51 protein-coding genes (2 of these 51 running past the window's edge) are annotated in these 57,671 nt (G+C 48.2%); 46 read left to right on the top strand and 5 right to left on the bottom strand.

The window, feature by feature from the left end:
• The 6 genes from GLV97_RS12940 to GLV97_RS12915 form a co-directional block, all read left to right on the top strand.
• On the top strand, nucleotides 1-1,385 hold the 3' portion of the coding sequence (locus GLV97_RS12940) for an ABC-ATPase domain-containing protein (RefSeq protein WP_160841709.1). Its footprint begins 325 nt before the window's first position; only the last 1,385 of its 1,710 coding nucleotides appear in the window; the start codon falls outside the window, past its left edge; its stop codon occupies nucleotides 1,383-1,385.
• 16 nt (nucleotides 1,386-1,401) lie between these two features.
• A complete protein-coding gene (gene queG / locus GLV97_RS12935; RefSeq protein ID WP_160834761.1) occupies nucleotides 1,402-2,532 on the top strand; it encodes a tRNA epoxyqueuosine(34) reductase QueG in 1,131 nt (376 codons plus the stop codon).
• 75 nt (nucleotides 2,533-2,607) lie between these two features.
• Nucleotides 2,608-3,150 (top strand): methylated-DNA--[protein]-cysteine S-methyltransferase, encoded by a 543-nt coding sequence (locus GLV97_RS12930; RefSeq protein WP_160834762.1) that lies wholly within the window; start codon nucleotides 2,608-2,610, stop codon nucleotides 3,148-3,150.
• 71 nt (nucleotides 3,151-3,221) lie between these two features.
• On the top strand, nucleotides 3,222-4,091 hold the full coding sequence (locus GLV97_RS12925) for an amidase domain-containing protein (RefSeq protein ID WP_160841707.1): 870 nt from the start codon (nucleotides 3,222-3,224) through the stop codon (nucleotides 4,089-4,091).
• A gap of 51 nt (nucleotides 4,092-4,142) precedes the next feature.
• Complete coding sequence (locus GLV97_RS12920) at nucleotides 4,143-4,619, top strand: tRNA (cytidine(34)-2'-O)-methyltransferase (protein WP_160889810.1); 477 nt, start codon at nucleotides 4,143-4,145, stop codon at nucleotides 4,617-4,619.
• 320 nt (nucleotides 4,620-4,939) lie between these two features.
• A complete protein-coding gene (locus GLV97_RS12915) occupies nucleotides 4,940-5,191 on the top strand; it encodes a hypothetical protein (RefSeq protein ID WP_160834765.1) in 252 nt (83 codons plus the stop codon).
• A 44-nt stretch (nucleotides 5,192-5,235) separates the two neighbouring features.
• Here GLV97_RS12915 and lipA read toward each other — a convergent pair whose 3' ends face one another.
• On the bottom strand, nucleotides 5,236-6,180 hold the full coding sequence (lipA, locus tag GLV97_RS12910) for a lipoyl synthase (protein WP_027956632.1): 945 nt from the start codon (nucleotides 6,178-6,180) through the stop codon (nucleotides 5,236-5,238).
• Nucleotides 6,181-6,201: 21 nt separating this feature from the next.
• Nucleotides 6,202-7,017, bottom strand: a complete 816-nt coding sequence (locus GLV97_RS12905) for a lipoate--protein ligase family protein (RefSeq protein ID WP_272917348.1) — start codon at nucleotides 7,015-7,017, stop codon at nucleotides 6,202-6,204.
• Nucleotides 7,018-7,206: 189 nt separating this feature from the next.
• Between GLV97_RS12905 and GLV97_RS12900 the strand changes: the two genes are divergently transcribed.
• From GLV97_RS12900 to GLV97_RS12795, 22 genes are all read left to right on the top strand, one after another.
• Nucleotides 7,207-7,392, top strand: coding sequence for a hypothetical protein (locus GLV97_RS12900; protein WP_160889809.1), 186 nt, complete (start codon nucleotides 7,207-7,209; stop codon nucleotides 7,390-7,392).
• 821 nt (nucleotides 7,393-8,213) lie between these two features.
• Complete coding sequence (locus GLV97_RS12895) at nucleotides 8,214-10,109, top strand: PrkA family serine protein kinase (RefSeq protein ID WP_160834767.1); 1,896 nt, start codon at nucleotides 8,214-8,216, stop codon at nucleotides 10,107-10,109.
• Between the two features lie 82 nt (nucleotides 10,110-10,191).
• Nucleotides 10,192-11,727 (top strand): Ppx/GppA family phosphatase, encoded by a 1,536-nt coding sequence (locus GLV97_RS12890; RefSeq protein ID WP_160836413.1) that lies wholly within the window; start codon nucleotides 10,192-10,194, stop codon nucleotides 11,725-11,727.
• A 179-nt stretch (nucleotides 11,728-11,906) separates the two neighbouring features.
• The gene (locus GLV97_RS12885; RefSeq protein WP_160841706.1) at nucleotides 11,907-14,003 is read left to right on the top strand and encodes an RNA degradosome polyphosphate kinase; all 2,097 of its coding nucleotides are present in this window, start codon (nucleotides 11,907-11,909) and stop codon (nucleotides 14,001-14,003) included.
• A 242-nt stretch (nucleotides 14,004-14,245) separates the two neighbouring features.
• Nucleotides 14,246-17,050 carry a 2-oxoglutarate dehydrogenase E1 component gene (locus GLV97_RS12880; RefSeq protein ID WP_202409611.1) on the top strand — a complete coding sequence of 935 codons (2,805 nt, stop codon included), beginning with the start codon at nucleotides 14,246-14,248 and terminating at the stop codon, nucleotides 17,048-17,050.
• Complete coding sequence (gene odhB / locus GLV97_RS12875) at nucleotides 17,047-18,357, top strand: 2-oxoglutarate dehydrogenase complex dihydrolipoyllysine-residue succinyltransferase (RefSeq protein WP_160889808.1); 1,311 nt, start codon at nucleotides 17,047-17,049, stop codon at nucleotides 18,355-18,357. The genes GLV97_RS12880 and odhB overlap by 4 nt, the downstream gene beginning before the upstream one ends.
• Before the next feature lie 185 nt (nucleotides 18,358-18,542).
• Nucleotides 18,543-19,706 (top strand): sporulation protein YhbH, encoded by a 1,164-nt coding sequence (gene yhbH / locus GLV97_RS12870; RefSeq protein WP_160834771.1) that lies wholly within the window; start codon nucleotides 18,543-18,545, stop codon nucleotides 19,704-19,706.
• Nucleotides 19,707-19,872: 166 nt separating this feature from the next.
• Nucleotides 19,873-21,375, top strand: a complete 1,503-nt coding sequence (locus tag GLV97_RS12865; protein ID WP_160834772.1) for a potassium/proton antiporter — start codon at nucleotides 19,873-19,875, stop codon at nucleotides 21,373-21,375.
• Nucleotides 21,376-21,588: 213 nt separating this feature from the next.
• Nucleotides 21,589-22,401: a pyrroline-5-carboxylate reductase gene (gene proC, locus GLV97_RS12860; RefSeq protein WP_160834773.1), complete on the top strand. Its 813-nt coding sequence runs from the start codon at nucleotides 21,589-21,591 to the stop codon at nucleotides 22,399-22,401.
• Between the two features lie 90 nt (nucleotides 22,402-22,491).
• The gene (locus GLV97_RS12855; RefSeq protein WP_160834774.1) at nucleotides 22,492-22,971 is read left to right on the top strand and encodes a PH domain-containing protein; all 480 of its coding nucleotides are present in this window, start codon (nucleotides 22,492-22,494) and stop codon (nucleotides 22,969-22,971) included.
• Nucleotides 22,961-24,448, top strand: a complete 1,488-nt coding sequence (locus tag GLV97_RS12850; protein ID WP_160889807.1) for a PH domain-containing protein — start codon at nucleotides 22,961-22,963, stop codon at nucleotides 24,446-24,448. Before GLV97_RS12855 ends, GLV97_RS12850 begins: the two co-directional genes overlap by 11 nt.
• A 126-nt stretch (nucleotides 24,449-24,574) precedes the next feature.
• Nucleotides 24,575-25,870: an NCS2 family permease gene (locus GLV97_RS12845; RefSeq protein ID WP_160841741.1), complete on the top strand. Its 1,296-nt coding sequence runs from the start codon at nucleotides 24,575-24,577 to the stop codon at nucleotides 25,868-25,870.
• 98 nt (nucleotides 25,871-25,968) lie between these two features.
• Nucleotides 25,969-27,558 (top strand): spore germination protein, encoded by a 1,590-nt coding sequence (locus GLV97_RS12840; protein WP_160889806.1) that lies wholly within the window; start codon nucleotides 25,969-25,971, stop codon nucleotides 27,556-27,558.
• The gene (locus GLV97_RS12835; RefSeq protein WP_160889805.1) at nucleotides 27,485-28,645 is read left to right on the top strand and encodes a GerAB/ArcD/ProY family transporter; all 1,161 of its coding nucleotides are present in this window, start codon (nucleotides 27,485-27,487) and stop codon (nucleotides 28,643-28,645) included. Before GLV97_RS12840 ends, GLV97_RS12835 begins: the two co-directional genes overlap by 74 nt.
• Nucleotide 28,646: 1 nt before the next feature.
• On the top strand, nucleotides 28,647-29,759 hold the full coding sequence (locus tag GLV97_RS12830) for a Ger(x)C family spore germination protein (RefSeq protein ID WP_160889804.1): 1,113 nt from the start codon (nucleotides 28,647-28,649) through the stop codon (nucleotides 29,757-29,759).
• Nucleotides 29,760-30,265: 506 nt separating this feature from the next.
• Nucleotides 30,266-30,886 (top strand): SafA/ExsA family spore coat assembly protein, encoded by a 621-nt coding sequence (gene safA, locus GLV97_RS12825; RefSeq protein ID WP_160889803.1) that lies wholly within the window; start codon nucleotides 30,266-30,268, stop codon nucleotides 30,884-30,886.
• Nucleotides 30,887-31,009: 123 nt separating this feature from the next.
• Nucleotides 31,010-31,966 carry an ABC transporter substrate-binding protein gene (locus GLV97_RS12820; protein ID WP_160889802.1) on the top strand — a complete coding sequence of 319 codons (957 nt, stop codon included), beginning with the start codon at nucleotides 31,010-31,012 and terminating at the stop codon, nucleotides 31,964-31,966.
• A 72-nt stretch (nucleotides 31,967-32,038) separates the two neighbouring features.
• On the top strand, nucleotides 32,039-33,043 hold the full coding sequence (locus GLV97_RS12815) for an iron ABC transporter permease (protein ID WP_337194104.1): 1,005 nt from the start codon (nucleotides 32,039-32,041) through the stop codon (nucleotides 33,041-33,043).
• On the top strand, nucleotides 33,040-34,032 hold the full coding sequence (locus GLV97_RS12810) for a FecCD family ABC transporter permease (RefSeq protein ID WP_160889801.1): 993 nt from the start codon (nucleotides 33,040-33,042) through the stop codon (nucleotides 34,030-34,032). The genes GLV97_RS12815 and GLV97_RS12810 overlap by 4 nt, the downstream gene beginning before the upstream one ends.
• A gap of 217 nt (nucleotides 34,033-34,249) precedes the next feature.
• Nucleotides 34,250-35,437, top strand: coding sequence for a NupC/NupG family nucleoside CNT transporter (locus GLV97_RS12805; RefSeq protein WP_160834783.1), 1,188 nt, complete (start codon nucleotides 34,250-34,252; stop codon nucleotides 35,435-35,437).
• 266 nt (nucleotides 35,438-35,703) lie between these two features.
• Nucleotides 35,704-36,183 carry a site-2 protease family protein gene (locus GLV97_RS12800; RefSeq protein WP_224871856.1) on the top strand — a complete coding sequence of 160 codons (480 nt, stop codon included), beginning with the start codon at nucleotides 35,704-35,706 and terminating at the stop codon, nucleotides 36,181-36,183.
• Between the two features lie 153 nt (nucleotides 36,184-36,336).
• The gene (locus GLV97_RS12795) at nucleotides 36,337-37,761 is read left to right on the top strand and encodes an aldehyde dehydrogenase family protein (protein WP_160889800.1); all 1,425 of its coding nucleotides are present in this window, start codon (nucleotides 36,337-36,339) and stop codon (nucleotides 37,759-37,761) included.
• Nucleotides 37,762-38,044: 283 nt separating this feature from the next.
• Here GLV97_RS12795 and GLV97_RS12790 read toward each other — a convergent pair whose 3' ends face one another.
• Entirely contained in the window at nucleotides 38,045-39,394 is a 1,350-nt protein-coding gene (locus GLV97_RS12790) for an MATE family efflux transporter (protein WP_160889799.1), read from the bottom strand.
• 90 nt (nucleotides 39,395-39,484) lie between these two features.
• Between GLV97_RS12790 and GLV97_RS12785 the strand changes: the two genes are divergently transcribed.
• From GLV97_RS12785 to GLV97_RS12735, 11 genes are all read left to right on the top strand, one after another.
• Nucleotides 39,485-40,555 (top strand): undecaprenyldiphospho-muramoylpentapeptide beta-N-acetylglucosaminyltransferase, encoded by a 1,071-nt coding sequence (locus tag GLV97_RS12785; protein ID WP_160889798.1) that lies wholly within the window; start codon nucleotides 39,485-39,487, stop codon nucleotides 40,553-40,555.
• 154 nt (nucleotides 40,556-40,709) lie between these two features.
• On the top strand, nucleotides 40,710-41,129 hold the full coding sequence (locus tag GLV97_RS12780) for an ATP-binding protein (RefSeq protein WP_160889797.1): 420 nt from the start codon (nucleotides 40,710-40,712) through the stop codon (nucleotides 41,127-41,129).
• 5 nt (nucleotides 41,130-41,134) lie between these two features.
• Nucleotides 41,135-41,485: a hypothetical protein gene (locus GLV97_RS12775; RefSeq protein ID WP_160889796.1), complete on the top strand. Its 351-nt coding sequence runs from the start codon at nucleotides 41,135-41,137 to the stop codon at nucleotides 41,483-41,485.
• Nucleotides 41,486-41,662: 177 nt separating this feature from the next.
• The gene (gene helD, locus GLV97_RS12770; protein WP_160889795.1) at nucleotides 41,663-43,912 is read left to right on the top strand and encodes an RNA polymerase recycling motor HelD; all 2,250 of its coding nucleotides are present in this window, start codon (nucleotides 41,663-41,665) and stop codon (nucleotides 43,910-43,912) included.
• 84 nt (nucleotides 43,913-43,996) lie between these two features.
• The gene (locus GLV97_RS12765) at nucleotides 43,997-44,827 is read left to right on the top strand and encodes an aldo/keto reductase (protein WP_160841692.1); all 831 of its coding nucleotides are present in this window, start codon (nucleotides 43,997-43,999) and stop codon (nucleotides 44,825-44,827) included.
• Between the two features lie 109 nt (nucleotides 44,828-44,936).
• Nucleotides 44,937-45,956 (top strand): TIGR00341 family protein, encoded by a 1,020-nt coding sequence (locus tag GLV97_RS12760; RefSeq protein ID WP_160889794.1) that lies wholly within the window; start codon nucleotides 44,937-44,939, stop codon nucleotides 45,954-45,956.
• Between the two features lie 232 nt (nucleotides 45,957-46,188).
• Nucleotides 46,189-47,016 carry a trypsin-like peptidase domain-containing protein gene (locus tag GLV97_RS12755; protein ID WP_160889793.1) on the top strand — a complete coding sequence of 276 codons (828 nt, stop codon included), beginning with the start codon at nucleotides 46,189-46,191 and terminating at the stop codon, nucleotides 47,014-47,016.
• Between the two features lie 358 nt (nucleotides 47,017-47,374).
• Nucleotides 47,375-48,112, top strand: coding sequence for an RNA polymerase sigma factor SigI (gene sigI, locus GLV97_RS12750; protein ID WP_160834793.1), 738 nt, complete (start codon nucleotides 47,375-47,377; stop codon nucleotides 48,110-48,112).
• Entirely contained in the window at nucleotides 48,109-49,095 is a 987-nt protein-coding gene (locus GLV97_RS12745; protein WP_160889792.1) for an anti-sigma-I factor RsgI family protein, read from the top strand. Before sigI ends, GLV97_RS12745 begins: the two co-directional genes overlap by 4 nt.
• 125 nt (nucleotides 49,096-49,220) lie before the next feature.
• On the top strand, nucleotides 49,221-49,610 hold the full coding sequence (locus tag GLV97_RS12740; RefSeq protein WP_160841688.1) for a DUF1499 domain-containing protein: 390 nt from the start codon (nucleotides 49,221-49,223) through the stop codon (nucleotides 49,608-49,610).
• A 3-nt stretch (nucleotides 49,611-49,613) separates the two neighbouring features.
• Complete coding sequence (locus GLV97_RS12735; RefSeq protein WP_160889791.1) at nucleotides 49,614-51,035, top strand: dihydrolipoyl dehydrogenase family protein; 1,422 nt, start codon at nucleotides 49,614-49,616, stop codon at nucleotides 51,033-51,035.
• A gap of 81 nt (nucleotides 51,036-51,116) precedes the next feature.
• On the opposite strand, the gene GLV97_RS12730 is transcribed toward GLV97_RS12735, so the two are convergent.
• On the bottom strand, nucleotides 51,117-51,725 hold the full coding sequence (locus tag GLV97_RS12730; protein WP_160834797.1) for a TetR/AcrR family transcriptional regulator: 609 nt from the start codon (nucleotides 51,723-51,725) through the stop codon (nucleotides 51,117-51,119).
• A 183-nt stretch (nucleotides 51,726-51,908) separates the two neighbouring features.
• Between GLV97_RS12730 and GLV97_RS12725 the strand changes: the two genes are divergently transcribed.
• Nucleotides 51,909-52,571, top strand: coding sequence for an SDR family NAD(P)-dependent oxidoreductase (locus tag GLV97_RS12725; protein WP_160834798.1), 663 nt, complete (start codon nucleotides 51,909-51,911; stop codon nucleotides 52,569-52,571).
• A 42-nt stretch (nucleotides 52,572-52,613) separates the two neighbouring features.
• Here GLV97_RS12725 and GLV97_RS12720 read toward each other — a convergent pair whose 3' ends face one another.
• A complete protein-coding gene (locus GLV97_RS12720; protein ID WP_160834799.1) occupies nucleotides 52,614-52,847 on the bottom strand; it encodes a YhdB family protein in 234 nt (77 codons plus the stop codon).
• Between the two features lie 185 nt (nucleotides 52,848-53,032).
• On the opposite strand from GLV97_RS12720, the gene GLV97_RS12715 reads away from it, so the two are divergent.
• The 6 genes from GLV97_RS12715 to dat form a co-directional block, all read left to right on the top strand.
• On the top strand, nucleotides 53,033-53,497 hold the full coding sequence (locus tag GLV97_RS12715) for a hypothetical protein (protein WP_160834800.1): 465 nt from the start codon (nucleotides 53,033-53,035) through the stop codon (nucleotides 53,495-53,497).
• A 110-nt stretch (nucleotides 53,498-53,607) separates the two neighbouring features.
• Entirely contained in the window at nucleotides 53,608-54,150 is a 543-nt protein-coding gene (locus GLV97_RS12710; RefSeq protein WP_160841682.1) for a YhcN/YlaJ family sporulation lipoprotein, read from the top strand.
• 107 nt (nucleotides 54,151-54,257) lie between these two features.
• The gene (locus GLV97_RS12705; protein ID WP_160889790.1) at nucleotides 54,258-54,752 is read left to right on the top strand and encodes a GNAT family N-acetyltransferase; all 495 of its coding nucleotides are present in this window, start codon (nucleotides 54,258-54,260) and stop codon (nucleotides 54,750-54,752) included.
• Between the two features lie 87 nt (nucleotides 54,753-54,839).
• The gene (locus GLV97_RS12700) at nucleotides 54,840-56,252 is read left to right on the top strand and encodes a SpoVR family protein (protein WP_160834803.1); all 1,413 of its coding nucleotides are present in this window, start codon (nucleotides 54,840-54,842) and stop codon (nucleotides 56,250-56,252) included.
• A gap of 101 nt (nucleotides 56,253-56,353) precedes the next feature.
• On the top strand, nucleotides 56,354-56,899 hold the full coding sequence (locus tag GLV97_RS12695) for a hypothetical protein (protein WP_160889789.1): 546 nt from the start codon (nucleotides 56,354-56,356) through the stop codon (nucleotides 56,897-56,899).
• 173 nt (nucleotides 56,900-57,072) lie between these two features.
• On the top strand, nucleotides 57,073-57,671 hold the 5' portion of the coding sequence (dat, locus tag GLV97_RS12690) for a D-amino-acid transaminase (protein WP_160834805.1). It continues 289 nt past the right edge of the window; only the first 599 of its 888 coding nucleotides appear in the window; the start codon lies at nucleotides 57,073-57,075; its stop codon lies off the right edge, out of view.

The following is a 57,671-nucleotide window of genomic DNA, read 5'->3' as shown; positions in this document are numbered from 1 at the left end:
AGGAGATTTTGGAACGGACAGCTGTTTCCCTGCTCCCTGAAGACATCATCATCTGCCTGACAGTCGGCCTGCCTGCCAATGGCCGGCGGATTAACGGAAAGCAGGCGGAAAAGCTGTTTTTCTCAGTGATTCCTGAGATGCTGAAGCAGTCTGTATTTGCTGTTCAAGACAGCGAGCTGGAGAAGGTGTGTCAGCTCGCCGATCAACACGATGCTATTTTAGAGGCGATGCGTGCGAACGGGTGGATGTCCTTCGTAGCCGATGGGGCTGTTCTTCCGAGGGAGAGCGGTGTGAGCCAGCGACCGATGAAAAAAGCGGTCCCTTTTGAGAGCCCGGAGGAAAACCGCGTCTCCATCACGATTCCCCATCGTCAGGAGCCGTTGACAGGGATGGCCCTGAAAAAAGGGATCGTCCTGATTGTCGGCGGGGGGTACCATGGTAAAAGTACCCTCTTGAATGCCATCGAGCGTGGGGTGTATCCTCACATCAAAGGGGATGGTCGTGAATATGTCCTGACAGATCCGGACAGTGTGAAAGTAAGAGCGGAAGACGGACGTCAGGTAACCAAAGTGGATATTTCGCCATTTATTAAAAATCTCCCGCATGGAACGGATACGACAGCTTTCTCTACGGAAAATGCGAGCGGGAGCACCTCACAGGCGGCGAACGTCATGGAAGCGCTCGAGTCAGGAGCACGCACGCTTCTCATCGATGAGGATACCAGTGCTACCAACTTCATGATTCGTGATGAGCGGATGCAGGAGCTTGTCGTACAGGAGAAGGAGCCCATCACACCGTTCATAGATAAAATTCAGCAGATGCGAGACGACCTTGATGTGTCTACCATTCTCGTGATGGGAGGTTCCGGGGACTACTTCCAGGCCGCGGACGATGTAATCATGATGGACCAATATGTACCGGTCAACGTCACGCAGAAGGCGAAAGACATTGCAGCGAAGTACCCATCGGAAAGGAAAACAGCTGGAGAGGAAAGCTTCGGAACGGTACCCAGACGTGCTTTTCTTCCGAATACGCTGCAGACGAGAAAAGGGAAGAAGGAGAAAGTCCAGGCGAAGGGGCTGTTCAAGCTGTTGATGGGCCGGGAGGATATCGATCTTTCCGGTGTCGAACAGCTGGTGGATGCCTCACAGACACGTATGATTGCCGACATTCTTCTTCATCTGGATAAAAAAGGCCAGCTGAAGCCTGATCAAAGCCTGCCGGCGCTGCTGGATCAGATTGAGAAGCAGATGGACACGAAAGGACTGGCTTCCTTCGGTCCATTCAAGGATCAGCACCCAGGGGAACTGGCGAGACCAAGAAGATTTGAAATCGCAGCAGCTATGAACCGGATTCGGACAGCTGCCGTTAAAGATATACGTTAGAAAGGAGAACGTCCGGGTGGATTTTCATCAGTTTAAAGAAGAAGTGATCGCATACAGCAGAGAAATCGGCATCGATAAAATCGGATTTGCTTCTGCTGATGTGTTCGGAGAATTAAAAGCCCGTTTAAAACGCCAGCAGGAACTCGGATATCAGTCGGGTTTTGAAAAGGGGGAAGTGGACGAGCGCACGGAGCCCGGGCGTCTTCTGCCCGGCGCGCAGTCCATTATATCCATTGCCCTGGCGTACCCTTCGAAAATGAAGGATGCCCCCCGCAGTGTGAAGGGAGAACGACGGGGGATTTTCTGCCGGGCTTCCTGGGGACAGGACTATCATGATGTGCTCCGGGACCGGCTGCACAAACTCGGTGCTTTTCTAAAGGAAAGGTTCCCGGAAGTGGAATTGAAATCCATGGTGGATACAGGCGAGCTCTCTGATCGTGCTGCAGCGGAGCGTGCCGGTATCGGCTTCAGTGGAAAAAATTGTGCCGTGATCACTCCGGAGTTTGGTTCATATGTATATTTAGGGGAACTTGTAACGAATATTCCTTTTGCTCCTGATGAGCCGGTGGATGACAGCTGTGGGGACTGCAATATATGTGTGGACGCGTGCCCGACCGGGGCCCTTGTCCAGGGAGGCCAGCTCAATGCCCAGCGCTGTATCGCCTTTTTGACGCAGACCAAAGGGTTTCTGCCTGATGAGTTCCGCACAGTGATCGGCAATCGTCTATATGGCTGCGATACGTGCCAGACGGTCTGTCCAAAGAACCGGAAGAAAGATTTTCATAATCATGAAGAATTTGAACCGGACCCTGAGGTTGTAAAGCCGAAGCTTACACCGCTGCTGTCCATATCCAACCGGGAGTTCAAAGAGAGATTCGGTTTCATTTCCGGCTCCTGGCGGGGGAAAAAGCCGATTCAGCGGAATGCGATTCTGGCCCTTGCCCATTATCGTGACGAAACGGCCGTCGATGAACTGATTCGTTTAATGAATCACGATCCAAGGCCGGTTATACGTGGAACCGCTGCGTGGGGTCTCGGAAAAATCGGCCGTCCCGATTGTTTTGAGGCTGTTGAAAAAGCGAAGGAAAAGGAAGAGGATGAACAGGTCTTGTATGAAATGGAAAAAGGGCTGCAATTTCAGACGTAATCAACTCCTGTACCTTTTCAATCCACTAGAGCTCTAGTATAATAGAAAAAACTGTTAATAAAGAAGGGGTTGGCTATGAACCATCATTCTTTTCTATATTACGACACGTTTCAAACGCCTTTGGGCGCTATGACCGTCCTGGCCAATGATGAAGGAGTCTGCCGCATTGATTTTGGACACCATGAAGATCGGCTTCCAGCCTATCAATCTTGGAAAAGAAAGCATTTTCTCAAGGGTGAACTGGTTTACGATCCCGATCATGCATGGATTGTTCAGGCAGAAAAAGAGCTGCAGGAATACTTCCAGGGGACCCGCACAGCGTTTGACGTGACGTTGAACTGTTATGGCACCGACTTCCAGCGGAAAGTGTGGAGGACGCTGCTTCATCAAATTCCTTTTGGTGAAACACGTTCCTACAAGGATATAGCGCTGGCGCTGCATTCTCCACAGGCGATCCGTGCTGTCGGAGGTGCTGTGAATAAAAACCCTTTCTCTGTCATTGTTCCATGCCATCGTGTCATTGGAAGCAATGGAAAGCTCGTCGGTTATGCAGGCGGACTGGATAAAAAAGAGAAATTGCTGGATTTCGAAAAACACCATACAGTCCTGCAGCATTAAAAGTCCCTCCGGGGGCTTTTTTTCATGGGCGCCCGCCCCGCTCATATAATGAAGAAGGGGGGAGGGGACGGATGAACAGCACAGAGGAGATCAAGCGTTACTGGCAGAAAGTGCTGGACCGGATTTTCGATCAGGAGGAAGAAGGATGGCTGAAGCGGAAAATAGAGGGGATGGAAGCACGCGGTCATACCCTGCAGCGGCTGACATTCCAGATTGCACCCTTTCATAGAGCGGCGTATGATCAGGTCGTGGATGTGGGCTACCACCTCCATTTAACCATGCTTGTGAAAAGCGGCCGGCATGTATTTTTGGAAGAAGGCTGTTACACAGGACGCGGACAGTTGATGAAAGGGACATGGGTCCATCACGATATCGTAACCGAGAATCCGGCGCCTGGTGATTCTTCTTTACCTTTGACGTTTGATACGGGGGAAAGAGAGCCGCTGGACGGACCGCGTTTCGCATACAACCGCCGGGAGGCTGTCCGGTATGCAGACCGTTGGTGGGACAGCTACAATCCCGCCTATAAAAAGTTTGATGTCGACTGTACCAATTACGTTTCCCAATGTCTACGGGCCGGTGGTGCACCGATGAGGGGCGCAGGAGACCGGACACGGGGGTGGTGGTACGGAAACGGCACGTGGAGCTACAGCTGGACCGTGGCTCATGCCCTGCGCTGGTACTTAAGTGGATCGCGTAAAGGATTGAAGGCGGTGGAAGTTCCCTCCGCGGATCAGCTGGCGCCGGGGGATGTCATCTGTTATGACTTTCAAGGAAACGGAAGGTATGATCACAATACGTTCGTTGTGAAAAAAGACGCCCAGGGGATGCCGCTGGTCAATGCTCATACATCCAACAGCCGCCACCGGTATTGGGCCTACGAGGATTCTACGGCTTACACGCCGGATATTCAGTATAAATTCTTCAGAATTAACGGGTGATCCATATGGTATAATGGTCTGGTTGAATCCGATTAGACTGAGGTGAAAGCGATGCCTAACCATATTGTACTGTTTCAGCCGGAAATACCGGCCAATACCGGGAATATCGGCCGTACCTGTGTGGCTACAAATAGTGAACTGCATTTGATCCGTCCGCTCGGTTTTTCGACCGATGACAAAATGGTACGCCGGGCAGGGCTGGATTACTGGCCTAAATTGACCGTCCATTATTATGATTCGATCGACGAATTGTATGAAAAGTATCCGGAGGGCGAGTTCTACTACATTGAAAACTTCGGAACGAAATCCTATGCTGATTTTGATTTCAGCGATGTGGATAAAGATCAGCTGTTTGTCTTCGGAAGGGAAAGTGACGGCATACCGAAGGAGCTCTTGAAGGGGCTTGAGGACCGCTGTCTCCGAATTCCGATGACCGATGACGTACGCTCGTTGAATCTATCCAATACCGCATCAATCATTCTATTCAATGCTTTATTGCAGCAGGGATTTCCGGGGTTGATCAAATAAGGCATAAAAAAACCGCACCCATCGGGGTGCGGTTTTTTCTTTACTTTCTTGGCCCTGGCTTCGTATCATATCCAGCTGAGAAGATAGCTGTCAAAAATGCGAGGCAGACGAGAATAATCAAGGTTACATTCATGAATAGTCCTCCTTTTCTAGCCAGACAAGCGTTCTTTTTTAAGTATACCCCATTTTATCCGAGGTGTGAATGGGCTTACAGTTAATTTTATCCTATCCCTGGTGACAGATGCCTATACGGTGGCCGGGCTGTTGACATAGAGTGAAGAGTAGGTGAATAACCACAGGATTGGATAGGAGGAGAACGAGTGAATCAGTACCCATATGCTTATCCTTATGGAATAGAAGAAGATTTCCGAAATGAAGAGGAGCGTTTCTTCTTTTTCGGCCCCTTTGCCGGTGGGTTACTGGGTGGCTTTTTAGGCGGTGCGCTGGCTCCAGGCTTATATGGAGGTTTTGGCGGCGGCGGTTATGGCTATCCACCTCCTTATTACGGACGCCCGCCTTATTATGGAGGCGGAGGCTATTACGGCCGTCCCCCGTACGGAGGTTTCTGGTAATCAATAAATCCCCCTCTCCTGCATCAGGAGAAGGGGATTTTTGTTTAGAAGTTGGTTGTATCGAGCTCTTTCCCTTGGGACTCATAGCCCTGCATGTACTTGATGCGGCGCTGGGCGGAGGTGCTGTTCACCTGTTCATCGGCATGGTAGGAGGAGCGGACCATCGGGCCTGCTTCGCAGTGCTTGAATCCTTTTTCAAGGGCAATCTGCTTCAGTTCCTCGAATTCATCCGGATGGTAGTAGCGTTCCACATTCAAGTGTTTTTTCGTCGGCTGCAGGTACTGGCCGATGGTCATGATATCTACGTTGTGGGCGAGGAGGTCATCCATCGCTTCGATGATTTCCTCTTTTGTTTCCCCAAGACCGACCATAAGGCTGGACTTTGTCGGTGTATTCGGGCGGATTTCCTTCACGCGGCGCAGGAGCTCAAGAGAGCGGTCATACATCGCGCGTGCACGGACCTTCTTCGTCAGACGGCGGACGGTTTCAATATTGTGGTTGAAAATATCCGGCTCGCCTTCCATCAGTGTATGCAGGCTTTCGTAATCACCTTTCATATCAGAAGGAAGAATTTCGACCGTACATCCCGGTACACGGCGGCGGATCGCCTTCACCGTTTCACCGAATACAGCAGCACCGCCGTCGTTCAAGTCATCACGGGCAACTGCTGTAACAACGACGTGTTTCAGTCCCATGATCTCAACAGATTCCGCTACACGCTCAGGCTCGCCCCAGTCGAGTTCGTTCGGAAGTCCCGTCTTGACAGCGCAGAAACGGCACCCGCGTGTACAGGTGTCACCCAGGATCATGAATGTAGCGGTTTTCCGCTCACTCCAGCATTCGTGGATGTTCGGGCAGCGCGCTTCCTCGCATACCGTGTTCAATTTCTTCTCGCGCATCAGTTTCTTCAGACCTGTATAGGATTTGTTGGTGTTAATCTTGATTTTCAGCCATTCCGGCTTTCTTATGTATTCCTGGTTTTTACTCACGTTCACCACTCCTTATCCCGCTCAGCGGGCGTAATTCCATTCATCTGTTTCGTACCGTTCTCCGGCGATTTTCCTTACTTCCTCCCATTGTTCCTCAGACAGGTGGAATGGTTCCAGATGGACATTCAATCCTTTTTCAAATCCTTCTTTAAACGCATCTTTTGTGTCTTCGAATGAGACAGGCTCATCCAGGACATCATTGATGGCCACAGCTTTGCTGCCGAAAGCCTTGCGGGCTCTTTCTTTGATGCGTTCATTTTTGTAAACAAACATATCAAAAAGCTTTCCATCATCCACTTCGATCGGTATGGACCCGTGCTGGAGGATGATGCCGCGTTTTCTAGTCTGTGCACTTCCGGCCGCTTTTTTACCATCGACGATCAATTCATACCAGGACGGTTCTTCAAAACAGACTGCTGAGCCATTCACATCCAACTTGCCTTCGGGAACAGCGAAGTCCGCATCGATGTTCAAGTTCCTGAAGCCTTCCAGGAGGCCTCTGGATATGACCAGATAGGCTTCTTTCACGGAGTCCGGCATGTCTTCATGTTTTTCTGATACGATGACACTATATGTAAGTTCATGGTCATGTAATACTGCACGACCGCCCGTTTGGCGGCGGACCAGCTGATATCCATGCTTCTGAACGCCATCCAAGTCAATTTTTCCTTTTACTTTTTGAAAATAACCAACAGACAGCCCGGCAGGTTCCCAGCCATAAAAACGGAGAACTGGCGGGATCGACCCTTCTCGGTGCCAATTCATAAGGGCCTCGTCCAGTGCCATATTCATGGCAGGTGTACAGTGGCCTGAATCGACAAAGTACCATGTTTCCATATGCAGTCCTTCTTTCTTTTGTGTGAGTACTTTATCAAGGTAAAATAGTCAAAACAATTTTAACAATGAGACAAGGGTATGTCAAAATATAGTAAATGTCTTTTGTACAGCTTTATAGGGATAAAGACCGAAGAATTTGCGGCCTCAAATATGGAGGATGCCTATATAATGAATAGAGGAGGGATTATGATGAATCAAACCTTGATGTCCAGCGTGCTTTTTTTGATCAGTGCATCCATCTGGGCCATTCTTGCTATTTTTTATGATGATTACCGTTGGCTGAACTTATTTTTGTTCATTCTGTTCCTCATCATGGGGCTGGCCAAAAGAAAAAGCTATCTGGAAGGTAAAGATGTGGAAGAGGACGGAGATTGATTCCGTTCTCTTTTTTCATATTTGACGGGCAGCGGCATAGGTTTAAGTAGAGGGGCTGTCCTTCTACCCTGCAGAACGCAGGTGAAAAGTGACGTAGAGTCAATGGATAGGCAACGCATGAGGACAAGTCGTACGGTTTCGCAGGTGTAGTTGAGAGAATCGTGCTGTTCTTTCATTATTATCGCTTTGGTTCTGGTTTCAGGCTTGTCGGGACTGACCAAGCCGCTTCCACATTTCTTTTGTCGTCCAGTTGCAGCGGCCAGCCACTCGAGGTCATAAGCAGAATCCGGTCTGTGGCAGAGAACGCCACATCACGGCTTTGCTTATGCTTTTCGTGTCTACCAGGCCGCTTCCACATTTCTTTTTGTCGTCCAGTTGCAGCGGCTAGTCCCTCGAGGTCATAAGTCCAACACCTCTGTGGAGAAAAACCCTCCACGGCGGTGCTGGTCTTATGCTTGTCGGGACTGACCAAGCCGCTTCCACATTTCTTTTTTGTCGTCCAGCTCCGGCACCCAGATGCTCGAGACATAAGTCAATGATCTCCGTGAAGGAAGGACGCTTCACTGCAATCCTTGTCTTATGCTTGTCGCATCTACCAGGGTGCTTCCGCATTTCAGTTTGATTGTCCAGTTGCAGCGGCTAGTCCCTCGAGGTCATAAGTCCAACACCTCTGTGGAGAAAAACCCTCCACGGCGGTGCTGGTCTTATGCTTGTCGGGACTGACCAAGCCGCTTCCACATTTCTCTGTTTCACACATGTTTTACATGAGCCAGGCATAGGATGTATTAAAATTCGTCTCTTACGACGGGGGAGGTCGCGAAGTGGACATTTTGAAGAAGATACAAGATCACCGGGAATACGAGGAAGAACTGAAGTGGGAAGGAACGTTTGCTGAATACTTGGAGCTGTTGAGAGAGCGGCCGTATTTAGCACAATCCGCTCATTCCCGCGTTTACAATATGGTTAAGAGTGCTGGTGTGGAAGAAGCTCATGATCATAAGCGTTACAAGTTCTTTGATGACGATATTTACGGACTGGATGAAGCGATGGAAAAGCTCGTAGAGGAGTATTTCCATCCGGCAGCAAGAAGGCTGGATGTCCGTAAACGTATTCTCCTATTGATGGGGCCTGTCAGTGGTGGTAAATCGACGCTGGTCAATCTGTTGAAGCGGGGACTTGAACAGTATACGCTTACGGATGAAGGGGCTGTTTTTGCCATTAAAGGTTGTCCGATGCACGAAGATCCGCTGCATCTCATTCCGAACCATCTGCGGAAGGATTTCCAGGATGATTACGGCATCCGGATTGAAGGCAGCCTGTCTCCGTTAAATACGATGCGGGTGGAAACGGAATATGAGGGAAGAATTGAGGATGTTCTTGTAGAGCGGATCTTTTTCTCAGAGGATAAGCGTACAGGCATTGGTACCTTCAGTCCGTCTGATCCGAAGTCCCAGGATATTGCCGACTTGACCGGTTCGATTGACTTTTCGACCATTGCACAGTTTGGATCAGAATCGGATCCGCGTGCTTACCGGTTTGATGGGGAACTGAACAAGGCCAACCGTGGCATGATGGAGTTCCAGGAAATGCTGAAGTGTGATGAGAAGTTTCTCTGGCACCTGCTCAGTCTGACGCAGGAAGGGAACTTCAAGGCTGGTCGTTTTGCCCTCATTTCCGCGGATGAGTTGATCGTAGCCCATACGAACGAAGCGGAGTACCGCTCCTTTATAGCGAATAAGAAAAACGAAGCGCTCCATTCCCGTATGATCGTGATGCCGGTGCCTTACAATTTGAGAGTCAGTCAGGAAGAGCGGATCTATGAGAAGATGATCAGAGAGAGTGATATCCGTGATGTGCATATTGCTCCGCATACGTTAAGAGTGGCTGCCATGTTCACGATCCTGACAAGATTAAAAGAATCGAAAAAGGCGTCCATCGATGTTCTTAAGAAAATGAGACTCTATGACGGTGAAATTCTTGAAGGCTTCAGTGATGTGGATGTAGAGGAATTGAAGAAGGAGCACGGCGATGAGGGAATGAGCGGGATTGACCCTCGTTATGTGATCAACCGTATTTCCTCCACCATCATTAAAAAAGAACTGACATCGATCAATGCGTTGGATGTTCTTCGTTCCTTGAAGGATGGACTGGGAAGCCATGCCTCCATCTCCAGTGAGGACAAGGAGAGATACCTTGATTTCATTTCCCTCGCGAGAAAAGAGTATGATGAAATTGCGAAGAAGGAAGTACAGAAGGCGTTTGTTTACTCTTATGAAGAATCCGCCGTTACGCTTATGGACAATTACCTGGATAATGTTGAAGCGTACTGCAACAAGGCGAAGCTGAGAGATCCGCTGACGGGTGAAGAACTCAACCCGGATGAGCGTCTCATGCGTTCGATTGAAGAACAGATCGGCGTTTCCGAAAATGCGAAGAAAGCTTTCCGTGAAGAGATTCTTATTCGAATTTCCGCCTATGCGCGCAAAGGGAAGAAATTCGATTACCAGTCTCATGAACGCCTTCGCGAAGCTATTCAGAAGAAGCTGTTTGCTGATCTGAAGGATGTCGTGAAGATTACGACATCTGCGAAGACGCCGGATGAACAGCAGCTGAAGAAAATTAATGAAGTCGTTGCTACGCTTGTCGATGAACATGGATACAACTCCAGCTCGGCTAATGAACTGCTGAAATATGTGGGCAGCCTGTTGAACAGGTAAACCTTGTCAGACCGCTCTCTCTTTCTATAAGAGAGCGGTCTTTTTTATGTTATAATGTCAAAAAATGAAGAGTGGTGAAATCATGGCCAGGAAATTTTATGCAATTATTGATGTAGGTTCAAACACGATGCGGTTGGTGATTTATCTGCGTGACAAAGGCGGGCGTCTCCGCGAGGTGGAGAACGTAAAAGCGGTCGCACGTCTGCGTAACCATCTAACACAGGACGGCTTGTTGTCTACGGAAGGGCTGCAGACCCTGCTGACGACTTTGGGGAGCTTCAAGGAAGTGGCAGAATCCTATACGCTCGAGGAAATGGTCTGTGTCGCTACGGCTACCATCCGTCAGGCGGGGAACCAGGAGGAGATTATCACTCAGGTTTCCAAGCATACCGGCTTTGATATGCGGATTTTATCGGACCACGAAGAAGCGTATTACGGCTACCTGGCTGTCGTGAATTCCACTCCTGTAACAGAAGGGATCACAGTGGATATTGGCGGCGGCAGTACCGAAGTTACATATTTTAAGGATCGTGAACTGATTGAATCCTACAGCTTCCCGTTCGGTGCGCTGACTCTGAAGCAGGATTTCTTTAAAAAGGAACTGCCGACCGAGAATGAGTTTTCAGCTTTACGCCGATATCTGCTTGACCAGTTCAAGTCGCTGCCATGGCTGCAGAACAAGGACATTCCTTTGATCGGAATTGGAGGCGGGGCGCGTAACCTTGTACAGATCGATCAGAACCTGAAGGAGTATCCACTCGCCGGGCTCCACCAATATAAGATGAAGGACAGCGATCTTTCCTTTATCAAAAATTATTTGTTCACTCTGCCGATGAAGAAGCTGCAGAAAGTGGAAGGATTGTCCAAAGACCGGGCGGATATCATCCTGCCCGCGACCGAAGTATTCCATTCTCTTTACGATACGATGCAGGCTTCCGGATTCATCCTGAGCAGAAAAGGCCTGCGGGACGGCGTCTTTTTTGAACAGCTCACCAAAGATATGGGGACGTCGGTTTTTCCGAACGTGCTGGAGGAGAGCATTCAGGAACTGATTAACGATTATGATTTGAATGTGAAACAGATCCAGCACGTCCAGCACCTGGCTCATCAGCTTTTCTTCCAGCTTCATGAAAAGGGCATCGGATCTCTGAAGAAATCAGACTGGCAGGAAGTGAAAAGAGCCAGTTATGTGTTCAACCTGGGGGATTATATAGACAGTGAAGCGAGCGCCCAGCATACTTTCTACCTGCTTGCCAACCGGACGATTGACGGGCTGATGCACATGGAGAGACTGCGGATGGCGCTGATGGCCTCCTACAAGAACAAAACGATCTTCAAACAGTTCCTCCACCCGTATAAGAAATGGTTCTTGAAGGAGGAACAGAAGAAGCTCCGACTACTTGGATCCCTGTTGAAATTCTGCTACAGCCTGGACAGCACCCGCAGGCAGACCATTCAAAGCCTCAGCCTGACGACGGAAGGTCATGACCTGCATATTACATGTCATTGTTCCGGTGAATGGATGCCGGAAGAGTATCAGGCCGAAAAACAGAAAAAACATTTGGAAAAATCACTGAAAAAGACTATAGAACTTTCTTTTGTGGAAGATAAGAAGTAAGTCCGTTTCCGGGCTTCTTTTTATTAGCAGCTATCAAATTCGGAATATTCTACCTTAAAAGAAAACATTTTTCAGCAATATTCATCATTTTTTTACAAAACCTTAACTTCTGTTTTATATAGAACATATAGAGGCGTACTAACATGTGTAGTGGAATAAACGTGTAAAGGGTGTGCGGAATGTCTACAGAGAAGACGCAGCAATTGAACAATCCATTATTTTATAACAACCGGGAGCTGAGCTGGCTCGCCTTTAATGAGCGTGTGCTGGATGAAGCTCTTGATTTGGATAACCCTTTGCTTGAACGATTGAAATTTCTGGCGATCGGTTCCTCCAACCTTGATGAATTCTTCATGGTACGTGTAGCAGGGTTGAAGGACCAGGTGAAAGCCGGTTTTAACAAGCCCGAGAACAAAGCCGGGCTGACTCCCAAGGAGCAGCTGGCGAAAATATCCGAAATCAATCATAACAATGTGAAAAAGCAGTATGACTCGTATCAGTCCATGAAGCCGGAGCTTGAAAAGGAAGGCATTTCCCTGCTTTCTATCGAGGATTTAACAAAAGAGGAAATCATCCGTTTCGAACAATACTTTGATGAAGAAATCTTCCCGGTCCTGACACCGATGGCCGTTGATGCCTACCGTCCGTTTCCGATGCTTCTCAACAAGTCCATCAACCTTGCTGTCGTCATTAAAGACGAAATCGACCCGGAGAACACTACAAAGACAGCCATTGTCCAGGTGCCGGCTGTTCTGGATCGATTCGTCCAGGTGGAGCATGAAAATAAATACCAATATGTGCTCCTTGAGGAAATTATCAGCCATTTTATGGGTAAACTGTTTAAAGGATACAAAGTGGAATCTGTCACAGAGTTCCGGATAACAAGAAATGCTGATATGACGATTCATGAGGAAGGGGCCCGGGATCTTCTGAAGGAAATCGAGAAAGAATTGAAAAAGCGGAAGTGGGGCGCAGCCGTACGTTTGGAAGTACGGGAAGGCAAGTACGATGAAAAAGTGATCAAATTCCTTCTCAGCGTTCTTGAGATTCACCGGGATGACTTGTATATCACCAATGGACCACTTGATCTGACGTTCCTTTTCAAGTTTCATAAAACGTTTGCCGATGTGAAGGACCACCTCTATTATGAGACGTTGATTTCGCAGCCGCCGCGTGACCTGGATGGCGAAGAGAACATCTTTGAAGCAGCGGAGGACCGTGACATCTTCCTGCACCACCCGTACGAATCCTTTGAGCCTGTGGTCGATTTTGTCGCTGAAGCGGCTGATGATCCCTACGTACTGGCCATTAAGCAGACGCTTTACAGGGTAAGTGGGGATTCACCGATTATCGATGGGTTGAAGCGGGCCGCGGAAAATGGAAAACAGGTGACCGTGCTTGTGGAATTGAAAGCGCGTTTTGATGAAGAGAACAACGTGCAGTGGGCCAAAGAGCTTGAAAAAGCAGGCTGCCACGTCATCTATGGGATGACCTACCTGAAAACCCACAGCAAAATCACGCTTGTCGTAAGGAAGAAGGCCGAGAAGATCGAACGTTTCGTCCACCTGGGTACCGGAAACTACAATGACCAGACAGCCTCGCTGTATACCGACATGGGAATCATTACGTCGAAGCGGAAGTTCGGGATCGATGCGACGCACTTCTTCAATTATTTGAGCGGTTTTACAGAGAAACCGGAGTTCCACCACTTGTCGATGGCTCCATTTGATATCCGGAACGATTTTATCCGCTATATGAACAATGAAATCCGTTTCCATAAGCAGCATGGAAACGGCCGGATCATTGCGAAGATGAACTCTCTGACAGACAAGAACCTGATTATGAAAATGTACGAAGCGTCCCAGGCAGGTGTTCAGATCGATTTGATCGTCCGCGGAATCTGCTGTTTGAAGCCCGGGATCGAAGGCGTCAGCGAGAACATCCGTGTGTTCAGCATCGTCGGCCGGTTCCTGGAACACAGCAGGATTTATTACTTCCATCATAATGGGGACGACCGTCTGTTCCTTTCTTCGGCAGATATGATGACCCGTAATATGGTGAAACGCGTCGAACTGCTTTTCCCTCTTTATGAACCGTCTGTGAAAAGCCGTCTGAAGAAAATTCTGTCCATTATGCTGAATGATAATACGAAGGCGCGGGAACAGAAGGAGGATGGCAGCTACGAGTACGTCCAGCCTGAGAAAAATCAGGCCCGGATCAACAGCCAGATGAAGTTTTTCGATATGGCCTACCGGGTTCTTGAGGATGAGGAATAATCTTTACCAGTAAAAAGTAAAAAGGCGTACCAAAGGGTGCGCCTTTCTTGTTATAATGGAATTGTTACCATTTGAGAAAAATAAGCGAAATTTGTTGAATACGTAAGCGTTTCAATTCTATAATAGTATGTGGACTTGGAAACGTTTTCGAGGAAGCATTAGCCAACAACTACTTGGAGGTATTCTACGTGTCTAAACAAGGCTCCACTCAAAGATTTTGGGATAATTTCCACGGCCCCAATATGGGGTATATCGAAGAGCAATTCGAAGTATATGAAGAAAACCCAAGTGCTGTCGATCCTTCACTGAAGGATATTTTTGACGAGCACGGGGCACCTGACTGGATGAAGACAAGCCCGTCTGTTGAGACGAACGGTGCTGCGTCTCCTTCGGAAAGGGACATTGCGAAAATCACCTCGGCATTGAAACTTGTTGAGGCTATTCGTCGTCACGGCCATCTGCAGGCGAATATTTATGCTGTAGGAAGTGACGAGCGACCTAAAACAAATTTGCTTGATTTAGAAACCTACGGACTTCAGGAGAAGGATCTGGAGGCTATGCCGGCGGAGTGGGTCTGGCCGGACGCGCCTATGAAACTGGACAATGCCCTCCAAGTGGTCCATGTACTTAAAGAAAGATATGCTGGGACGATCTCCTTTGAATTCGGCCATGTCAATAATGAGAATGAAAGAAAATGGCTGCAGGACAAAGTCGATACAGGATCGTATCAGGTATCTTTGACAAACCAAGAAAAGAAACAGCTGTTGTACCGCCTGGCTGAAGTGGAAGGCTTTGAGAACTTCCTTGCCAAAACATTTGTGGCACAGAAGCGCTTTTCCATCGAAGGCCTTGATATTATGGTGCCGATGCTCGACCATATTATCCAGTCGGCTTCCGGCGATCACATTAAACATATCATGATGGGCATGGCCCACAGGGGAAGGCTGAACGTTCTTGCCCACATCCTCGGGAAGCCTTATGACCGGATCTTCTCTGAGTTCCATCATTCGCCTGATAAGGAGCTCGTTCCTTCAGAAGGTTCGATGGGAATCAACTATGGCTGGACCGGTGATGTGAAGTATCACTTCGGAGCCCGAAGAGAGATCGAAAACGGCGAGCAGTCGGCAACGAAAGTGACGTTGAGCCATAACCCTTCCCACCTGGAATACGTCAATCCTGTCGTCCAGGGGTTCACAAGAGCCGCACAGGATGACCGGAGTGAACCAGGCTATGCCAAGATGGATGAAGACGAGGCATTCGGCCTCTTGATCCACGGGGATGCAGCCTTTATCGGTGAAGGGGTTGTTGCAGAAACACTGAACATGAGTGACCTCCCGGGCTACCGTACAGGGGGAACGGTCCATATTATCGCCAACAACCTTGTCGGTTTCACGACCAACCGCAGGGATGGACGTTCAACACGATACGCTAGTGATCTGGCGAAAGGTTTTGAAATACCGGTGCTGCATGTGAATGCTGACGATCCAGCGGCGTGTCTTTCTGCGATGGCGCTTGCGTATGAATACCGTCAAAAGTTCCATAAGGACTTTCTGATTGATCTCGTCGGGTACCGTCGTTTCGGACACAACGAAATGGACGAGCCACGCTCCACTCAGCCGAAGCTGTACAAGGAAATTGACGAGCATCCAACGGCGGCCGCTGTTTTTGAGAAGCAGCTCCAGGATGAAAGTGTTGTGGAAGAAGGCACGCTCTCACAGATGAAAGAAGAAATTGAAGAGAAGCTTCGTGACATTTATAACAATATGGGTGAGCATGAAACGGCCGCTCCTGATGTGAAAGACCGTCCGAGCGGTGTGGAACGGGATCTGGATGAAATTCAGACATCCGTGGATATTGAGCGTCTGCGTGGACTGAACGAAGGGATGCTGAAACGTCCGGAAGGCTTCAATGGATTTAAGAAGCTTGAGAAAATCCTTCAGCGCCGGGCAAAAATGCTGGATGAAGGACAGAAAGTGGACTGGGCGACAGCCGAAGCTCTGGCCTTCGCTTCTATACTGGAGGATGGGATCCCGATCCGGATTACCGGTCAGGATACGGAGCGTGGAACCTTCGCTCACCGTCACCTTGTCCTCCATGATGTAGAAACAGATGAAACCTACTGTCCACTCCACGGACTGGATCAGGCGGAAGCGTCCTTTGATATTCACAACAGTCCGTTATCCGAAGCCGGGGTTATCGGATTTGAGTACGGATACAGTGTCCATGCTTCCGATTCCCTTGTCCTGTGGGAAGCTCAGTTTGGTGACTTCGCCAATGCCGGACAGGTCATTTTTGATCAGTTCATTGCCGCCGGCCGCGCGAAGTGGGGCGAGAAATCCAATATGGTCTTCCTGCTCCCGCACGGGTATGAAGGACAGGGACCGGAGCACTCCAGTGCCCGTCTTGAGCGCTTCCTTCAGCTTGCAGCAGAAAACAACTGGACCGTGGCCAATGTCACTTCGTCTGCCCAGTATTTTCACCTGCTGCGCAGACAGGCGGCGATCAGCAATCAGGAAGAGGCTCGTCCGCTCGTTTTGATGACGCCGAAAAGCCTGCTGCGTAATCAAAGAGTCGCCGTGGACGGAGATGCTTTCAGCGAAGGGAAGTTCCAGCCGCTGATGATGCAGCCGGGATTATCCCAGAACAAAGATAAAGAAAAAGTGAAAACCCTTCTATTGGGAAGCGGCAAAATCATGGTGGATATCGAAGACAAGGTGGAAAGTATGGACGAAACCTTCGAAACCATCGATGCGGTCCGGGTGGAACAGATTTATCCATTCCCGGATCAAAAACTGGCAGACATGCTGGAAACCTATCCGAATTTAGAAGAACTAGTATGGGTCCAGGAAGAACCGCAGAACATGGGTAGCTGGTACTTTGTGGAGGGCATCCTTCACAAACTGCTGAAGGAAGGACAGATTCACAGATTTGTCGGACGTCCGCACAGGGCTTCCCCTTCCGTAGGAGAACCGAATATCCATAAAACAGAGCAGAATCGAATCATTCTTGAAGCGCTGCAGATGTCTAAAGGAGGAGAAACAAAATGAAGGAAATCAAAGTACCTGAATTAGCTGAATCCATAACTGAAGGCACGATAGCTGAATGGCTTGTAAAAAAAGGCGATCACGTATCCAAAGGTGATCCGATTCTTGAGCTGGAAACAGACAAGGTTAATGTGGAAGTGAATGCTGATGCAGACGGCGTCATTGCTGAACTACTCAAGGAAGAAGGAGATGACGTTGAAGTGGGAGACGTCATCGCCAAGGTGGATGAAAACGGAGAAGCTTCCGGGTCCGCAGGGGATTCTTCCGGCTCTGGGGAGGAAGAAGCACCTGCAGCTGAACAGAAGGAAGAGGCGCAGCAGCAGGAGCAGAAACAGGAGCCGCAGCAGGAGGAACAACCGGCCGCTTCCAATGGGCAGGACAATAACAATGGCAATAAAGATATTGTAGCCACTCCGGCTGCCAGAAAACGTGCGCGTAAACTCGGCATTGATTTGAGCAGTATTTCCGCCCGGGATCCACTCGGCCGCATCCGTCCGGAGGATGTCGATGCAGCTGCTAAAGGTGGAAGCAAGTCGGAAGAGCCGAAATCATCGTCTAACGACAAGCCGAAGAAAGAGAAAAAGGAAGAGGAGAAGACGCAGTTTGATAAGCCGGTGGAACGGATTAAAATGTCCCGCCGCCGTCAAACGATTGCCAAGCGTCTTGTAGAGGTCCAGCAGGAAGCGGCTATGCTGACGACGTTCAACGAAGTGGACATGACCAACGTCATGAAGCTGCGCAGTGACCGCAAGGAATCCTTCCAGAAAAAACACGATGTGAAGCTCGGCTTTATGTCCTTCTTTACGAAAGCTGCTGTTGGTGCCTTGAAGGAGTTCCCGAACCTGAACGCAGAAATCCAGGGCAGTGAAATCATCCAGAAGAAATTCTATGATATCGGAATGGCCGTTTCTACGGAGGAAGGACTTGTCGTTCCTGTCGTCCGTGATGCCGACCGCCTTGATTTTGCGGGTATTGAAAAGGGAATCGCTGATGTAGCCACGAAGGCCCGGAACAAAGAGCTCCAGCTGGAGGATCTCCAAGGAGGCTCCTTTACCATCACCAACGGGGGGATCTTCGGGTCCATGCTGTCTACACCGATTCTGAATTCTCCTCAGGTCGGAATTCTCGGTCTTCACAATATTGAGAAGCGCGCGAAGGTCATGCCTGATGACAGCATTGAAGCACGTCCGATGATGTACATTGCGCTTTCCTACGACCACCGGATCGTTGATGGCAAAGAGGCCGTCCAGTTCCTGCGCCGTATTAAAGAAATGATTGAAGATCCTTATGATCTGCTTTTAGAAGGATAATAGGAAATATGAGCCCCTCGCAGCTTGTCTGCGGGGGTTTTTTATTGAAAACCTAGTAGAAGGAAGGAGAGATAAGAGAAAAAGATAGGCGTAAATAACAAATAATCTATACATATCCCAATATGTTTCATCCATTTACGTGGACCTGCATACGATAGAGTAATACTCGATTAGGAGGGAATAACATGGATGAAGAGACGAGTTTTGTAATCGCCGAAGACGACTGGTCCCTCCATCGGAAAGGCTACGACGATCAGCGTCGACACCAGGAAAAAGTCAAGGATGCTATGAGTAAGCAGCTGCCCGATTTGATCACAGAAGAAAACATTGTCATGTCCAATGGAAAGCGTGTCGTTAAGATTCCTATCCGTTCTTTAGATGAATATAAAATCCGCTACAATTATGAAAAGAATAAGCATGCGGGACAAGGAGATGGAGACAGCGAAATCGGCGATGTGGTGGCCCAGGCCCCGCAGCCGTCTAAAGGGAAGCCCGGTGAAGGAGATGGAGCCGGCGACCAGGCGGGGGATGATTATTATGAAGCTGAAGTATCCCTGGCTGAATTGGAAGAGGCTTTGTTTAAAGAGCTGACCCTTCCTAATCTTGATGAAAAAGAGAAAGACAATATTCTTCATACCGACATTGAATTCAGCGATATCCGCAAAACAGGATTAACCGGGAACATCGACAAGAAGAGGACAATGCTTGAAGCCTACAAGCGTAACGCCCTTCGTGGCGACGCCTCTTTCGCTCCGATTTACCCCGAAGACATCCGCTACAAGACATGGAATGAAAAGACAAAACCTGAATCTAAAGCTGTCGTCATCGCCATGATGGATACCAGTGGATCCATGGGCCAGTGGGAAAAGTATATGACCAGAAGCTTCTTTTTCTGGATGACCCGCTTCCTGAACAGAAACTATGAAACGGTGGATATCGAGTTTGTCGCCCACCATACGCAGGCGAAAGTCGTCAGCGAAGAGGATTTCTTTTCGAAAGGGGAAAGCGGCGGGACCATCTGTTCTTCTGCCTATCGCAAAGCGTTGGAACTCATTGAAACCAAATACTCCCCGGAGCGCTATAACATCTATCCGTTTCACTTTTCCGATGGTGACAATCTGACTTCCGACAACAAACGGTGCCTCGGTCTAATTGAACAGCTGATTGAAGTATCGCAGATGTTCGGTTACGGCGAAGTGAATCAGTATAACCGTTCTTCCAGTCTGATGCAGGCCTATAAATCCATCGAACACGAAAAGTTCCGTTATTACATCTTACGCAGAAAAGCCGACGTTTTTCATTCGATGAAGCATTTCTTCAGCGAACAGGCCGAGGAAATGTTCACGTAGTGGAGAAGGGAAGCAGGGAAAGAAACATTCCCTGAAGCTGTCGAGAACGTTCTCGGCAGCTTTTTTTATGGGAAATGATTGAATGCGGGAGGTATATGAGTACACGGAAACGGGAACTCCTTGGTATAATGAATAAGGGAAATCCTACATACAAGGAGTTCATTCAATGATTCAGGAAATTCTACAGTCCAACCAATTTATTATGCTCATGGCGCTGCTGCTCATTGTCAGCATCATCGTCACAAAGTTCTCTTCCCGTCTCGGGGTTCCGTCGCTCGTCCTGTTTATTCTTGTAGGCATGATGGTCGGAAACGAAGGACTCGGTTTCATCAACTTTGATAATCCGGAAATCGCCCAGCTGGTCGGTGTCATTGCCTTGATCATCATTCTGTTTGAAGGCGGGATGCTCACGAAGTGGAAGGATATCCGGCCGGTCATTGCCCCTTCCCTGACGCTTGCAACCGTGGGGGTGGTACTGACGACAGGGATCGTTGCCGTTGCGGCCAAGTATGTCCTCCATATCGGCTGGGTAGAGGCGATGCTCGTCGGAGCGATTGTCGGTTCTACCGATGCCGCAGCCGTTTTTGCTGTTTTGAAAGGGAAAAATGTAGACGGGAAGCTGGAGGCTACCCTGGAAGCTGAATCGGGTACCAATGATCCGATGGCTGTATTTTTGACCATCAGCTTTATTCAGCTTCTGACGGTGGATCAGGTGAATATCTTCGGCATGGTCGGCTCGTTCTTCTGGCAGATGGGGGCGGGACTCGTTGTTGGTGCGGCCATCGGCTATGGTGCAAGTTTTGCGTTAAACCGGATCAATCTCGATTCCAGTGGATTATATCCACTCTTCGCCCTCGGTTTTGCTTTTCTTTCCTATGGGGCAAGTTCTCTCCTTCAAGCCAGTGGTCTTCTTGCTGTTTATGTAACGGCCGTTATCATCGGCAACGCAGAACTTGCCTATCGTTATTCGATCCTCCGATTCCATGAAGGGTTCGGCTGGATGGCTCAGATCCTGATGTTCATCATTCTCGGTCTGTTTGTTACACCGTCTGAAGTCTTTACGTGGCCGGTCATGTCGGGCGGATTATTGATCGCCGGAGTTCTCATATTCATAGCCAGACCGGCGGCTGCTTTTCTCAGTCTTTCCGGGTTTTCGTTTACATGGAGGGAAAAAGTATTTCTATCCTGGGCGGGCGTCCGCGGAGCTGTTCCAATCGTTCTGGCGATTTTCCCAATGCTTGCTGACATTGCCAACAGTCAGGTCATTTTCAACGTCGTTTTCTTCACGGTTCTCACTTCGGCCCTTATTCAGGGGTCATCGATTACGTGGATGGCAGACCGTTTCAAACTGGTGTCTGACAAGCTTGGCAATCCGATTCATTCGTTGGAACTGATCTCTATTGGAAAAGCGAATGTGGAGATGATTGAATTTGAGGTGACGCCAAGGAATGTCGTCGTCGGGCAGAAGCTTGAGGACATGGAGCTGCCGGACAGGGCGCTGATTAATGCGATCATCCGTAAGGGTGACGTCATTACACCGTACGGGCAGACGGAAATAAAAGCCGGGGATACATTATATATTCTAGTGTCCCGGAAAAACAAAAAGGAAGTCAAGAAAGTCCTGGAGGCCGTCACCGATCACGGATACCACGAGAAAAGCCGAGCTTAAACAGCTCGGCTTTTCTCGTAGCAGCTATGATATTTTGGGCGTTTCTTTATGATATGAAGAATACAGTTATTATTATAGGTAACAAATGTTGATTTGTAAACCTTTTCTAATAAAAACGTGATCATTTTACTAGAAAATATTAGTGAAAGCGGGAAGCAATTGTGTGTTCGACAAAGTTCCTATACAATAAGAATCACCAAGGAGGGATGTACGGTGAAGAAACGTATAGGGTTTATCGGCTGCGGTCAGATGGGCCGGGCCATGATTCAAGGCATGATTGACGCTGGGGTCGTGGAGCCGGGGCAGATGGCTGCGACCGCTTTGTCTGATGAAACCATTGATTTTGTAGCCGATGAGTACGGCATACATATATCCAACGATAACAAACAGCTGGCAAGGGAAAGTGATCTGCTGTTTCTGGCGGTGAAGCCGTATGTGTACAGAGGTGTGATTGAGGAAATCCGTGAAGAGGTCTCCAATCATACGGTGGTCATTACGGTTGCTGCCGGCATTACGCTGGAATCGATGGAAGAGGCGTTTGATAAGAATGTGAAAGTGATCCGCTCGATGCCGAATACTCCATCTCTGGTCGGCGCAGGTATGAGTGCGCTGTGTCCAAATGCTTTCGTGACGCAGGAGGAACTGGCGGAAGTGCTCGAACTGTATGAAAGCTTTGGTGAAGCGGAAGTCATCGAAGAAAAATTGATGGATGCTGTGCCGGCCGTCAGTGGTTCGTCCCCGGCTTTTGTCTATATGTTGATCGAAGCGATGGCTGATGCGGCTGTACAGCAGGGTTTTCCAAGGGACAAGGCGTATAAAATGGTTTCCCAGACGGTCGAAGGGGCCGCGAAAATGGTCAAGGAAACCGGCAGACATCCGGCAGAATTGAAGGATGCCGTCTGCACGCCGGGGGGCACTACGATTTCCGGTGTAACGAAGCTTGAGGAAGCAGGCTTCAGAAATGCCATCATTCAAGGCATGACGGCAACGACAGAAAAATCAAAGGCATTATCGCAAGGGAAGTAATGAAAGAAAGCCGGGCCGGATGCCGGGCTTTCTGTTTGTTTGAAACGAATGGGCTCACATATCCGTACAAATAGTACAGGAGGTGGACGTATGAAAAATCAGCCGGCTCAACGTATATCGAAACGGGCCTTAACGCTGTGGCGCATTTATGGTGTCATACACAGTTTTATCCTTTTACTTATAACGACAGCTTTAACCGTAGCCGTGTTTCTCTGGAACTGGCCGTGGTGGCTGGCGGCAGGAGCAGGGGGAGTGGCCGTTCTGGACGCCATTCTTTTCATCTGGGTGGTTCCGGGACTGAGGTGGAAGCGTTGGCGTTATGAGGTCAGTGAGCAGAACATCGATCTGCAGCACGGGATTTTCATCATTACCCGGACACTGGTACCGATGGTCCGTGTTCAGCACGTGGATACCGAGCAGGGACCACTGCTTCGGAAATTCCGGCTTTCCACCATCAGCATATCGACTGCGGCGACGATACATAAAATACCAGCGCTGGATGAGGACGAGGCGGAGCGTCTGCGCCAGTCGATTTCCTCTCTGGCAAGGGTGGCTGAGGATGATGTTTGAACCGAGGAAGCTCCATCCTATATCTGCTTTGATCAATTTTGTTAAGACACTGAAAGATGCTGCTCTCCCTTTAATTGTCGTGATTTTTATTAATGGCAGCCCGTTCAGCGGAGAGTGGAACTGGGTCCCGCTCGCCATATGGGGGGGTCTCTTGGTGATCGTCCTTGGTTCTGGAGTCATCCGCTGGCTGCGTTTCTCCTATTGGATGGAAGACGGAGAACTGCGTATCGAACACGGGCTCATTTTCAGGAAAAAACGCTACATTCCAGTGGAGCGGATTCAGAGTCTTGATTTTTCGGAGGGGATTTTTCACCGACCGTTGAAATTAGTGAAAATTTCTGTGGAAACGGCGGGATCGACCGGTACCCAGGGGGCGGAGGCTGAACTGACAGCCATCACCCGCGAAGAAGCCAAAGAGCTCGAATCGCTCATTTTTCAGGAAAAGCGGACGGTTCAGGAAGCGGAGGATCTTGAGGAATCGTCCACGGAACAACCAGGGGAACCACCGAGGCAGAAAGTGTTCGGCATGTCTATGAAGGATCTTGTTCTTATGGCTGTCACTTCCGGTGGGGCTGGAGTAGTCATCTCCGGTGTTGTCGTATTCTTTTCCCAGTTTATGGACCTCCTTCCCGTGGGCGCGATTTATGAGGAGCTGCTGGACTGGATCCAGGTCGGCGTTCTGATGGTAGCCGTCACCGTCCTCTTTGTTCTGTTGATTGCCTACGGGATCTCCATCCTCCTGACGATTATGCGCTATGCTTATTTTTCCGTCTATTTAGAGGAAGAGGACTTGGTCATTACCAGAGGCTGGCTTGAGAAGAAGCAGATGACGATTCCGCTTAACCGGATCCAGGGGGTACGGATCGATGAAAATCTCATCCGGCAGCCGATGGGATACGCATCCGTGACGATTATCAGCGCCGGTGGCTCTATATTGCAGAACGATGAACATCAGTTGAAGCTGCTTCCGATGATCCGGAAAAAGGAAGTCGAAGGAGTTCTCCAGCTGATTCTGGATGATTATAAGGTGGCGCGTGATTTTCAAAGACCACCGTCCAGATCGAAATACCGTTATATGATCCGGCAGTCATGGCCCGGGGTGTTGGCGGCCATTCCGGTCAGCATCTACTTTTATCCGTATGGCTTATTGACCATTCCAGCCGTCGCGGGTCTGGCAGCCTTCGGCCTGCTTGCCTATAAAGATGCCGGGTGGACGATCGATGGCACGCAGTTGAGTCTGCGTTCGAGAAGCATCATTAAACAAACCTACTTGATGAAAAGGTTCCGGGTCCAGGCCGCTTCTAAGAAACAAACGCTGTTACAGAAGCGTGCCGGCCTTTCTACGATTCAGGTGACGCTCACCTCCGGCGGGGGAGGAGCGGCGGCCCGCTGCTATTACCTGGAGGAAAAGGATGCCGATATGGTCCTGGACTGGTATATAGAACCGAACACCAATCAAAAACCAGTGGAAAAGTAATTTTTCCGCTGGTTTTTTCTCTTTACAATAAAAAACACGAACATTAACAAATTACAGTTGATTTTTGTTCGTTTTACTATTACTATAAGAGACGTCCTATTCTTAAGTGAAAGATTGGTGTTGTCATTGATTAATAAATTATTCCGTTTGAAAGAGAACCAAACCAATATAAAAACTGAAATACTTGCCGGGATTACAACCTTTTTAACGATGGTCTACATTGTCGTTGTAAACCCTGCGATCCTGTCCGGAGCCGGCGTGCCGTTCGGTCAGGTGTTTATGGCGACGATCATCGCCGCTGTAACGGGGACATTGATCATGTCCTTTGCAGCCAACTATCCGATTGCAATCGCCCCCGGAATGGGATTGAACGCCTATTTCGTTACAGAAGTCGTCCAGCAGGATGTCAGCTACTCGGTTATATTCGGATCTGTCTTCGTCGCTGGTATTCTTTTTGTTATTCTAAGCTTAACAAGTCTTCGTAAAACATTGATTATGGCGATTCCGCCTTCCTTAAAATACGGAATTACGTCCGGGATCGGTTTATTCATTGCGTTTCTCGGGCTGCGGATGTCCGGCATTATTGTTGAAAGTGATACAACACTTGTGACCCTTGGCGATATGACATCTCCCGGCGTGCTGTTGACCGTGTTCGGTCTTATGGTCACGCTCGGTCTTATTGCAAGGAACGTCACGGGCGGATTGTTCATTGGCATGTTCATTACCGGTCTTGTTGGATTCTTTACCGGCCAGCTTGAATTGAACGGGTTTGTAGATACGCCGCCGTCCCCGGTTTTCTGGGATATGGATATTGGAGCTGTGTTCAGCAACGGCCTTTATACGGTGATTTTTGCTTTTCTATTGGTGACCATTTTTGATACAACCGGAACGATGATCGGTGTAGCTGAGCAGGCTGGATTCATCCGCAAGGACGGAAGTCTTCCCAGAGCCCGGGCGGCTTTGATGGCAGATGCCTCTGCGACAACGGTCGGCGCTGTATTCGGGACGAGCCCTTCATCGGCGTACATTGAATCTTCTTCAGGTGTAGCGGCAGGAGGACGGACAGGGTTGACGACGATGGTTGTCGCCGGTCTGTTTCTTCTTTCGATGTTCTTTGCGCCTGTTGTAGGTGCAGTGTCCGGGCTGCCGGCAATTACGGCTCCTGTGTTGATTATCGTCGGCTGCTTTATGATGGAAGGACTGGCGAAAGTGAACTGGGGTTCCTTTGATGATGCTTTCCCGGCGTTCATTATCATCCTTACGATGCCGCTGACTTCAAGTATTGCGACAGGAATCGCCTTCGGTTTCATTACGTATCCGATCTTGAAGCTGGTTGTCGGCAAAGGAAAAAATGTCCACTGGATGTTGTACATGTTTGCGATCATCTTTATTCTGCAGATGGCCTTTTTCCCAGGTCATTAATCAAAAAAACTGCCTGCCCTTTCAAGGACAGGCAGTTTTTTCTGTTCCTACGGGTATATTTTCCTTTCAAATTGGCAGATTAAGGGCAGGTGATGCCCATGGGTTTTTTGAAACGGTTGTTCTTTGGAGATCATAAAAGACTCCAAGACAGGGATTTGGCGCGCGATTATAATAATGGTCGGACACAGCCGAGTTCTACAAAACTATCCAAAAATATTGAATACCTCCTAAGTAATTTTCATAAGTCCAACGATTTGAAAGTCCGTGTTCTCAATGAAGGGAATGCGGCTTTAGTATATTTCGAATCACTGGCAGAACAGGAAGAGGTGTTCGAAAAGATCTTCGGTCCTGTTGAAAAAGGTCCTGTCGATGAAATTTCCAAGTTGAGAAGTGCGCGGGTTACAAAGGACCTCGAGGAAGTGATCTCCAACCTGCTGGGCGGCCAGGCAGCTTATCTGGAGGACGGATCTAATAACGTTCACCTCTTTGATGTGACTTCCAGTTATAACCGGACCCCGGAAGAACCGCAGAATGAGCGGGTCATCCGGGGAGCGCACGACGGGTTTATTGAAAATATCATGATAAACATCAACCTGATACGGAAAAGGATTGAACATCGGGATTTAACTGTGAAATACATTAAGATCGGAAAGATGACACATACAAATGTAGCTGTCATTTATATGCATGGCATCGCAGACCCCTCCTTGGTTCAGGAAGTGGAAAGAAGGATCAGCTGCATCGAGACGGATATGGTGCACAGCCCCGGTCTGATCGAAGAATACATCGAAGACCAGACGAATACGCCATTTCCGCAGATGCTCCATACCGAAAGACCGGACAGGGTGGTCGCCAACTTGATGGAAGGCCGTGTGGCGATCATGGCTGAAGGTACCCCGACAACGCTCATTGCGCCGTCTACGTTCTTCATGTTTTATCAGGCCTCGGATGATTACAATATGCGTTGGTTTACCGGGACATTTATTCGTCTTGTGCGTCTTTTCAGTTTCGTTATCGCTGTCGGCCTTCCGGCGTTTTATATTGCCATTGTCGGTTTTCATTTTGAGGTGATTCCGGATGAGTTAATCATCCCTGTCAAAGCATCGATCAATGAAATTGCTTATCCTCCGATTATTGAAGCCCTGGTCATGGTCGTCATTATCGAACTGATCCGGGAGGCCGGGGTGCGTCTCCCAGCTCCGATTGGGCAGACGATTGGTATTGTAGGGGGTCTCGTCATTGGCGATGCGGTAGTCCGGGCGGGACTCGTTTCCAACCTGATGGTCATTGTTGTAGCTCTAACGGCCATTGCGTCCTTTGTTGTGCCTTCGAATGAATTGAGCACGGCCCTTCGTCTTCTGACATTCCCGTTAATTATCCTTGCCGGGACGTTGGGCTTTGTCGGCATTGTATTTGGAATGCTCATTATTATCATTCACTTGACGAAGCTGCAGTCTTTCGGGGTTCCATACCTGGCTCCTGTGGCTCCGCTCAGCTTTGGGGATCTTAAGGATACGTTTGTCCGTCTCCCGATGTTTATGATGAAAACAAGACCGAAAGACTCACATACCGTTAAGCCTGACGCATTGAATCCAGTAAGGAAGTGGAAGCTCAGTGACCAGCAAGGATCAAAACCAAACCAGCAGCCGGACGGGGCAGAAGCCTCTTCACAAAAGCAATCCGATTGATGATCAGAAAATCTCCAGACGACAGTTTTTCTTTATTATTATTCAAACACAGATTGGTGTGGGCGTGTTAAGTGTGCCTTTTGAACTGCACAGTGCCGCCAGACAGGATGGATGGATATCGCTGCTCATTGGAGCTTCGATTCTTCCGTTGATCCTGCTGGCCATATGGGGGACAGTTAAAAATTTTGAGGGAGACTCTTTCTTCCAGTTGAGTGAAAAACTTTTCTTCAAATGGGGAGGGAGGGTGTTAACTCTTGGTTATGTCCTCTATTTTGTCAGTGTAGGGACCTTGATTATCATCCTGTACGGAAGAATGATCAGTTTATGGGTGCTTCCCCTTACGCCGCTGTGGGTTATTGCATCACTCATGATCGCGGTCTGCTGCTATTTGATTTCCGGCGGCCTTCTTGTCATGGGGAGGATTTACACTATGCTTTCCGTTCTGATCCTCATCTTATTCGGAGTGATCATCTACTCAGCAAAAGAGATGAACATTGTGTACCTTTTCCCGATTCTTGAGAATGGATGGGGCAGAGTGTTGACGGGTGTGAACGAAGCGCTTTTTTCCTTCCTGGGGTACATTGTGTCGCTGTTCATCTATTCCAAAGTCAACGGCACTCACAAACAGAAACTAAGGGTCATGCTGTATGCGCACAGTTTTGTGTTTCTTTTCTACTTTATTATCGTATTTGTCAGTTTTACGTACTTCAGCACAGAAGAAATCACACTGGTACCTGAGCCGATTCTGTATATGCTGAAGGCCTTTGAATTACCGGTGATAGCGAGACTGGACTTGTTTTTTATATCGATATGGGTCGTGAACGTGGCTACGACTTTCGGCACGTACCTCTATATGGCCGGTCTTGGAGTCAGCCATCTCTGTCCGATCTGTACGAAAACGACAGCCTCCATCCTTGTCAGTGTCATTGTTCTTGCTTTAACCCTTTATGTCGGATATGACATGGGAAAAACCAAACAGCTGGATCAAATCGTTCTTCATCTCGGCTATGTTTTTTCCCTGTCCCTCCCTTTGATCATGCTGCCATTGTCCTACTTCAGAAAAAAACGTGTCAAGGAGGGAGGATGATATGAAAAAGGCCGTACTGGTTTTTGCTGCTTTAGTTCTTTTGACAGGCTGCTGGGATGAGCGGCAGTTCAAAAACATCAGCCTTGTTCTGTCCATGGGGTTTGATGTTGGGGAGGGGCATGCCATCAAGCAGACCGTTTCCATCCCTACCGTTACCCGGAGCTCGGAAGGTCCGGGGCAGGAATTTATTAATGTTCTGTCTACAGAAGCACATACGCCGAGGGAGGCCAGGGATAAAATCGATATGATGATTTCCGATAACTTCGATCCTTCCAAGGTAAGGGTGGTCGTTTTTGGAGAAGAGCTGGCCAAGGAAGGGATATTCCCTGTCCTAGATGATATGTACAGGGATCCGAAAAGTAATTTGAATGCTTATATGGCTGTTGTTGAGAAAGGGACAGCAGAAGAGGTTACCCGGTTGAAGGTTACAGGTGGGACGAGGATCAGTGAATACCTCGGCGGAATGTTGGAAACAGCCGCCTCCTCTACACATACGACGGGGGAAAACCTGCAGCTGCTATGTGCGGAGCTGATAGAGCCCGGCATTGATTTTTCTGTACCGCTCATACAGCTGGATGAACAGAATGAAGCGATCAACTTCAACGGTATGGGCTTGTTTCATGAAAGGACGTACACAGGAGAGAAAATTTCTGCAGAGCAGTCTACGCTCTACATGCTGCTTCAAGGGAAAAGGGGGAAAATTGCCCGCTTAACCGAAAAGGTTTCCGGTGAAAATGATGAGATTACCAGTTATGCTACCGTTGAAGTGAATAAAATGAAAAGGACCATGAAACTGACCGTCGACGAAGGGGTCACGGCCGATATTAACGTGAATCTTCAGTTGAAAGTGGTGGAATACCCTTCCGATCACCTTTATGTGAAAGGGAAGATTAAAATGCTCGAAGAGGAACTCACCGACGTGCTCACAAAAGAGTCTGAGAAGATTCTCACCACGCTCCAAGAGGCCAACAGTGACGTCTTCGGCATCGGAAGGCGTGTGAAAGCGTATCATCCGGATTACTGGAAAGAGATTGAGTGGAGTGAGGAATTTCCAGAAATTGAAATTGTTCCCCACTTTGAGGTGAAAATCATTGAACACGGAATTATGAATTAGGTGCAGGTTCGAAAGAAAGTGAAGATTTTTTCTTTCTGGTGAAACCTTTTTGAGGTGAGTCTCGTCTGTAGAGTAGAACTATTTTGGAGATCGTCCTTCTGACAGTCATAAAAGGAATAAACGATACACTCGTGTGCGCCGGAATCGTTCTCAGCAGCATGTACGCTGACGGCCTGCCAAGTGGATAGCATGTGCAGGACAGGGAAGAGAAAGCGGGGGATGTGCTGCCCGGAAGCTTTCATGGACAAAGAACGTCATCTCTTATCTGCTTGTGTCCCGCATGACTGCCGTTCGTAATGAAACGAATGAACGGAGTGTGACACGCCAGCACCTGGTTGGAGTGGCTCACTCGTTTCATTAATAAATTGGTTTATACCTCCCCTATGGTATAATACATGTGCACCTGCCGCCTGACCAACGGCAGGTGTTTTTTTTGTTTTCCTTTTCATACATAATTTCCCTCTCTTAAACCAAACTACAACTATAAAAGAGGAAGGAATGATCGTATGAAAAAATGGATGGGAACAGCAGTGCTGCTGACTGTTCTGCTGTTCTCCATGAGCCCTGAAATCATTCACGCTCAGACCGATACGTATACGGTTAAGCGTGGGGATACCCTTTGGAAAATCTCGCGGAAGTACAAAATCGGTCTTTCGGAAATTATCAATGCCAACCCTCAGTTCAACAATCCAGACTTAATCTATCCCGGCGACAGCGTGACGGTCCCTTTAAAACCGAATATTAAGTCTGTGGAAAGTCAGGTCATTGATTTGACGAATGAAGAGCGGGCCGCCAATGGTCTTTCACCTTTGAAGGCGAACTGGCAGGTTTCCAGGGTGGCAAGGTACAAATCGCGCGATATGGCTGGAAAAGATTATTTCTCTCATCAATCTCCGACCTATGGGTCTCCGTTCCAAATGCTGAGTGATTTTAACGTTTCCTACCAGAAAGCAGCCGAAAATATTGCTGCCGGCCAGCGCACTCCACAGGAAGTTGTCGATGGGTGGATGGACAGTGCCGGTCATAGGAAAAATATCCTGGACCCCGCGTTGACCCAGATTGGTGTCGGCTATGCAGAGGGTGGCAGTTACGGGTATTACTGGACGCAGATGTTTATCACGAAATGATGTCCATAAATGGGAGAAGGTCCTGGTGTGCCTTCTCCTTTTTTCAGTCCTTTACATGGTGTTGTATTCTTATTATGATAGAATAAGTTTGTGATAACGATTATCATTTGTGGGAGGATTATTATGAAAAAGTATACGAGTTACATAGCACTCCTTTTTCTCGTACTTCTGCTTGCGGCGTGCGGCAGTGAGGATGAAGGGGAGCTGCAGGAAAGCTCAAGTGGGGAAGACTCCGGTGAGCAGGAAACACGGGTGGTTGAACACGAAATGGGAGAGACGAAAATCAGCGGACAGCCTGAAAAGGTCGTTGCCCTTGAGTTTTCTTTTGTTGATAACCTCGCTTCTTTAGGCGTATCACCTGTCGGAATTGCCGACGATAACGATGAGGAGCGGATTATCGAGCCGATTCGCGAGAAAATTGAGGACTATACCTCTGTAGGTACACGGAAGCAGCCTTCTCTTGAAGTGATCAGCTCTCTGGAGCCGGACTTGATCATCGCGGATATGCAGCGGCATAAAGATATTTATGATCAGTTGTCTGATATTGCTCCGACGATTATTCTTCCTTCACTGGCAGCTGATTACGATGGTATCATCGACAGCTTCCAGACAGTATCCACTGCTATGGGTATGGAAGATAAAGGAGAAGAAGTACTGGCAGACCATAAAGAAAAGATGGAGGAACTGCGCAGCCAGGTGCCTGAGGATGAAAACCGGTCCGTTCTTCCGGCTGTTGTCGCCGACAGCGGCTACTTTGCGCACAATATGGAGTCCTATACAGGGTCTCTCCTTGAGTCGATTGGTTTGAAGAATGCGATTCAAAGCGGAGACGACCGCTACAACAAAATCAACCTGGAGCAGCTCGTTGAGTTCGATCCGGACGTGATGTTCCATATGTCTTCAGGAGACCAAACCGTCGTCACAGAATGGGAGAACAATGACTTATATCAAGACATATCCGCTGTGGAAAATGGTGAAGTCCACGAAGTGGACCGCAATATGTGGTCACGTTTCCGGGGATTGATTTCTTCTGAAAAAATATTAGAGGATGCAGTTCAGTATCTTTATGAAGGCCGGTAAGGAAAAAGCGGAGGGATGCCTCCGCTTTTTTATGTAATGAACCAGGGAGTATGGGAAAGAGGAGAATGTCATGTGAATCAAACCTTACACCGTTTTAAAACAGGGACGGTCATCCTAGTGGGCATCCTTTTACTGCTTGCCGGTTTTACGGCCAGTTTGAGTATTGGAGCTTACAGTATCTCATTTTCAGAGGTTTTCGGCCTTCTATTTTCCCCTGATGGAAGCAAAGCCTCTTCCATTATAGAAACCATCCGCCTGCCGAGAGCGGTGACAGGCGTTGTTATCGGAATGTGTCTTGCTTCAGCGGGCGGCCTTATGCAGGCGATTACGAATAATCCGCTGGCTTCTCCACAGGTTTTCGGTGTTAACGCAGGGGCATCACTGATGGTCGTGATTGGTGTGGTTCTTTTTCCGGGGCTGGGGGCTGGGACGCTCGTATACGCCGCTTTTTTAGGCGCCGCTGCCGGAGGAGCTGCTGTGTATTATATGGCTTCAACGGGCGGAGGAATGACGCCTGTGAAGCTTGCTTTGTCCGGGATTACCATCCATCTTCTGCTTTCTTCCATGATTGAGGGAGTCGTCCTGTTTCACGAAACATCAACAGAAGATGTACTATTCTGGCTTGCCGGAGGGATTGACGGTCGTGCATGGCCGGATGTACAGCTGCTTCTGCCCTGGGCCGCTGTTGGTTTATTCGGAGCTGTAATGATAGGGAAACCACTGACGACGCTCGGGCTCGGAGATGATGTGGCACAGGGGCTTGGGCAGAAAATTGGGTGGATCCGTGGTGGAGCAGCCATTCTTGTTGTTATTCTTGCCGGTATATCGGTAGCTGTAGCCGGACCGATCGGGTTTATCGGTTTGATCATTCCGAATATTATTCGGAAGCTTCTAGGTCCGGATTACCGCATCCTGCTTCCGGTTTCAGCCCTTTATGGGGCTGTGCTGCTCACGTCTGCAGACGTGCTCTCCCGGTTTATTTCCTATCCGGGTGAGGCGCCCGTCGGAATTGTGACCGCACTCATAGGCGCTCCTTTCTTTTTATATCTCGCCGGCAGAGGAGGTCGTAATGCATGAATCAGATGATTCGAACACCGAAAAGATGGCTTGGCTTGTTATTTGTCCTGTTGATCGGGGTGACGTACCTCTCCATAGGGGTGGGAGCCGTATGGATCGGCCCGGCCGGTATTTTTGAATATCTCATTGGAGGGGATGCGGCGGGCCAGGCTTATATCATTGAAAACTTCCGGCTTCCGCGCATCGTTGTCGGCTTGTTGGCTGGCATGGGGCTCGGACTTTCCGGAGCCGTCCTTCAGGGAGTCATCAGGAATCCACTGGCCTCGCCTGATGTGATTGGAATTACAAAAGGGGCCGGACTGGCCGCTGCCGCGGTTATTCTGTTGTACCCCGGTCTGCCGGTGCTGGCACTACCGGCTGCTGCCTTTTCAGGAGCGGGCATCGTCATGATCGGTCTTTATGTATTTGCCTTCCGCCGCGGCGTGCAGCCGGCAGCTCTCGCTTTGATCGGGATTGCTCTGGGGGCTGTGTGCCAGGCGGGGATCCAATTTCTTACCATCAAATTCCCATTGGAAACGAACGCAGCTCTCGTCTGGCTTACGGGCAGTGTATGGGGGAAGGATTGGACGGACGTTCTTCTGCTCGCTCCGTTTATCCTGATTGTTGCTCCTGTGACCTGGCTGTTATCACGGAAGCTTGATGTCCTGAACCTGGGTGATGACGTAGCGGAAGGTTTAGGGGAACCGGTTCAAAAAGCGAGGCTGGCTCTACTGGCTCTGGCTGTCGTTTTAGCCGGTGCTGCTGTCGCGGTTGTCGGCACCCTTGGGTTTGTCGGCCTGATTGCGCCTCATATTGCCAGGCAGATTGTAGGAAACAGGCATACCTATCTGATTCCAGCATCAGCTTTAACCGGAGCCCTTCTTCTTGTAACGGCTGACAGCCTCGGACGGGGATTGTTTCCTCCTACAGAGGTCCCGGCCGGCATATTTACAGCTGTGATCGGAGCCCCATATTTTTTATTTTTATTAAGAAAAATACAAAAATCCTAAAAAATGGTTGTCTATATTTTTGTGTGTCAGGGATAAATTTTAAGAATGTGTGACATATTACACATCAAACCGACAAAAATAGCAAAAATGTAATATTATTCATGCAAGTAAACCTTGCATGACGTCTGACAACCTGATAAAATTCATATTGGAATTACTAGATGTAAGCATTTTCATTTTAGCTTTTTTTGTTAAAAATAGAGGGGGAGGACTTTTCATGGATATTCTTTTAGGAATTCTTGCTGTTGCCGTCATTATTGGAATCGCTTTTCTAATGTCCAATGACCGCAAAAACATCAATTTTAAGGGCATTGGGATCATGCTCGCTGTCCAGCTGCTGATTACGTGGTTTATGTTCAATACCAAAGTAGGTGAGGCGATCATCACAGGTATTTCCTGGGGCTTTAATAAACTGATCGCTTTTGGTACAGAGGGTGTGAACTTTGTGCTTGGCGGCGTAGAGGTTGGAGAAGGCGGCGTTTTCTTCTTTAACGTACTGCTTCTGATCATCTTCTTTGCTACGATTTTGTCTGTTCTTACGTATTTGAAGATACTTCCGTTTATCATCAAGTATCTCGGGTGGGGCCTTTCCAAAATCACCGGCCTTCCGAAAGTCGAATCGTTTAACGCTGTTAACAGTATCTTCTTCGGTCAGTCTGAAGCGTTGATTGCGATTAAATCACAGTTCCACAACCTGAATGACAACCGTCTTTATATTGTCAGTGCGTCAGCGATGGGATCCGTGTCGGCTTCCATTGTAGGAGCTTACCTGAATATGCTCCCAGATGAATATATCCTTGTTGCCCTTCCGTTAAACATGTTTAGTGCCTTGATTGTCGCTTCCCTTATTGCGCCTGTCAAAGTATCCAAGGAAGAAGACAAGGTCGACATCCAGGATGTTTCCAATGCGAAGAGTTTCTTCGAAGCTATGGGTAACGGCGCCCTTGATGGTGGTAAGATCGCCTTGATCGTTGCCGCTATGCTGATTGCCTTCATCGCATCTCTTGAATTGGTGAACGCGATGTTCGGTGCGTTGTTCAGCGGATTTACGCTGCAGCAGCTGCTTGGATACATCATTGCTCCGATCGGTCTTCTCATGGGTATTCCTGCTGGTGAAGTACTGGATGCGGGGGCAATCATGGGAACGAAGATTGTAACCAACGAATTCGTAGCGATGCTTGAATTCCAGTCCATGCTTGACGGTGTATCTGCGAAAACCGCGGGTATTGTGACCGTCTTCCTTACAAGTTTCGCCAACTTCTCCTCCATCGGAATCATTGCCGGTACTGTTCAGGGGATCGATCCTGAAAAAGGCGGCCGTGTATCAGGCTTCGGTCTGAAGCTGTTGATTGGTGCTACTCTTGGATCTATGCTTTCTGCAACAATCGCTGGTCTTTTCTTGTAATCGTTAATCGTACAAAGAGCCTGAATGGGTATACCCATTCAGGCTCTTTTTTTGCTGCCTCCCTGAACCTGGAACGATGGTTTAAGTTGAAAAAAGCTTCCTGACGGCTGTTTTCAACTTACATGATATTAGTAAAATTTTTCGAGGTTTATATAGGTTTCAACGTGTTTTTTTAGTTATATTAGGATATTTTCTCCTCCTGTGTTATGTTGAGTCATGCCTCTTCAGGAGGCGTGACTCAACATATAGAAAGGAAAGACGCACCTATGTTTACACTCAGTGATCTTCCGATGTTTTTTGTGAACTTTTTTTTGATTCTGCCGCTGGTGACGCTGATTCATGAAGCCGGGCACGTATGGACGGCGCGTTTATTTGGAGGGAAAATCAAATTCTGTCTGGGTACAGGGGAGACGCTCTTTCATATCGGGCCTTTGGAAGTGAAGAAGAAATACTTCATGGAAGGCTGGTGCCAGTATGACTCCCTCACCTATAACAAAACATGGGCGCACGTGGCCATCTATCTGGCTGGTAGTGGTTTTAATTTAATGGTTATTTTATTGATCAATTATTTAATCACCATGGATGTGCTGCCATCCACCTTGTTCTTTTATCAGTACGCCTATTTCTCCATCTATTTTATCTTTTTCTCTTTGTTTCCTTACCGCAATGATGATGGGAAACCGAGTGACGGCATGGCTGTTTACGATGTCCTCCGTTATGGAAAAGCAAAAGACCCGATCGATTAAAGACCGGCCGGCAGCGCTCTGTAATTATTCACCTCCCTCCTTTTCTGCTGTGTGTCCCCTGCAGTGATATCCAGTTTTTTCAAGCGGACGTTTACGGATTTTTTATTGAGGAAATAAAGAGATATAGACATTTTAGATAAGGGAGAGATAACCGTGGAAACATATCAGCTGTTTATAAACGGTAAATGGGTCGAAACCGGAGAAACACAGGAAGTGCTCAACAAATATACACAGGAAACCTATGCCAACGTGGCGAAAGCCTCTGAAAAGGAAGTCAACCAGGCAGTTGAAGCAGCTGCTGATGCGTACCGGAATAACCAGCTTTCTCCTTATGAGCGTTATCAAATATTAAAACGAGTCAGTGAACTGCTCCAGACAAACAAAGAAGACTTAGCAGCAACGATTACTCATGAAGCTGGAAAGCCGTTGAAGCAGGCACGCTCTGAAATCGATCGTGCGACACAGACGTTTGAACTTTCTGCTGAAGAAGCGAAACGGATCCACGGGGAAGGCGTTCCGGTTGAAGCTGCTCCCGGATCGGAAAACCGTATGGCCTTTACAATTAAAGTACCGGTTGGTGTCGTCGGAGCGATCAGCCCCTTCAACTTCCCGATCAACCTTGTCGCGCATAAAATTGCTCCTGCAATAGCCGCAGGAAATGCTGTTGTTTTGAAACCAGCGAGCAAAACACCGATTTCCGCCCTGAAGCTTGCCGGGTTGTTTGAAGAGGCCGGGCTTCCCAAAGGGCTGCTTAACGTCGTCGTAGGCTCTGGGTCAACGGTCGGTAATCAGATGATGCAGGATTCCCGTATCAATCTTTATACGTTCACCGGAAGCGCAGAGGTTGGATTGAAGCTGAAGCAGAATACAGGGTTGAACAAGCTCGTTCTTGAACTGGGAAACAACTCCCCGGTCATTGTTGATAAAGAGGCCGATGTGGAGGCAGCGGCAGAGAATATAGCTGCTAAAAGTTTTGCCTTCGCGGGACAGGTGTGCATCTCGGTTCAGCGGATTTATGTCCATGAAGACGTGAAGGATGCCTTTCAGGACAAGTTCATTCAAGCGATTGAATCGTTGAAAATCGGCGATCCGAATGATCCGGAGACAGACGTAGGACCAATGATCAGCCAGGACGAAGCAGAGCGTGCTGAGCAGTGGATTCAGGAAGCGAAGGAAGCAGGAGCGGAAGTCCTTTACGGGGGCGAGCGGGAAGGAGCCCTGCTCAAACCGACCATCCTGACCAATGTGACCGGCAATATGAAGGTCGTTTGTGAAGAAATCTTCGCACCCGTGGTCAGTATCCAGACGTTCTCTGATATTAAAGCTTGTATTGAAGACGTCAACACGTCGAGCTATGGATTGCAGGGCGGCATCTTCACCCAGAATGTGGACACCGCTTTCTATGCGGCCAGAAACGTAGAAGTCGGAGGTTTCATGATCAATGATTCTTCTCAATATCGTGTTGACTTGATGCCCTACGGCGGAGTGAAAGACAGCGGATCCGGTAAGGAAGGTCCGAAGTACACGATTGAGGATATGACCGAAGAGCGCCTCGTAGTTATGAACTTAAAATCATAATAAAAAATCCGCTGTTGTTTACAAGAGCAATTTTAGAGAAAGCGTTCGTTATGAAGTGAAAAAGTTTACGTGATGGGACGGTGGTCACGCTGCACTTGCCGGTGGATGTCTGCCGCAGGCAAGCTCTCAGTTGACTTGGTCAGGAAGAACGCCTTCCCAAGAAGGTCTTCGGCTCGTGTTGTTCCCGCAGACGTTACCATCGAAAGCTCCACGCAACTTCACTAAATAGGAGCAGAAAAAGAAGGATGATCTTTAATTAAAGATCATCCTTCTTTATGCGGAATCATTCGCGAAGCTGTTTTCTCTGCAGCAGGACCATACGGATAAACAAGGCTGCCGCTCCCGCTGTTAAGCCGATTGTCAGACTGAGCCAGTACCCGTAAGGACCGAGACCCGTGTAGTTGGCCAGCAGCCATCCACTCGGAAGTCCGATGCCCCAGTAGGAAATAAAGGCCATGATCAAGGTGATGTTCACATCTTTATACCCTCTGAGAATTCCTTGAAGAGGGGCGCCGAAACCATCAGACAGCTGGAAAAAGACCGCGTATATAATGAAAGTTTTCGTTAATTCCACGACAGTCTCATCAGAACTGTACAGCCTCGCCACGGTATCATCGAATACGTAAAGAATCAGACCGGCAATGACGCTCATACAAACGGCAAGCGTTATGCCGAGGTAGGAATAGGTGCGGGCTTCTTTATAACGTCCCGCCCCTGATTCAAAGCCGACCACAATGGTTAAGGTGAACGCGATGCTGAGCGGTATCATGTAAAGGAAGGAAGCGAAATTGATAGCTGCCTGGTGGGCAGCTATTGTATTCGTATCATATACCGTCATAAAAAAAGTAACCGCAGCAAAAATGCTCGTTTCAAAGAAAATCGCAAAGCCGATGGGGATGCCGATTTGAAGCTGTTCTTTCCATTCCCGGACAGACGGCCGGCTCCACGCCTTGAAAATTTCATAGCGCTTCAGTGGTCGGACACGGTGGATGATAAGGACTAGAATAAGCAGGGATACCCAATACGTCAGGGACGAAGCAGCTCCTGCGCCGATGCCGCCGAGGGCAGGTGCCCCCCATTTCCCGAAAATCAGCATATAGTTGAACAATAGGTTGAGCGGAAGCGTCAATAAAATGACCATCATGGAAATTCTCGTCAGCCCGAGAGCATCAACAAAAGAACGAAGAATGTTGAAAACAAATAAGGGTACAATGCCAGTGCCAAGGGCGACTAAATAATAACGGGCCACACGGGCGACTTCAGGTTCAATGTTCATCAAGGAAAGGATGGGATCAAGCAGAAACCAGCCGGTCCCCGCGACTACGACCGCCAGCAGGACAGCTAAATAGACCCCCTGTTTGACGGAAAAAGGAATGTCTTTTTCCTTCCCGCCCCCTTTTAATTGAGCAACGATAGGGGAAATGGCCATTAAAATGCCGTTCAGTCCGGTGAAAACAGGGACCCAGATGCTTGATCCAATAGCCACACCCGCCAGCTGATCCGGCCCGGCCTGCCCGGACATGACGGTATCAAAGAAGTTCATGGCGTACATGCCGAGCTGTGTAATTAAAATAGGAAATAAAATGACTAGAAATAAACGGATTTTCTCTTTTATTGTGTGAGTTTCATACATCGTGATCTCCCTTTTCTGTTACAATGCATTTTAGAGGAATACGAGGATTATAGCATATTTATCCATCGAAGAAAGGACGTTAATCCAACCATGAGCGATAAGCGAATTTTATTTACAGGCGGAGGAACAGCAGGTCACGTCATTGTGAACCTCGCTCTTATCCCCGAGTTTCAGAAGCAGGGATATACCGTTGATTATATTGGTTCCTATGAAGGAATCGAGAAACAGTTGATTGAACCATTGGAAGGCGTGACCTACCATGGAATTTCCACCGGAAAGCTCCGGAGGTATATGTCGAAGGAGAACTTTAAGGATCCTTTTAAAGTAGCTAAGGGTCTGATGCAGGCGCTGTCCATCATCCGGAAGAGAAAACCCGGCGTTGTCTTTTCAAAGGGCGGGTTTGTTTCAGTACCGGTGGTCATGGCAGCCAGATTAAAGGGTGTTCCCACTCTGATCCATGAATCCGACTACACACCAGGACTTGCCAATAAGCTGTCTTTCCCGTTTGCCAAAAAGATTCTGGCTACCTTCCCGGAAACGATGAAGCATCTGCCTGAAGATAAAGGGGAATTTATTGGAGCTGTCGTCAGGGAAGAACTTTTCCAGGGCAGCCGTTCCAAAGGCCTTTCTATGTGCAGCTTCCATAAGCAGAAACCTGTAGTGATGGTCATGGGAGGGAGCATGGGCTCCAAGGTCATCAATGATGCGGTCCGCTCCAACCTGGATCAGCTCCTGCAGAACGTGCAGATCATTCATATCTGCGGGCGTGGAAATAAGGATGAATCACTGAATCGGCCCGGCTATGCCCAGTTCGAATACGTACAGGATGAATTGAAGGACCTGTTTGCTGCCACGGATTTCATCGTCTCCCGTGCCGGGTCCAACGCAATCTTTGAATTTCTGGCTTTGAAAAAACCGATGCTCCTCATTCCGTTATCCAGAAAAGCCAGCCGGGGGGATCAAATTTTAAATGCCGATTCCTTTGTCAAACAGGGGTATGCGATGAAGCTGGAAGAAGAAGAGATGAGTGCCGGCCGTTTCCTAACCGATCTTCAGACATTGATGCAGAACAAACAGAGAATATTGGACAATATGCAGGAGTATAAGAGTGAACAGACGAAAGATAGAGTCATCAAGCTTATTCAGGAGTTTGAGAAGTAGGCGTCAAAAAAAGCTTCATAAGAGTTTTTTTCTTCCATTTTTATGAAAAAAGCACGCAAACCTTTTATAGACGGCTATAAAAGGGAATAGGTAAATGTAGACAAATCATTTCACAAGCCATTTTTTACTCATTCAGCAGAGGAGAGGTTGAATCATGAAAACGTCTCTTGAAGCGCAGATTCGACATCCAAGAGAAATGCGGACGATTCGAAAAAGATACCACCCCTATTTAGCCAAGTACTTCGGGAGTGACCAGCTTCTCGTTGACGCCAGTATTTCTGAGGCGGTATGGAATGCCTGGGAGCATGGACACGGGCAGAATAGAGATTATCCGATCCTGCTGAAGGTAAACTTCTTAAAACACCGCCTCGTCGTCCGCGTCTATGATCAGGGCGGGGGTTTTGACTGGCGTCCTTATCAGCTGTCGAGTGATGTGAAGCATTGGTTTCCGAAAGTGGATGATCTGGATGAAAGCGGCCGGGGCATTATGCTTATGCTTCGAGTTATGGACAGTCTGAGGTATAATGATAAAGGCAATGAATGTTTGCTGATGAAAAATTACCTTCAGGAGTAGATACTGTGAAATCCAACATGTGCCGCTGGTGTTATAAAGAAATCAGGGACAGGGATGAGCTGGTCACGGCATCCAGCTGGTTCCGTCTCCGCCCTTATCATTATCAATGCTTTGAAAAACTTGAACAGGAAACCCGCACGATCGCCGGTGTCTGGAAACCGGTGAATGGGGTGACCGGATCCGTGAATGTCTTCGTCATGCTCATCCTGGCTATTGTGCTGCTGGCTACGGATCTGTTGGACGGCGTCGGTGATATCATCGGGGTGATTGCCTTGTACCCCCTTTTCCTCCGGCTGTTGTCCTACGTGATCTTTGAGCGGCCGCTCCCAAAATTCGCACCAGAGAAGCAGAGATAACGGACGTTCCGGTTTATTTTTAAGCTTGTAGAGAAACCACTGGTTTTTCTGCAGGCTTTTTTCATGGTTACAGGAGACCCAAAGGCAGTTTCATGACAGGGGTTGATTGCGCTTTCAAATGAAGTGTGATATGTTGATTTTCTCTGTTTTTTAAGACGTGAAGGGAGGAGTGCCGGCATGGATGAGTTTCAATATGAAAAAGACCGTCTTGATTTTACGAAAGCCTATATGGAGCGGATGATTGCTGCCCAGAAAAGTGGCCGTGCTTCACTCAAGCAGCGCCAGGATGATACGCTGGAAAACCTGGATTTCCAGGACAGCAGTCTGCGTTATCAGGAGATGCTTTCCCACGCAAATTTTATGAAAATGTCGAGGGATCAGCTGGATAACTTGAAAAGTCTTCGGCGTAAACCATATTTTGCCCGCATTGATTTTCACCGGAAGGAAAACCCGGAAAAAGAACAGTTTTACATAGGGAAAGTTTCTTTGTTCGATAGAGAAACGCAGCTCCCGATCATCCTCGACTGGCGGAGCCCGCTGGCCAACGTCTATTATGAAGGACGGCTTGGAGAGGTCAGCTATGAGGCTCTAGGGGTGCGTTATGAGGGGGAAGTTTCTCTAAAGCGGCAGTATCAGATTGAGGAAGGCGAATTAATGGATTACCGGGACATTGACGTGACGGCTAAGGATGATCTGCTCCAGGAGTCCCTGTCGCAGAATGCCGATGGCCGCTTATCTGAAATTGTCTCGACCATTCAGGAAGAGCAAAACCGTGTCATCCGTGCGGATCTCAGGAAGCCGATCATCGTGCAGGGTGCTGCAGGAAGCGGGAAGACGACAATCGCCCTGCACCGGATTTCCTACTTTCTTTATACGATGAAAGAGATTTTCAAACCGGATGACATGTTGATTCTCGCTCCCAACCGTCTGTTTATCCAATATATTTCTGAGGTTCTTCCAGAACTTGGCGTGCAGCGTGCGGCACAGTCCACATTTATGGATTTTGCCGTCAATACTGCAGGAATACAAAGTCCGGTCATTACGCAGCATGAAGTGCTGACACAGGCTGTGGAAGGTACCATGGACAGGGACGGGGTTACGGCCGCCCGGTTGAAAGGGTCAAGGATGTTCCAAACGATCATGGATACCTATATTCAATCATTAAAGAAGCAGTACAAAGTTGAACAGGATTTCACGGTTTTGGAGTTCCGGATTAAGAAAGCTCGTGCCATTAACCGGCTGTTTTTTGAGGAATACAGCTATTTTCCTTATGAGGTGCGTGTGAGAAAAATTAAAGCGGTCCTTCAAAGTGAGCTGCGGCGTAAGAAGAAGCAGATTCTTGAAAAGGTGGCTGCTAAATACGATGAAGCGCTGGACAAGGCTTTATATGGAATGAAGGATCCTGATAAGCGGAAAATCCGCGTCAGCTACTTGATTACAAGAAAAGAAGAACGCCTCACTGAAATCAAGAAGGCTGCAAGAACGGCCGTTGCTTCCTTTATGAAGCAGTATCCGGCGTTTCACGTTGAAAAGACGTACAAAAAGCTGTTTGAAGAAAGCGTGTTTCTGAGCGTCCATCCTGATGATACGGAAGATTGGAAAGCTGTCCGCCGTTACTCCCATTCAACTTTCGCAAAGGGGAAGGTTCACTCGGAAGATCTCGCCGGTCTGCTTTACCTCTTTACATTTCTGAAAGGTATCGACGCGGAAGAACGTCCTAAAAAGGTCGTGATAGATGAGGCCCAGGATTACAGTTATTTTGAAATCTATGCCCTGCGGCGTGCCTGCCAAACAAACTTGTTTACGATTGTCGGTGATCTGGCTCAGGGGATTTATCAATACAGAGGGATCGACACATGGGGGACATTGGTTGAGGATATCTTTCCTAAGGCCTCCTATTTAACGTTACAGAAGACATACCGGACAACAATTGAAATCATGGACCTGGCGAATGGCCTGCTGACTCATCTGCCGGTGTCGCTGCCGCGTGCCGAGCCAGTCGCCCGTCACGGCCCTCTGCCGCAGTTTCTTCCTATAACACCGGGGTGGGAGGAAAAGGTTGACCAATTCTGCCGCGGTTTTGTGGAAGAAGGGATGTCCAGCTTTGCCATGATTACAAAAACGATGGCAGAAGCCGAGGATGTTCAGAAACGGCTGGAGACTTACGGCATGACCTTCACTCTTTTAAAGGAAGGAGAGGGGAGTTTGTCCGAGCGGATGGTTCTCCCTGCCTACCTGGCTAAAGGTCTTGAATTCGATGTTGTCCTTTTATACAACGACCGCCACCCTTTTCAGGAGTCAGACCTTGATTTGAAAATGCTTTATGTAGCTATGACCCGCCCCCTTCACCGGCTGATGATGATTGGAGCTGATAAGGAGGATTTTCTCCTGCACCTCGTTCAACCTGACCGGTTCCAGGAAGTTTAGCCTGCTGTCGCTGAAGGGTACATCCTTCCATAAGGATTAAGGGTATGGGAAGGCGTAGTTTCTAAGCGAAAGGAGTGTTTTTGAATGGGAATCCGTTCGAATGCCGTTCTAAGTAATGGGGTGGAAATCCCCCGTGTCGGACTCGGAGTATATAAGATGGAAGACGGAAAAGAAGTTCAGCAGGCGGTTCAATCCGCTGTCGATCTCGGCTACCGTCATATCGACACGGCCTCTTTCTATGAGAATGAAGCAGGTGTCGGTGAAGGCATCAAAGCCTGTGGCGTGCCCAGGGAGGAATTGTTCATCACTACGAAAGTATGGAATGATGAACAGGGGTACGATGAGACACTGGAAGCGTTTGATAGAAGTCTTGATAAACTCGGAGTGGAAACACTGGACTTGTACTTAATTCACTGGCCTGTTCCAGGAAAGTTCAAAGACACCTGGAAAGCGTTGGAGAAATTGTACCACGATGGTCGCGTTCGAGCTATTGGAGTGTGCAACTTCATGGAGCATCACCTTGATGAACTGATGGAGGATGCAGAAGTGACGCCTATGGTCAATCAAGTCGAATTCCATCCGGCCCTTTATCAGGAGGAACTCGCTGACTACTGCTATCAAAAGGGCATTCAGCTCGAAGCATGGGCTCCGCTTGCGAGAGGCCGTTATTTCGACGCTGCCATTTTAAAGCAGCTGGCTGAAAACTACCATAAAACACCGGCACAGATTATTTTAAGGTGGCATCTGCAGCATGACATTGCTGCTATTCCGAAATCCTCCAATCCGGAGCGTCAGAAAGAAAACTTTGACGTCTTCGACTTTGATCTGAAGAGCGATGAAATGCTGCGCATTGATGAACTGCACAGCGGTGACCGCATCGGCAAGCACCCGGATGAATTTGATTATCAGATGTAACCCGATCGCCAGTCCATGAGGGCTGGTGATTTTTTATGGGCTTGGAGCGTATGGCTTTCTTTCCTTGAGGGACATTAATAAAAAATGTCCGGACAGGGAGGGTGGTCTGTTGAATGTACAGCTGATCGAAGTTTATATCCCGGATAAGCATTTTGAATCGATCAATGATAAACTCCAGCAATACGACCACCGCTCCTACTGGATTTCCAGTGAATCCGAAGAGCGTATGCTTGTCCGTATGCTGGCAGATACAAGTGACGTCGAGGAAATTCTCAACTATTTGGAGGAAGTCTCCAATGTCGTGGAAGGCTTTGAAACGATGCTGATTCCTGTCCAGACCTATTTATCCAAGGAAACGATCAATGAATCGGTGGAAGAGAAAGAACGGGGGCAGGAGCAGGAGGAGGAAAAAGCGAAGCTGCTGAGGGCAAGCCGGCATGAGCTCATGAATGCAGCAGAAAAAAACAGCCGGATTTCCTGGAACTATTCATTATTAATCGTTTTATCTGCCATTGTAGCGACCGTCGGCATCATAAAAAATAGTGAAGCGGTTGTCATTGGGGCCATGGTCATTGCGCCGATGATCGGCCCGGTCATCTCTATTGCCTTCTCAGCCATCCTGGGAGACTATAAGCTGCTTGGAAAATCAGCTTTGTCCTCCTTATACAGTGTCCTGATTGTACTGGCTATTTCTATTCTGTTTGGGTATGTGACAGATGCCGGAATGGAAAACAGCCAGTATCTTGACCGGACGAAGGTGACCTTGATCGATATTCCTCTCGGTGTGGCTTCCGGGGCGGCGGGGGCTCTGGCTTTTCTGAACCGTTTGTCGGGGAACCTTGTCGGCGTCATGGTAGCCGTCGCCCTGCTGCCGCCCTCTGTGGCCCTTGGCATGTCTATCGGTGATGGGGCCTTTGTATCAGCCTACGGAGCTTTCCTGCTTGTGACGGTCAACATCATGTCCATTATTCTTGCTGCCGTTATGATATTTTCCATCAGCGGCATCCGCCCTGTCCGATGGCAGGAGGTTCAAAGGGCGAACGTTTCCCGCCCGCTGTCGATTATATTTGTCAGCATCATCATCCTCATCCTGGCGATTGTGATTCTGGAAGGTCAGGAAATCATATAGATCCGGGAAGTTTGAATCGGTGGAAAGCATACGTTTTCGTGTATGCTTTTTTGTGCTGAGCGGAAGATTGTCGAGTGGTGGGCAATCATGTTGTATTTCCCGGGAAATGTCTGTGGCTTTCCCCGGATTTCCCTGTTCAGCTTTCCGCCCATAACCGTGATACAATGATGGAGCGGGGGACCTCTCAGCAGATCGTCCCGCCGCTAATCCATTAGATCTGGAGGCAAATCCGATGAGTGATCGAGAAAAGAAAAACAGAAACATCATTGATGAGGATTTGTATGAAGAAATAGATGAAGAAGAACTGTATGACCTCGTTCAGGAAGAGAAGCGTAAAGCACTGGAAAGAGCCCGGGAGGAAAAGCAGCAGCAGAGAGAGAAGCGTCCTTTTCCTAAATGGCTTTTCTGGCTCGTCGCGGGGGTTATGATCGTAAACGTAACGGCTGCTCTGCCCAATACTTTCTCCATCCCGGCTGTTGATTTCCTTATGACCTCGGCTCAGCTCTCCAGTGATGAAGATATTCAATCATATAAAGAAGCAGTTGTCGTTGTAGAAGCTGGTGAAAGTAAAGGCACCGGCTTTGCTGTTTCAGAAGACGGGACCATTTTAACGAATCATCATGTCATCGAAGATGGAAAGCGTGTAGCTGTAGCCTTTCCAGAGCAAGGATTGTTTCACGCGGAGGTGAAAGCTGCTTACCCTGAAGTTGACCTTGCCGTTCTACAGGCGGAGGGGTCCGGTTTTCCACACTTGAATTTAGCCCCTTCTACAGAATTCCAACAGGGTGAACATGTGTATTTCATTGGCAATCCTCTCCGTTTTTCCGGTATTGCCAATGTAGGGAATGTGCTGGGTACGACCAGGGTTTCGGGGATGGATCAGAAGGTGCTCATGCTGGACGCTCCCATCTACCGCGGGAATTCAGGGAGTCCGGTCATCAACAAGGACGGGGAAGTCATTGCTGTGGTTTATGCTACGATGACCGACGAGGAAGAAGGGCGGGTCGGGCTGGCTGTCCCTATTGATTATTATTATGAACAGTCAGGAGAAGCTCCGTGATTGGAGCTTCTTTTTTGATTCTAAAGTCCTCCCTCCAGGTGAAAAATTGGATGATGGTTTTGTCAATTGGAGTAGAATACGGTCCCACTGGCGAATGGTGGATGATAAAGGGGACGAATGGCCCGGATTTTGAAATGATTATTTAATAAAATGTAAACCTCATGTGGTAGACCAGTCCCCGTTTCTTTGAGTAAAATGGTCATGCTTACGTGCAATACCTATGCCCACATGATTCAGAAACATACTTCAGACATATTGGTTGATACAGATCTGTAACACAAATGAAATAATTTATAAATAAACACCCAGAAATAGACGGATTTATACGAAAACATTAGTAGGCTGGAGGTGGTAAAGGTTGATCAAACGTCTTTTTCACAAAAACGACGCCTCCCTGGACGCTCAAGTCGCGTCAGCAAAAGAGGGAGATGACGAAGCAAGAAACGAAATGCTTAAACAGTATCAACCTTTTATCGCCAAAAGTGTCTCTGAAGTATGTAAAAGATATATAGACCCCGCCCGGGATGATGAATTCAGTATCGGACTGCTCGCCTTCAATGAAGCGATTCAGTCCTACTCTTCGGCCAAGGGAAGTTCCTTTCTTTCCTTTGCCAGGCTTGTGATCAAACGGAAAGTGATTGATTACATCCGCAATGAGCAGAAGCGTCCGCCGGTCACCTCGCTGGATGAGGATTTCCACGAGGAGGAACAGATGGAAAATCCATTGGAAATTTCGGCAGCCAGAGAGCGTCATCAACTGGAAACGGAAGCCTGGCACCGCAGAGAGGAAATTCTTGAGTTTCAGCAGGACCTGAAGCGGTATAAGCTTTCCTTTGAAGAACTGATCGAGGTTTCTCCTAAACATAGAGATGCCCGGGAATCAGCGGTTCATGTGGCCCGCCTCGTCTACGACGATTATGACCTCCGCATGCAGGTGCTTGAAAAGGGACGTCTTCCCATCAAGGATTTAGTCGGACGAGTGGATGTCAGTAAGAAGACGCTGGAGAGAAACCGGAAGTTTATCATTGCTCTCGTTCTCATCTTTAAGGGGGATTATATATATCTTAAGGATTATTTGAAAGGAGTGGGCATGTGAAAACAGGCATTGTCATGGAGCGTAAGAAAGAGTATATGATTGTCATGACGAATGAAGGCCGCTTTTACCGGGCTGTTACGATTGCTCATGCAGAAGTGGGGACGGAAGTCCAGTTTCAAACCATCCCCTCAAGTAAAGCGGCCCGGCAGTGGTCACAGCTGCTGCAGTATCGTTATACAAAAGCCGTCGTGGCGGCTCTGCTTTTTCTAATGGTTATAATACCCGCATACTCCTGGCATGGCAGTAATCAGGCCTTTGCCTATATGAATATAGATATCAACCCAAGTGTTGAACTGAAGTTGAATGAGCGGATGCAGGTGCTTGATATCGAACCGAACAACGCTGAGGCGGAGGAAATTGTCGCGCTTCTTTCGGAGTGGAAGAAAGAAGATGCTTCAGAAGTTACGATGAACCTGATCCAAACCAGCAGGGATAAAGGCTATGTTCATGAGGGGAATCAGGTTCTCATCGGCATCAGCTATCTGGAATCGGATTTTGATCACCAATACTTAGAAGAAATGGAAGGTACGCTGAACGAGGAATCTACACGGATGACCGTTGCAGCCTATCTCATCCCCGACGAATGGCGCAGGCAGGCTAAAAAAGAGGATCTGTCCGCCAATGAGTGGATGGCTGAGAGGCTCACGGACGAGGAGCATCCAGACGAAGACACAGAGAGTATCCCGGAAACCATCGATGACACGGATAAAGAAATCATACAATCCTTTTACCGAGAACCGGCATCCGAAGGCGGAAAGGAACCCCATGAAACTTCCGAAGATCTCCCTGATACAGACCCTGTCCATCCGAAGGTAGAACCGCAGAATTCCATAGATAGACCGTCTCCCATGGACCAGCTGGACAAAAAACCGGAGCTGCTTCCTGGAAAAGAAGCCTATGATTTTCACCAAAAGGAACGGTCTTCGGATACGGCTGGGACCGGTGGAACAGGCCATGAAAACGAAAGCGCTCCTGTTCCATAAAAGCCGCTCAATGATTAAAAAAAGTATGCCATCTCACGGAAAAACACTTCTGATCTATTCGGGAGTGTTTTTTTATTGTATTTTGAGTGAATATAGAGGTAGTGTGAGAAAAAGGAGGAATTTTGATGAGTAAACCGTATCTAGGTGTCAAAGACGGACAGCTGGCTGCATGTCCATCATCTCCGAACTGTGTGTCGACACAGACGGATCAACAGGATAAAAAGATGGATCCTCTTCCGTTTTCCGAGGATTTGGAAACCTCTAAGCAGGTCATAAAGGAAGTCCTCCATCAGATGGAGAGAACAACGGTTGAAACGGAAACAGAAAATTATATCCACAGCATCGTAAAGTCCAAATGGATGAAATTCAAGGATGATGTGGAATTTTATTTTGATGAGGATCAGCAGGTAATTCATTTCCGTTCTGCGTCCCGGACCGGGTATTCGGATATGGGCGTCAACAGGAAGCGGATGAACGGAATCGCTGAACATTACGAAAGCATGAGGAGGAAATAGACGATGGATTATGATTATCAGATTGCGGTGATTGGAGGCGGTTCGGGAGGTCTTACCGTCGCCGCAGGAGCAGCCAGCTTCGGCGCCAGAACAGCCCTGATTGAACGCAAGTCGCAGCTTGGCGGGGACTGCCTTCATTACGGATGTATGCCGTCCAAGGCCCTCATTCAAGCAGCGAAAGAGGTCCACACGACCTCTCAATATCAAACCTTCTCTTCTGAGGACTACGACCGTCTGTTCAGCGGTGCGATGGACCGGGTTGCCGAAGCAGTGGAAGACGTACAGAACCATGATTCTAAAGACCGCTTTATCGATATGGGGATCGACCTGTATGAAGCCGAAGCTGTTTTTCAGGACCCTCATACGTTAAACATAGACGGGAAAACAATTACCGCAAAGCGGATCGTCATTGCAACAGGATCTTCTCCCTTTATCCCTCCGATTCCAGGGGTGGATGATGTCGAATACTTAACGAACGAAACCATATTCTCCCTTCGGAAGCGCCCGGCATCCATGGTGGTCATCGGCGGAGGAATTATCGGTATTGAACTTTCCCAGGCGATGAGCCGGCTCGGTGTGGACGTGACTGTATTGGAAGGGAATGACACAATCCTCGCTAATGAAGATGAGGAAATTGCAGGGACAGCCCAGCAGACGGCCTCCCGGGAATTGAGCATCCTGACGAACGCCAAGGCAGACCGCATCGAGAAGACCCAGGCCGGAGTCAAGGTCTTCTATACAAAAGATGGTGTAGAAAATACGCTGGAGGCGGAGCAGCTCCTGGTTGCGACAGGGAGAAAGGCAAATACCGATCGTCTCGGTTTGGACAATGCCGGTGTGCAGACAGAAAAAGGAGCGGTGGCCGTCAATGCTTCGTTAAAGACGACACAGCCTCATATCTATGCCGTAGGAGACTGCAACGGGTCCATGCCGTTCACCCATGTCGCTGGAATGGAAGGGAAAATCGCTGTGTCCAACGCGGTTCTCGGCCTTTCCCGTAAAGCTTCTTACGAAAAAATCCCATGGGTGGTTTACACTACTCCTGAAATTTACCACCTGGGACTTACAGAGAAGGAAGCACAGGAAAAATACGGCGATAAACTGCTGGTGTTTAAGACGAAGCTGGAAAATAATGACCGGTTCATGGCTGAACGGAACACCACAGGCTTAGTTAAAATCCTCACCACCAGCAGGGGGAGAATTGTCGGTGCCCACGCGGTCGGTGAAGGGGCCGGCGAGTGGATGCAGGAGGTTGGAACGGTGCAGGCGCTGAATAAAAAGTTCCAGTCGATCTCCAACATTATTCACCCGTACCCAGCCCGCAATAATGTCGTGTCCCAGACCTCTGATCTGTACTGGAGAGAGAAATTGTTTGGCAGCCGTGTCAACGATTTGATTCAGTGGTATGTGAAAAAATGGCGTTAAAAAGCTGAACGACTCCGTTATTAAGGGGGGGCAAAAAGGCTGCCATCACTTCGAAGTGATGGCAGCCTTTCTAATGGTGTTCTATTGATTTATGCGCTGGTTCTGATCGCCGGCAAGTCCGTAAAAGAACATGTGGGTGATTTCCTCTGTGAAGGCTGTAATCGATTCATCAAACAGGTGATCTGCAGACTGCAGGGCCTGATAAAAAGCATTAATGAAGAATAGAACCGATCGGAAGGAGATGTCCGGGTGTACGTCCCCTTCTTTTTTCCCTTGTTCAATAAGTTCCATTAACAGGGGGATGGATTCATTCTGGGTAAAGGACTGAACAAACTCCTGAATTCCGGGGTGATCCGTCAGGACGGTTTGGAGAAAGCCTGGATCCATATGCAGAATGTTCTCCTTCTTTTCAAGAATGACGTGGTTGATTTTATCCTTAAAGCTCCGGTCAGGGTTTCTGACAATGAGACGGAACTGTTCAAACCGCTCGTAAAAAAACTTCTTGATGGTTTCGAATACGAGCTCATCCTTACCACCGAAATAATTGTATATGGTCACCTGGGAAACCTGGGCTTTCGCAGCAATTTCCTGAATGCTGACTTTCTGCACTCCATATTCGGAGAATAGGGAGAGGGAGGCATCAAGGATGCTGCGCTTTTTTCTTTCTTTCCTCTTTTCGAATCCATTCATGGGCCACACCTCTCCGCTTATCATACATGGAATTATGAACTGTTTCAATTCATATATTTCAAATCGGGGGTCTTTGTGAATCTTCTGTAAATATGGAGCATGTGGTCCGGGTGGTTTGATATGATAAAAATATGGAAAGAACAAGGAAAAGGGATCGTGAAGGTCATAAAGGGGGCGTGAACCATGAGAAGAGATACGATAGCAGTCGTGACCGAAGCATCAGAAGGCCTGGGCAGGGTGGCGGCTCTTCAACTGGCTGCCGAAGGTGCTTCACTTGCAGTAACTGGTTATTCGGAGGATATATTTCTTTTGAAGGAAGTATTGGAACAGAAGGGTGCCGCCCGCGTACTCGCTTTTCAGGCAGACGTGACAGAAGAAAATGATATGGAACATGTTGTCCAGGCGGCCTGCAATGCTTTCGGCGGGGTGGATGTCCTGGTGACTCATACCCATTTTGAGGATTCCGGCCCTTTGGAAAGCGTAACCGTAGAGGAGTGGCAGCGTACATATGAACGGAATGTCCAGGGGATTTTTCTTCCTGTTAAAGCGGTGTTTCCTGTTATGAAGAAGCAGAGCTCCGGAAAAATCGTTGGGGCTCTGCAGCATCCTGCGGGGCAGACCTCTGTTCTTAACTCCTCAGGAATGGCGGCGGTTGAGTCATTTATGCAGGCGTTTGCGGAAGAAGCTGGTCCCTGCGGTGTTCAACCCGTTATGGTGTATGTTCCGGTGGACGAATCGCAGCGTCCGAACAGCGATGCCATCACAGAGGCATGGACACGTACGTTCACGACTGTCTTGGAGGATTCATCGCCGGTCACCGTTCAGCACATCCAGACGGGCGGATAAGAAGGAATAGGAGAAAACCGCAGAAATGAGTTCTGCGGTTTTTTATAGGGAAAAGCTTTCAATTGTTGATGTTTGTGCATGATCGATATAGCTGAGCAGCGCCTCGTGTGAATGCAGGCGGTCTTTATGTCTGCTCGGGTAGTAACAGGCGTGGAGAAAGGTTTCAATCTTCTTGGACAGAAATTCATCATTGGTCCGGACCATAAGGACAAGCAGATCATCCCACTGCCCCCAGATCATATAATGCAGAGCGTTATCATAATCGTACGTATTCATCGCTGACACTTCCTTTATGAAAGAAGTGTTTTTAGTATTTCCGCCAACCGCTTTCCCCACACTGAAAGATCGTCACAGTTCTTCCAGGCTCGACATAAAAATGCGTTTTTCTTCCGCAGATCCATGGAAATTTTGTTATGATGGTATGGAAAGTTTTTGCTATATCTACGGAGGGAGACGTTCGGATGTCGGAGAAACAGCAGCTTTATGCGCATACGGGACTTATGGCCGCCTTCAGCTTATTTTTATTTTTGAGCTTCGTTACAGCTGAAGCTGACAGTGCTCAGAGAGTGATGATTACGATCAGTGAAGTGATTGGATGTTCAGCGGTGGCAGGAGCCGCCATTTCGCTGTATTACATAAAAAGCAGCCAGCGTATGTTGATCCTTGCGATCCTGGCTTTTCTAGCCCCCTGGCTTGTCTATGGAATCGGTTATGAAGCAGGATGGAACGGTGATACATCGTATGTCTGGGTGTGGTTCATCGGCCTGTACCTTCTGCTTGCGGGCAGTTTTATCGTTCTGAGAATGAGCTATAAGAAAACGGAGGAGATCTTTAAACTTGTGCCGGTGTTTTTAATGTTTGTTAATGCTATCCTTACCGCCTATCTTATCTTTATACATATATGGTGGAATCTTCCTTTCGTTTGAGTGAAAACCCAGGTCCTTCAAGGATCTGGGTTTTCTTATGGCTGATTTTACAACCGCATATTTGCGTTTTGGACACACATACTAAAAGCAAACGGAAAGGAGGAATACCAATGAAGATCAAGACACTTGCCCTTGGGTTATTAGCAGCGGGTTCTCTTGTCGCCTGTCAGGCGGAACAGGAAGCCGGCAATGACGGTAACTACAATGGGGTTGAAAATACAAGTTTTGAGCGCGAGGCCGACAACATGTATCAGGAAGGCCAAAAAGCGAATCAATATGACAATGACCGCGGTATGGTCCATAACACGAACTATCATGTAGCTAAAGATGCTGCCAACCGCATTATCAGAAATGTGGACGGGGTCGATCGGGCCTATGTTCTAAAAACGAGGGATAACGCCTATGTCGCCGCTGAACTGGATAATCCAAAAGGAGATAAAAATGAGGTCTCTGACAAAATGGAAAAACAGATCAAAGAAGCGGTGAAGGGTTCCGATCAGGATATTAACAACGTGTACATTTCCACAAACCCTGATTTCGTCGATTTGACGAACAACTATGTAGAAGACGTTGATAACGGGGAACCGGTGCAGGGATTTTTCCGTGAATTCGGCGAAATGGTCGACCGCATCTTTCCTGATGAACGCTCATAAACAATGAACCAGCTTCCTTCGGGAAAGCTGGTTTTTTTTGTTTCCCTAAAGAATTCCGGTGGTATTTTTTGTTAAGCTGAAGGGAAACCACTACGGGGGGAAAGCGTATGATTCGAGAAGCTGAGGAAAAAGATTCAGAACGATACAAGCTCCTGATTGCAGAGCTTGAGGCAGAGACGGACTTCCTGCTTTATGGCAGAGGTGAACGCTCATGGACGCTCGACCGTGTGAAGGGGTTGATTCAGCATTGTTCCGAACATCCGGCGTCACAGCTCCTTCTATCTGAAGATGAGGATGGATGGAATGGACATGTCACGGTACTTGGGGGGACGGCACCCAGAAACCGGCACACGGCCCGCCTAGTTACCGGTGTGAAAAAAAGGGTGCAGGGGAAAGGGGTGGCCGATGCTTTGTTCCATCATGTGGAAACATGGGCCAAGGATCATGGAATTTCCCGTCTTGAGCTCACCGTGATGACTGCAAACACAAGGGCTGTCCGCTTTTATGAAAAACACGGATACATAAAAGAGGGGACAAAGCAGGGAACGCTGATGGTGGACGGGCAGCTGATGGATGAATATATGATGGCTAAAATTCTATGACGGGCTGATATAACATGGCCGTAACCTTCATGTTCGCTCTTTCCTGTTCATATAGTAAGGTAAGCGAAACTGAAGGAGGGGGCATCTTTGAAACCAGATGACCAGAAAAAGCTCGAACACGCGATCCGGGAAATTACCGAAATCGCCAAGGGATTCGGGCTCGACTTTTACCCGATGCGTTATGAAGTCTGTCCTGATGATATTATTTATACCTTTGGTGCCTACGGTATGCCGACGCGTTTTTCCCACTGGAGCTTTGGTAAGCAATATTACAAAATGAAACTGCAGTATGACCTCGGGCTCAGTAAAATTTATGAACTCGTCATCAACTCCAACCCCTGTTATGCGTTTTTACTTAATTCCAACAGCCTGATTCAAAATAAGCTGATTGTCGCCCACGTTCTCGCGCACTGTGATTTCTTTAAAAACAACGCCCGTTTTCAAAATACGAAAAGGGACATGGTTGAAAGCATGGCCGCTACAGCGGAACGGATTGCCGCCTATGACAAGCTGTACGGCAAGGAAGAAGTGGAATCCTTCCTGGATGCGGTTCTTGCCATTCAGGAACATATCGACCCCTCTCTAGTGAGACCGAAGCTGGCGTGGTCGGTGGATGATGAGGAAAGCAGCGGGGAAAAAGCAGCGCTTACCGAGTACGATGACTTATGGAACATTGATGAATCCTCTTCGGAAGACCAGCCGCGTTTTAAAAAGAAAAGAAAGTTTCCTCCTCGTCCCGAGAAGGACTTGCTCTTATTTATTGAGCAGTACAGCCGGGAGCTTGAAGACTGGCAGCGGGATATTCTGACGATGATGCGGGAGGAAATGCTGTATTTCTGGCCTCAGCTCGAAACGAAGATCATGAATGAGGGATGGGCTTCCTACTGGCATGCGAGAATCTTACGTGAAATGGATTTGACAAGCGATGAGTCGATCGAATTTGCGAAACTGAATGCCAGTGTTGTCCAGCCTTCCAAAACCCAGTTGAACCCTTATTATTTAGGCTTGAAGATTTTTGAAGATATCGAAGAACGCTATGACAATCCTTCAGAAGAGATGAAAAAGCACGGGGTTGTTCCGGGAACGGGCCGGGAAAAGATGTTTGAAGTAAGGGAGATTGAATCCGATCAAAGTTTTATTCGGAACTATTTAACGAAAGAGCTCGTCCGGCGGGAAGATTTATACTTGTTTCAGAAACAAGGACAGAAATATAAAATTACGGATAAAGACCATGAAGCCGTCCGGGATCAGCTTGTAACGATGAGAGTGAACGGTGGTTTTCCGTATTTAACCGTCCAGGACGGGGATTATGTAAAAAGCGGAGAGCTTTATTTGAAGCATCATTATGAAGATGTAGAGCTGGACGTCAGTTATTTGGAAAAGACGCTTCCTTATGTCTACCAGCTGTGGGGGCGTCCGGTTCATATGGAAACGAAGGTGGAAGGACGCGATGTGATTTTCAGCTACAGTGGTAAAAAAGTTCAGAAAAAATATGTGTAAGTGTAAAACTGCTCTTGAAAAAGGGCAGTTTTTTTCATGAAAAGGGCGCAGGATCTGCTATAATAAGGAAATAATAGAGCGTTTTCAGAAGGGGTGTCATCATGCGTAACGTCCGTCTGGCAATCATAGGTTTTCTTGCTGTCCTTACGCTTGCGGTCGTGTTTTTCTTTGACAACCGGGAATTGAACGGCCTTACGAAAGACCGTCTGTATCCGATGATGGACGAGCCCAGGCAGCATCCTCAGCCGTTAACAGACAGCGTCACTGAATTGGGGAACGGCATCCGCGTCACCAAGCTCTACAGTCGTAACGATTCGACCGGGCTGTATTTCGGCATGTGGTACAAAGACCAACGGGCACTGATTAACCAGGAAGGCGAGGACTGGCTCCGGGAAGACGGGGAAATCGAATTTCTCGTGAAAGCCGTGGATTCCAATGGAACGACGTATAATACAGAAACCGATGGTATCGTGCAGGGCACTTTTTCTACATTCCGTTACGTGCAGTTTGAGGACTTCCATTATGATGAATCACTCACGGATCTTCATGTAGCTTTTTATCCAATGAAAAAGAAGGACGGGAAACGGAAACCGCATCACCTCCCCGTGGTGGAAGCAGTTATTCAAATAGAACCAAACATCCAGTAAAACCGGCGCATACCCTGTTCTTAGGAAGGAAGGCTGCATCTGCCCTTCTGTTCCAAGGGTGTGCGCCGTTTATTTTTCGTAGTTCAGAAAGATTTACAGAAGAAAGAACATAAGGCACGCGTTTTCTGTTAAACTAGTTCTTAATCTGTAATGGAATGCCAAGGAGGTAAAGAATGACAATGTATAACCATATTTTGACGCAGGATGATTTTGTCGGACAGGATGAGCTGAGCTATCCGTTTGAAGAACGCGGGCTGCAGTTCGGGGATGGTATCTATGAAGTCATCCGTATATATGGCGGCCGCTATTACTTAATTCATGAGCATGTGGAGCGGCTGTATCGTTCCGCAGCAGCCATAAAGATCCAGGTTCCTTATAAGAAAGAGGACTTGTATGCCAAGCTTGATGAGCTGCTTGAAAAGAACAAGGTGACCGGTGATGCCAAGGTTTACCTGCAGATTACAAGAGGGTCCGCTCCAAGGGATCATGCTTTTCCTGATGGTATTGAAGCGAACCTTTACGCCTATGTGAAAGATCTCCCAAGACCGGAGGAGAAGTTGAAAAATGGTGTGACCACCATTTCCCATGATGATGTACGCTGGGACTGGTGCTACATCAAGAGTCTGAACCTGCTTGGGAATGTGCTGGCTAAACAAGCGGCCAAAGAGAAGGACTGTTATGAAGCTGTTCTTCATAAAGATGGGGAAGTGACGGAGTGCAGTTCATCCAATGCCTATCTCGTCAAGGACGGAAAGGTCTATACCCATCCTCC

The sequence above is a fragment of the Halobacillus litoralis genome (assembly GCF_009856355.1).
In the GTDB taxonomy this organism is placed as follows: domain Bacteria; phylum Bacillota; class Bacilli; order Bacillales; family Halobacillaceae; genus Halobacillus; species Halobacillus litoralis_B.
This window is presented reverse-complemented; position numbering and strand designations above follow the sequence as displayed.

Excerpts from the sequence above, each read along its gene's own strand:
- helD (WP_160889795.1), top strand. The coding sequence starts at position 41,663 with ATGGATGAGTTTCAATATGAAAAAGACCGTCTTGATTTTACGAAAGCC.
- GLV97_RS12880 (WP_202409611.1), top strand. The coding sequence starts at position 14,246 with ATGGGGTATATCGAAGAGCAATTCGAAGTATATGAAGAAAACCCAAGT.
- GLV97_RS12855 (WP_160834774.1), top strand. The coding sequence starts at position 22,492 with ATGAAAAATCAGCCGGCTCAACGTATATCGAAACGGGCCTTAACGCTG.
- GLV97_RS12920 (WP_160889810.1), top strand. The coding sequence starts at position 4,143 with ATGCCTAACCATATTGTACTGTTTCAGCCGGAAATACCGGCCAATACC.
- GLV97_RS12710 (WP_160841682.1), top strand. The coding sequence starts at position 53,608 with ATGAAGATCAAGACACTTGCCCTTGGGTTATTAGCAGCGGGTTCTCTT.
- GLV97_RS12930 (WP_160834762.1), top strand. The coding sequence starts at position 2,608 with ATGAACCATCATTCTTTTCTATATTACGACACGTTTCAAACGCCTTTG.
- GLV97_RS12780 (WP_160889797.1), top strand. The coding sequence starts at position 40,710 with ATGAAAACGTCTCTTGAAGCGCAGATTCGACATCCAAGAGAAATGCGG.
- GLV97_RS12715 (WP_160834800.1), top strand. The coding sequence starts at position 53,033 with ATGTCGGAGAAACAGCAGCTTTATGCGCATACGGGACTTATGGCCGCC.
- GLV97_RS12800 (WP_224871856.1), top strand. The coding sequence starts at position 35,704 with ATGTTTACACTCAGTGATCTTCCGATGTTTTTTGTGAACTTTTTTTTG.
- GLV97_RS12790 (WP_160889799.1), bottom strand. The coding sequence starts at position 39,394 with ATGTATGAAACTCACACAATAAAAGAGAAAATCCGTTTATTTCTAGTC.
- GLV97_RS12805 (WP_160834783.1), top strand. The coding sequence starts at position 34,250 with ATGGATATTCTTTTAGGAATTCTTGCTGTTGCCGTCATTATTGGAATC.
- GLV97_RS12905 (WP_272917348.1), bottom strand. The coding sequence starts at position 7,017 with ATGGAAACATGGTACTTTGTCGATTCAGGCCACTGTACACCTGCCATG.
- GLV97_RS12765 (WP_160841692.1), top strand. The coding sequence starts at position 43,997 with ATGGGAATCCGTTCGAATGCCGTTCTAAGTAATGGGGTGGAAATCCCC.
- GLV97_RS12900 (WP_160889809.1), top strand. The coding sequence starts at position 7,207 with ATGAATCAAACCTTGATGTCCAGCGTGCTTTTTTTGATCAGTGCATCC.
- GLV97_RS12850 (WP_160889807.1), top strand. The coding sequence starts at position 22,961 with ATGATGTTTGAACCGAGGAAGCTCCATCCTATATCTGCTTTGATCAAT.
- GLV97_RS12755 (WP_160889793.1), top strand. The coding sequence starts at position 46,189 with ATGAGTGATCGAGAAAAGAAAAACAGAAACATCATTGATGAGGATTTG.
- GLV97_RS12720 (WP_160834799.1), bottom strand. The coding sequence starts at position 52,847 with ATGAATACGTACGATTATGATAACGCTCTGCATTATATGATCTGGGGG.
- safA (WP_160889803.1), top strand. The coding sequence starts at position 30,266 with ATGAAAAAATGGATGGGAACAGCAGTGCTGCTGACTGTTCTGCTGTTC.
- GLV97_RS12885 (WP_160841706.1), top strand. The coding sequence starts at position 11,907 with ATGTCTACAGAGAAGACGCAGCAATTGAACAATCCATTATTTTATAAC.
- GLV97_RS12925 (WP_160841707.1), top strand. The coding sequence starts at position 3,222 with ATGAACAGCACAGAGGAGATCAAGCGTTACTGGCAGAAAGTGCTGGAC.
- GLV97_RS12830 (WP_160889804.1), top strand. The coding sequence starts at position 28,647 with ATGAAAAAGGCCGTACTGGTTTTTGCTGCTTTAGTTCTTTTGACAGGC.
- GLV97_RS12735 (WP_160889791.1), top strand. The coding sequence starts at position 49,614 with ATGGATTATGATTATCAGATTGCGGTGATTGGAGGCGGTTCGGGAGGT.
- GLV97_RS12840 (WP_160889806.1), top strand. The coding sequence starts at position 25,969 with ATGGGTTTTTTGAAACGGTTGTTCTTTGGAGATCATAAAAGACTCCAA.
- GLV97_RS12695 (WP_160889789.1), top strand. The coding sequence starts at position 56,354 with ATGCGTAACGTCCGTCTGGCAATCATAGGTTTTCTTGCTGTCCTTACG.
- yhbH (WP_160834771.1), top strand. The coding sequence starts at position 18,543 with ATGGATGAAGAGACGAGTTTTGTAATCGCCGAAGACGACTGGTCCCTC.
- GLV97_RS12820 (WP_160889802.1), top strand. The coding sequence starts at position 31,010 with ATGAAAAAGTATACGAGTTACATAGCACTCCTTTTTCTCGTACTTCTG.
- odhB (WP_160889808.1), top strand. The coding sequence starts at position 17,047 with ATGAAGGAAATCAAAGTACCTGAATTAGCTGAATCCATAACTGAAGGC.
- GLV97_RS12730 (WP_160834797.1), bottom strand. The coding sequence starts at position 51,725 with ATGAATGGATTCGAAAAGAGGAAAGAAAGAAAAAAGCGCAGCATCCTT.
- GLV97_RS12725 (WP_160834798.1), top strand. The coding sequence starts at position 51,909 with ATGAGAAGAGATACGATAGCAGTCGTGACCGAAGCATCAGAAGGCCTG.
- GLV97_RS12740 (WP_160841688.1), top strand. The coding sequence starts at position 49,221 with ATGAGTAAACCGTATCTAGGTGTCAAAGACGGACAGCTGGCTGCATGT.
- GLV97_RS12865 (WP_160834772.1), top strand. The coding sequence starts at position 19,873 with ATGATTCAGGAAATTCTACAGTCCAACCAATTTATTATGCTCATGGCG.
- GLV97_RS12890 (WP_160836413.1), top strand. The coding sequence starts at position 10,192 with ATGGCCAGGAAATTTTATGCAATTATTGATGTAGGTTCAAACACGATG.
- GLV97_RS12705 (WP_160889790.1), top strand. The coding sequence starts at position 54,258 with ATGATTCGAGAAGCTGAGGAAAAAGATTCAGAACGATACAAGCTCCTG.
- GLV97_RS12785 (WP_160889798.1), top strand. The coding sequence starts at position 39,485 with ATGAGCGATAAGCGAATTTTATTTACAGGCGGAGGAACAGCAGGTCAC.
- GLV97_RS12810 (WP_160889801.1), top strand. The coding sequence starts at position 33,040 with ATGAATCAGATGATTCGAACACCGAAAAGATGGCTTGGCTTGTTATTT.